Genomic DNA, 42,469 nt, shown 5'->3' with positions numbered 1-42,469 from the left:
GGTGTCGAAGATCCTCGAGTGATCTGAGGCGCTGCGCTGTCCCGGACCTGATCCGGGAGCTCTGTGAACATTGGAAAGGGCGTCCGCCACGGGCGCCCTTTTCGTTTGTGCGCGGCCTTCCCATTTTCCGCGCGGAGTGAGATCAAGGCGCATGACACATCCCTTTCCCGACCCCGACACGCGCAATCCGCTGATCCTGCCCGATGGATCCGCCCATGCCGGCACCGTCTTTCTGAAAGCGGTGATCGACCATCCGCGGTTCATCGTCGGCGATTACAGCTATGCCAGTGCCACGCATCCGCCCGAAGACTGGGCGACGCATCTTGCGCCGTATCTGTTTCCGGTGTCGGACGAAAAGCTGGCGCTGGGCAAATTCTGCCAGATCGCGGACGGGGTGGTTTTCATTACCGCCTCGGCCAATCACCGGCGCGACGGGTTCTCGACATATCCCTTTGCCGTGTTCGACCACGCGACGGCGGCGGGCCGGCCCAGCCTGCCGGAGTGGTCCGGGCCGGACACGGTGCTGGGGCACGATGTCTGGCTGGGCAAGGATGCGCGGGTCCTGCCGGGGGCGCGGCTGGGCAATGGCGTGATCGTCAGCGCGGGGGCCGTGGTGCGGGGCGCCGTGCCGGATTACGCGGTGGTGGCCGGCAACCCGGCGCGGGTTGTGAAGATGCGGTTCGACGCGAAAACCATTGCCCGGCTGAACGCTCTGGCGTGGTGGGACTGGCCCATCGAGCACATCCTGGAGCATGAGGCGGCGATCTGCGGCGCGGATATGGAAGCGCTGGAGCGGGCTGTGCCGTAACGGCGAATGCTGGATCCCATGAGGCAATCCGCCACAGAGCGGGCAGCGCCCGCTGTAAAGCTGTTTCGAGACGCCCCGGACGTGGTGCCAGATCGCAGTGGTGCGGGAAATTGTCATGAAATCAAGACACAGGCCGTGTTTCTGCGGATGCAGCACCTGCGCGGCATACCGTTGTATTCCGTTAACGCATTGAAATATTGACATTTTTCGAGCTTACTTCACATTGTTTGAGTGTGGAGGAGCACAGCTTGGATCAAGTGAACCTGTCAGCTTGGGAAGGCCGGACGGAAACGCGGGAGGGCGTGATCGCCCCCGCGCAGGCGGCACAGATTCATGCGACCATTGGAGATCCGGCGCAGGAGGTGCCGAAGACGGGCGAGGCGATGCCGCCACTGTGGCACTGGTGTGCTTTCCCGCCTGTCTGCCCGCTGGACGACCTGGCGGCGGACGGGCATCCGAAACTGGGTGGGTTCCTACCGCCGGTGTCTTTAGGGCGACGGATGTGGGCCGGGGGACAGCTGCGCTTTGGGGCACCGCTGCGTGTCGGTGTGCCGTTTGGCTGCCGGTCGACGATTGCGGGCGTGACCGAGAAGGAGGGCAAGACCGGGCGCATGGTCTTTGTCTCGGTCGATCATGAACTGAGCGCGGAAGGCGCGGTGGTGATCGAGGAGCGGCAGGACATCGTTTACCTGGACCTGCCGACCGAGTTTCGCCCGCCGGCGAAACAGCCGATGCCGGAGGAGACGGTCGGACGCTGGACCCAGCCTGTCAACGAGGCGCTGCTGTTCCGGTTCTCGGCCATCACCTTCAACGCGCATCGGATCCACTACGATCTGCCCTATGCAAGCGAGGTCGAGCACTATCCGGGCCTTGTCGTTCATGGCCCGATGCAGGCCGCTTGGCTGATGCGGGCGGCGACCGAAGTGACGGGGCGGGCGCCTGACAGTTTCACGTTCCGGGGGGTGCATCCGATGCTGCTGATCCCCGGCGAGAGCGAGGACATGACGATTGCCGCCTGCGCGTCGGAGGAGGCGCGCGGGCTGACACTGCACACCGGACAGGCCGGACATCGATGCATGCAGGCCACCGCCACATGGGAGGAAACCACATGAACAAGATCCTGAAAGGCATGAGGGTGGTCGAGGGGTCCGCGTTTGTCGCGGTGCCGCTGGCGGGGATGACGCTGGCGCAGATGGGGGCCGAGGTGATCCGGTTCGACCGTCTGGAGGGGGGCCTGGATTACGGGCGCTGGCCGCTGGCGCCGGATGGGCAAAGCCTGTTCTGGGCGGGGCTGAACAAGGGCAAGAAATCGGTCGCGGTGAACATGCGGTCGCGTGAGGGGCGCGAGTTGATCAGCCGGATCATCACGGCGCCGGGGCCGGATGCGGGGATGTTCCTGACCAATCTGAGGGTCCGGGGCTGGATGGACTATGCGACCCTGAGCAAGAAGCGCAAAGACCTGGTGATGGTCAGCCTGCTGGGCGACCGCGAGGGGCGGCCGCAGGTGGATTACACGGTGAACCCGGCCATCGGCGTGCCGCACATGACCGGGCCGGAGGGGCACGCGGATCCAGTGGCGAGTGCCCTGCCGGCCTGGGACCTGATTGCCGGGAACCTTGCGGTGTCCAGCCTGTTGGCGGCCGAACGGCACAGGCTGCGCCATGGCGCGGGGCAGGAGGTTGTCCTGACGCTGAAGGATGTCGCGGCGGCGACGATGGCGCATCTGGGGCTCGTCGGCGACGTGCACGTCAACGACAACGAGCGGGCCAAGTCGGGCAATGCGCTGTATGGCGCGTATGGGCAGGATTTCGTCTGTGCCTGCGGCGGGCGCGTGATGGTGATCGGGCTGACCCAGCGTCAATGGGAAGGGCTGGTGAAGGCCACGGGCACTGGCGACCAAATGAAGCTTCTGGCCAAACGGCATAACGTGGACATGAGCGACGAGGGCGTGCGCTGGACGCTGCGCCACGAGATCACCGCGATCCTTGCGCCGTGGTTCGCGGAACGGCGGATCGAGGACTTCGCCGGGGATTTCAACGCGATGGGTCTGACGTGGTCGGTGTTCCGCAGCACGCGGGAAGCGGTGCGCGAAGATCCGGATTTCAGCGAGGCGAACCCGATGTTCTCGATGATCGAGCAACCGGGCATCGGGCGCTTTCCTGTGCCGGGGCACCCGGCGGCTTTCGGCAGCCACGGGCGCGTGCGGCCCGCGCCGGCGCCCGCGCTGGGCGCGAATACCGAGGAAGTGCTGGGCGACGTGGCGCGGCTGAGCGATACGGAAATCTCCAGGCTCTTCGACGACGGGATCGTGGCAAGCCCGGACCATCGCAAGAAATCCGCCGCCTGAGGGCCAGGGCGCGAACCGAAAAAATCCGTGCGGGCGGCGGGAAAGGGGACTTGATTCCGCCGCCCATGTGCCGTACCTGAGGCGTCGGCCTTAGGGGTATAGCTCAGCTGGTAGAGCGACGGTCTCCAAAACCGTAGGTCGCGGGTTCGAGCCCTGCTGCCCCTGCCATTTCCCGACATGGTACCGCAGCTTTGCAACACCGCGCCGTGCGTTCTGCGCGGCGAGACGCAAGTGCTGTCGGTCGATCTCATCACAAAATTAACCCTGTCGTGTCGCAATGTTACCTCATTCACCCTGCAATTGTATTGAAAGTGGCTGAAAATTGTTAACGAAGGGACGTAACCCATGAAAATCATGGTCGTGGACGATGAAGAAATCATCATTGCGCTGCTTACGGAACACCTGAAAGAGATGGGATTCGACGATGTCACCACGGCGGCATCGGGCGAAGAGGCGTTGGAGATCATCGCTGCGCAGGAGGACCCGTTCGACTGCTTCCTGTTGGACATCAAGATGCGCGGCATGGATGGAATCGAGCTGTGTTCGCGGATCCGCGATATGTCGTTGTACCGGATCGCGCCGATCATCATGATCACTTCGGCCGCCGCGAAGCTGCACATGCACGAGGCCTTCGATGCCGGCGCGACGGATTACATGATGAAGCCGATCGAGCATATCGACCTGCGGGTGCGCATCCAGATCGCGATGCTGCTGGTCGAGACGCTGAAGAGCGAGGCGGAGAGCCGGCTTGCGCTGAAATCCGCGCTGCTGGCGTCACCCAAAGCGGGGAAGTTCGACCCCTCGATGCGCATCACCTATTCGAACGTACCCAACATGCGCGACTATTTTCAGCTGGAGAACAGGCTGCTGCGGCTGAGCGAGGGCACCTATGCGATGACGCTGCTGTCGATCGAGATCGAAGGGATCGAAAATGTGGGCGCGCGGCTGGGCCAAAGCGAGTTTCTTAACATCGTGGAGGCAGTGGCGCAGATCGTCGGGAAGACCCTGCCGGCCAGCGGTGCCTCACTGTCTTATGTGGGGTATGGCAAGTTCATCTGTCTTGTCGTGGTGCGGAACCACATCGTGCCGAACCTGTTGCAGGCACGTATTCGCGATGCATTCCAATGCTACGTATCCTCGCAGAAGGTGCTGAAGCCCGATGAACTGGTGCTGAATGTGGCCGCTTTGTCGAGCAAACGAATGTTGGCCCCCGATATCGCCATCAGCCTGGTCCGGCGGTTCGTCGGCAGCCTGGGAACGAGCGAGGACAGGCTGTTGCCGCCAATCTCGAAGGTGCAGGACCGGATCTTTCGCAGGAGCATCGGCCCCAATCCCAAGGTCACGTGACCGGTTTCCAATACGCCCGCCCCGCCATGCAGAGGCGCGGAGCGGGCGGCGCTGTCGCGGTAGTGAATCGAGCGAAAAGGGCTCAGCCCTAGCGTGTTCGCGCCAAATTGCTGACTCGGTATCGTCAATTTTTGGCCGCATTTCAGCCCTAGCATCACCATGAATCGCGATGTGGACCTTTGGGGAAGGGACACGCTGCGGTCACCGCGTGGGGGCGTGGAACCGTGAATGAGTGCTGCCATGACCATGACAGATATGCGCCGTCCGGCGCTTCGGAACGATCTTTACATCCGCAGCGAAGAGTTGCCGGGCGAGCCGGTGGTGGATGCGGAAGAGACGCAGGACATAGACCGCAATGCCGATGAGCTTGTCCGGCAGCTGCTGATCGAGGAAAAGCGCGCGACGTTGCCCCAGCGGCTGCCGGATATTGCGCCGCAGGAAGAGGTTGTGACCTATGATGCGGCCACACCGGACGAAAAACCTGAACCGGCGCGGGAATCGATTGCGCAGATCCTGAAGGCCGAACGGGCCGTCACGCCCGCAAAGACGACGCGTCGCCGGGGGTGGTTGCGCCTGCCGCGCGTGCGCCTGCCGCGGCTGACATTGCGCCGGAATTCTGTCGCGGACAAACGGCAGAACGCGACCGCGTCGGCGCCTGCAAACGGCGCTGCGATGCCGTTGCACGCGCGTGTGACCCGGCGCCTGCCGGAGTGGCTGCGCAATTACCGTCCGACGAAAAAGCATGTGGCGTGGGCCGTGGTCGCTGGTCTTGTGATCTATCGGCCGCTGATGGTGCCGCTGGTGGTGCTGCTGCTGGTATGGCTGGTGCTGATCGCCTACCTGACGCTGGGTCCCGACCGCTGGGGCGAGATTATCGGCGGGGCGTGGCAGCGGCTGCATAGCCGCAAGCCGGAACTGGCCGAGCGGGTGCGACAACGGGCCGACCGCTTTGCCGAAAGGTTCGACCGGGTGCTGGACTGGTTGCCGGATGCCTGGGCCGAGCGACTGGCGCTGCCGGATTTCTCGGGTGCGGATCCGTCGGACGACGATCGGCCCGACCCGTTCGACCGGCTAGCCGCCGAAGCGCGTCAGACCTGACAGTTCGCCGCGGGGCGGGAGTGCCACAGCAAGAGCACCGAGATCGTCGCGGGCGGTCTCGGCTCTTGAATTCATGCTGCGCGCGGCGTATGTCGCGCGTCACGAGGTTTCCAACGTAGAAAGACGCGCACCGATGGCCGTTACAAATCCGCTTCAGTTCATTCAGCAGGTCCGCGCGGAAGTGGCCAAGGTCGTCTGGCCGACCCGCCGCGAGGTTCTGCTGACCACGGTCATGGTGTTCATCATGGCGGCGCTGACCGCGGTTTTCTTTGCGCTGGTGGACCTTGCGATCCGCAGTGGCCTTGAGGGTCTGCTTGGCCTGTTCGGATAAGCCTCGCGGATTTTGACGCTTGAGCCTTGAAATGAAGGGCAAAGAGCGGTAACTGACCCGAAATTCCAGCAGCGCGCGGCGATTCGAGCCCGCGCGCTGATTTGTTTCTGGAAGGTACTTTGGGCCGCAAACGGCCTATAGAATATGAACTTTCCGGGTGGGACCCGGGCAAAGAGGGATGGTGCTCAGCATGGCGAAACGGTGGTATTCGGTCAGCGTTCTTTCCAATTTCGAAAAGAAGATCGCAGAGCAGATCCGGCAATCCGTGGCCGAACAGGGCCTTGAGGAAGATATCGACGAGGTTCTGGTGCCAACCGAAGAGGTCATCGAGGTGCGCCGGGGCAAGAAGGTGACCGCCGAGCGGCGCTTTATGCCCGGGTACGTGCTGGTGCACATGGAAATGTCCGACCAGGGCTATCACCTGATCAACTCGATCAACCGCGTCACCGGGTTTCTGGGGCCTCAGGGCCGCCCGATGCCGATGCGCGACGCGGAAGTGAACCAGATCCTGAACCGCGTGCAGGAAGGCGAGGACGCGCCGAAGCTGCTGATCAGCTTCGAAGTGGGCGAGAAGGTCAAGGTCAACGACGGCCCGTTCGAGGATTTCGACGGCATGGTCGAGGAAGTGGACGACGACAACCAGCGCCTGAAGGTGACGGTTTCGATCTTCGGTCGCGAAACCCCGGTCGAGCTGGAATTCACGCAGGTGACCAAGCAGGGCTGACACAGGCCAGTTAAACAAACAGACGATTTCGCGGCTGCGCATATTGCGCGGCCGTTTTCGTTGGGGGAGACTGGGTACGGTTCTGATCTTCCCGGAGACCTGCATGATATCTCTTCGATTATGGTCGATACCGTTTGCGGTCTTGCTGTGGAGCCCGAACGCGGCAGAGGCGCGGATGAGCGCGACGGAGCGGCAACTGGCGGTATTCGATTGCCAGTCGGGCGACGATGCAGCCTGTGCCGCGCTGGTGGCCAGCCATCCGCATTACAATGATGCCGGCATGGTTTCCGAGACATACGAGCGCCACTACGCCGCCGCGCTGGCGGAGGCATCCGCGGGGTGCGACGCAGGCGGACGGGAGGCGTGCACCGACTATGCGTCGCTGGTGCATGTGCGGGAGGGCACGGATGCGCCCGAAGTTTACGCGCTATGGGCCGCAGGATGCGATGCCGGCGACGGGTTTGCCTGCGCCTTGCTGTCGGACCTGAACTTCTCCCTGATTGGTTTTTCCGGCACGTCCTACGAGGCGTTCTACGCCGAGCAAGTGGAAGGGTGCGCGACAGGCGACGTGACGGCCTGCATATCGCAGTCGCGCCTGAACGTGCTGGTGCCGCAGGCGGTGCCGGACCGGACAATCTGGTTCGATCAGTTGCGCCGGCTTTGCGACGACGAAGGTGTGGCGCGGGCCTGTGTGCTGTTGTCTTACATCCAGAGCTACGACGGCGCCGAGGAGTACGCCGTGTTCGATCCCGGGTTTCCGGACGAGGTGGAAAACAAGCAGCGCTATGCGCTTTGGGACGCCGAGAAAGCCTGTGAGCTGGGCAATCCGGTGGGGTGCTACAACGCCGGATTGGCCTATGACGAGGGCCAGGCCGTCATGGAGAGCTGGAAGCGGGCGCAGCAATATTACGTGCGGGCGTGTCACGGCGGGTTCCGCCGTGGATGCGACGAGATCAACCACGAAACCTACTGGAGGCCGACAGATAGCTTGCAGGCCATGAAGAAGGCCTGTGCCGAAGGGGATTTCAGCGCCTGCCACTTTTCCGCGGTCAAGAGTTTTGCACCGGTGACAGTCAACCCGTCGACCGACGCAGATATCGCGCGGATGACGGCATTTCGCACGGAATTGAAGGGCATCTGTCAAATGGGCTGGGTGCGGGGCTGCGCGGATCTGGCGACCCTTGCGCGCGCAGGCAAGGACCTGGCAGAGGCTGCGCGCTATGCCTGGGCATCCTGCGCGCTGTCGGAGGGCATGGGCTGTCTTGTGCTGGGCAACATCCTGAAGTTGGACCGTGGCACGCCGGAGACGGAGCGTCAGGCGGTTTGGTACCACCAGCGCGGCTGTGAGCTGCGCGCGTGGATCGCCTGTAACAATCTTGGCGATTCGTACGAGCATGGGCGCGGCGTTGCAGCGGATACGGGGCAGGCGGCGCGGTACTACGTGATTGCGTGCAACAACGAGGTCGCGCTTGGCTGCCGCAACATGGCACAATTGCAAGAGGCACGGGCGCCGGAAGAGGCAGCCATCTACCGCGAACGGGCCTGCGCGCTGAACGCGCGCTATTGCCGCGAAGAATAGCCCGGTCGGCAAGGCGGGGGCTTGTCAAACGTCTAGAGAGGGTGTACGCGGCGCGCTCGTACCTTTGCCCGGATTGGGCCGGGGTGCATTCCATGTGGGAGGCGCGGCGGTCGCGACCGATCAGACCTGACCACATCAACATAGGCCAAGGGACGCGTCCCAAGGCTGTTTGAAAAGGAGAAGGCCAATGGCCAAGAAACTTGCCGGCACCATGAAGCTTCAGGTGCCTGCCGGACAAGCGAACCCGTCACCGCCGGTTGGTCCGGCGCTGGGTCAGCGCGGCATCAACATCATGGAATTCTGCAAGGCGTTCAACGCCAAGACGCAGGAGATGGAGCCCGGTGCGCCGTGCCCGACCGTGATCACCTACTACCAGGACAAGTCCTTTGAAATGGACATCAAGACGCCGCCGGCGTCCTATTACCTGAAGAAGGCCGCCAAACTGAAGTCTGGCTCCAAGACCCCGGGCCGCGAAAGCGTGGCCACGGTGAGCCCCAAGCAGCTGCGCGAGATCGCGGAAGCCAAGTGGAGAGACCTGAACGCGAACGACGTCGAGGCCGCGATGAAGATCATCGCCGGGTCCGCGCGGTCCATGGGCATCGAGGTGAAGTAAGATGGCGAAACTTGGAAAACGTACCCGCGCCGCCCGCGAAGCCTTTGCGGACAAGCACAACGTGACGGTCGAAGAGGCTGTTGCCCTGGTCAAGAACCACGCCAGCGCGAAGTTCGACGAGACCGTCGAGATTGCCGTGAACCTGGGTGTGAACCCGCGTCACGCCGACCAGATGGTCCGTGGCGTCGTCGGCCTGCCCAACGGCACCGGCAAGGACGTGCGCGTTGCCGTCTTCGCCCGTGGCGCGAAGGCGGACGAAGCACAGGAAGCCGGGGCCGATATCGTCGGCGCCGAGGATCTGATGGAAACCATCCAGGGCGGCGAGATCAATTTTGACCGCTGCATCGCGACCCCGGACATGATGCCCATCGTGGGCCGTCTGGGCAAGGTGCTGGGCCCGCGCAACCTTATGCCGAACCCCAAGGTCGGCACGGTGACGATGGACGTGGCCGACGCCGTGAAAGCCGCCAAAGGCGGTGAAGTGCAGTTCAAGGTCGAAAAGGCCGGTGTGGTGCACGCAGGCATCGGCAAGGCGTCCTTCGACGAGGGCAAGCTGGTCGAGAACGTGCGCGCCTTCATCGACGCTGTGCAGAAGGCCAAGCCGTCGGGCGCGAAAGGCACCTACATGAAGAAGGTGGCGCTGAGCTCGACCATGGGTCCGGGCGTCAGCATCGCGATCGAAAGCGCCGTGACCGAGTAAGCCGGTTCCGCATCGAGATTGAAAAGGCCCCCGGCATGATCGGGGGCCTTTTTTCATTGTGCGGGTTGTGTGGCGGGTGTCACGCGCGGGCTGCGGCACCGCCTTCGTCCCAATCGTCCCAGCCGGGAAAGTGCAGCGGCGTGTCTTTGTCGAGGTTGGACAGGCGCTTGCCCCAGGCATCGAGATTGTGCTTGAGCCGTGCTTCCAGGCTGCCCTTGCCTTCGTAGCTGTAGCCATGCCCCTGTACCCCGTAAGAGATGAACGGCGGCAAAACGGTAAAGCCCATGTAGTGCAGTGAGTATTGCACGGGCCACAGCATCACGTCGAAGTCGCCGCCCCGGCTGCCGGGGCCGAACGCCTGTTTGGGCGCGCCGGTGGTGACCGAGACCATCGCGCGCTTGCCGCGGAAATAGCCGGTGTCATAGCGCATCCGGCTGGTGTAGAGGCCACCGCTCATGAACACCCGGTCCATCCAGCCTTTCATAACTGCCGGGGGACCGTGCCACCACAGCGGAAATTGCAGGATGACGAGGTCGGCACGCTCCAGCCGCTTGATTTCGCGGGCCACGTCGCCGGGGATGGCGTCGGTCGTCCATGCGTTGCGCTGTTCATTCAGTGCGGCGAAGGCCTCCGCGTCCGCACGGTTGGCGTAATGCGCGGCGCGTTCGACCGGGTCGAAGCCTTCGGCGCAAAGGTCGCTGACCGAGACGGTGTCACCGTCCGCGCCCAGTGTCGCCTGCGTCATGCGTGTCAGGGCGGCGTTATAGGAGGTGGGTTCGGGATGGGCGTGGACGATATGGCTGTGCATTGGAGATCTCCTTTGCGGGTCTGTGCCCTGTTACAGCTAGACGCCGGGCCTGCGCAGGTCCAGACTTGCGGAAGATGCCGCCTCGTGGCAAACTGTGCGTCGATGAGCGTCGGATCGGTTCTTGGGTTCGCGCATTGTCGCCTGTGTTGGCAGGCGATGAATTTCCCCCTTGGCATTTGCCGCCATGCGGCATAAACACCGGCCTTGCACGTATGGCTCGATTCGTCGGGCCATTTGTGTTTCGTCCGAGACGGTGGGTGACCGGGATATGCCGGTCATAATTCCTGCCCGAGACGGGAAAGACCAGAATTCTCGAGGTTCTCCTTGGTATCAAGGCGTGCCCCGGCTGGCTCAGCCCCGTTAGCGGACCCTTTGCCGGGTCTTTAAGTGGCCCGGTGGTACTGAGCCGGGGGACACCCCCAAATTTGGAGTGAAACTGTGGATAGAGCCCAGAAAGAGAAAGTGGTCGACGAACTCGGCCAGATCTTCGAAAGCTCTGGCGTCGTTGTGGTTGCCCACTACGAAGGCCTTACAGTTGCGGAGATGCAAGACCTGCGCGCCCGTGCGCGCGAGGCCGAAGCATCTGTTCGCGTTGCCAAGAACAGGCTCGCAAAGATCGCCCTTGAGGGCAAGCCGTGCGCAAGCATCGCGGATTACCTCTCGGGCATGACCGTGCTCACCTTTTCCGAAGACCCCGTGGCAGCAGCCAAGGTCGCGGAAGGTTTCTCCAAGGACAACAAGAAGTTTGAAATCCTTGGTGGCGCCATGGGTGAAACGGCCCTGGACCGGGCCGGTGTCGAAGCCACGTCGAAACTGCCGTCGCGCGAGGAGCTTATCTCCACCATCGCCGGCATGATTGGCGCACCCGCTTCGAACATCGCCGGTGCGATCGGCGCACCTGCAAGCAACATCGCGAGCATCCTTTCGACCATCGAAGAGAAGGCGGAAGCAGCGTAAGCAACTGCAAGTCCTGCGTATCGGGTTGCAATACCGACGTTGGAACACATCTTAGAACGGAAAGAGCTGAAAAATGGCTGATCTGAAAAAACTTGCTGAAGAGATCGTTGGTCTGACGCTTCTCGAAGCACAAGAACTGAAAACCATCCTGAAAGACGAATACGGCATCGAGCCCGCAGCCGGCGGCGCGGTCATGATGGCGGGCCCTGCTGGCGGCGACGCTGGCGAGGCGGCTGAAGAGCAAACCGAATTCGACGTCATCCTGAAGTCGGCCGGTGCCTCCAAGATCAACGTGATCAAGGAAGTCCGCGCGATCACCGGCCTGGGCCTGAAAGAAGCCAAGGATCTGGTCGAAGCCGGTGGCAAGGCCGTCAAGGAGCAAGTCTCCAAGGACGAAGCCGACGAGATCAAGGGCAAGCTGGAAGCAGCTGGCGCCGAAGTCGAACTCAAGTGATCCCGGCGTCGGCGGGATCATCCCGGACGTGATCCGGGATCTCTCGCCGATGTGACGATGTCCCGGATCAAATCCGGGGCGGGATCGTATGAAAAGAGGCTGGACCGGGCAAAATCCCGGTCCAGCCGAACCTGTCTCAGAGAGGGCCTTGCGCCGCGTGGCGGTTTTTGCGGGCCGAGACCCTCTCTCAGGCGAGGTTCAACGATCGGGTGGTCCCTTGTGGGATTGGGACCAAGAATGGATCGTTCCCGCCTCTCTCGGGTGGCTCTGCCGCTGTGGCCCGACAGCGTGCAGGACCGGTGAGAAATGAAAGGTGACTTGTCACATGGCGCAAAGCTTTCTTGGCCAGAAACGTCTTCGTAAATATTACGGCAAAATCCGCGAAGTCCTGGAGATGCCGAACCTGATCGAGGTGCAGAAATCCTCGTACGATCTTTTCCTGAAATCCGGCGACCAGCCCGAGCCCATGGACGGCGAAGGCATCAAGGGTGTCTTCCAGTCGGTGTTCCCGATCAAGGATTTCAACGAGACCGCGGTCCTTGAATTCGTCGATTACGAGCTGGAAAAGCCGAAATACGACGTCGAGGAATGTATGCAGCGCGACATGACGTACAGCGCACCGCTGAAGGTGACGCTGCGTCTGATCGTGTTCGACGTGGACGAGGACACCGGCGCCAAGTCGGTGAAGGACATCAAGGAGCAGGACGTGTTCATGGGCGACATGCCCCTGATGACGCCAAACGGCACTTTCGTGGTCAACGGCACCGAGCGGGTGATCGTTTCCCAGATGCACCGTTCGCCCGGCGTGTTCTTCGACCACGACAAGGGCAAGACGCATTCGTCCGGCAAACTGCTGTTCGCCTGCCGCATCATTCCCTATCGCGGCAGCTGGCTGGACTTCGAGTTCGACGCAAAGGACATCGTGTTCGCGCGGATCGACCGCCGCCGCAAACTGCCTGTGACCACGCTCCTCTATGCGCTGGGGCTGGACCAGGAAGACATCATGACGGCCTATTACGATACGGTCGACTACAAGCTGAAGAAGAAAAAGGGCTGGGCCACCAAGTTCTTCCCCGAGCGGGTGCGCGGCACGCGTCCGACCTATGACCTTGTCGACGCCAAGTCGGGCGAAGTGATCGCCGAGGCCGGCAAGAAGATCACGCCGCGCGCGGTCAAGAAGCTGATCGACGACGGCGACGTCAAAGAGCTGCTGGTGCCCTATGAGCAGATCGCGGGCAAGTTCGTGGCGCGCGACATCATCAACGAGGAAACCGGCGCGATCTATGTCGAGGCCGGTGACGAGCTGACGATCGAGCGCGACAAGGATGGCGAGATCATCGGCGGCACCGTGCAGGAGCTGATCGAGGCGGGGATCACCGAGATCCCTGTTCTGGACATCGACAACATCAATGTCGGCCCGTACATGCGCAACACAATGGCGAACGACAAGAACATGAACCGCGAAACCGCTCTCATGGACATCTATCGCGTCATGCGTCCGGGCGAGCCGCCCACCGAGGAAGCCGCAAGTGCGCTCTTCGACACGCTGTTCTTCGATTCCGAGCGCTATGACCTGAGCGCCGTGGGCCGGGTGAAGATGAACATGCGTCTGAACCTGGACAAGCCGGACACGCAGCGTACTCTGGACCGCGAGGATATCGTAGCCTGCGTCAAGGCGCTGGTGGAACTGCGCGACGGCAAGGGCGACATCGACGATATCGACCACCTGGGCAACCGCCGGGTGCGCTCGGTTGGCGAGCTGATGGAAAACCAGTACCGCGTCGGCCTTTTGCGGATGGAGCGCGCGATCAAGGAGCGGATGTCGTCGGTCGAGATCGACACGGTCATGCCTCAGGACCTGATCAACGCGAAGCCAGCTGCCGCCGCCGTGCGCGAGTTCTTCGGCTCGTCGCAGCTGAGCCAGTTCATGGACCAGACCAACCCGCTGTCGGAAGTGACGCACAAGCGCCGCCTGTCGGCGCTTGGACCGGGCGGCCTGACGCGCGAGCGCGCCGGCTTCGAGGTGCGCGACGTGCACCCCACGCACTATGGTCGGATGTGCCCGATCGAGACGCCGGAAGGCCCGAACATTGGCCTGATCAACAGCCTGGCCACGTTTGCGAGGGTCAACAAGTACGGCTTTATCGAAACGCCTTATCGCAAGGTGGAAAACGGGCAGGTGACCGATGAGGTTTCCTACATGTCCGCGACCGAGGAACAGCGGCACACCGTGGCGCAGGCCAACGCGACGCTCGATGAGAAGGGCAAGTTCGTCAACGAGATGGTCAACACCCGGCAGTCGGGCGAATATACGCTTGCGCCGGTGGAAAACGTGGACCTGATCGACGTCAGCCCGAAACAGCTGGTGTCGGTGGCGGCCTCGCTGATCCCGTTCCTGGAAAACGACGACGCGAACCGCGCCCTGATGGGTTCGAACATGCAACGTCAGGCGGTTCCGACCCTGCGCTCCGAAGCGCCGCTGGTGGGCACCGGGATCGAGGGCATCGTGGCCCGCGACTCGGGTGCGTCGGTTCTGGCGCGCCGAGCCGGCGTGATCGACCAGGTCGACGCAAGCCGGATCGTGATCCGCGCGACCGAGGATCTGGAGATCGGTGACCCGGGCGTGGACATCTACCGGATGCGCAAGTTCCAACGCTCGAACCAGAACACCTGCATCAACCAGCAGCCGCTGGTGAAGGTGGGCGACACGGTGCAGAAAGGCGAGGTGATCGCCGACGGTCCGTCGACCGACCTGGGTGAGCTGGCCTTGGGCAAGAACGTGCTGGTCGCGTTCATGCCGTGGAACGGCTACAACTTCGAGGACTCGATCCTGATTTCCGAGCGGATCGCACGGGATGATGTGTTCACCTCGATCCACATCGAGGAATTCGAGGTGGCGGCCCGCGACACCAAGCTGGGACCGGAAGAGATCACCCGCGACATCCCCAACGTCGGCGAGGAAGCCCTGCGCAACCTCGACGAGGCGGGCATCGTCTATATCGGCGCCGATGTGCAGCCGGGCGATATCCTTGTGGGTAAGATCACGCCCAAGGGTGAAAGCCCGATGACGCCGGAGGAAAAACTGCTCCGCGCCATCTTTGGCGAGAAGGCGTCGGACGTGCGTGACACGTCGCTGCGGGTGAAACCGGGCGACTACGGCACGGTCGTGGAAGTGCGAGTCTTCAACCGTCACGGCGTTGAAAAGGACGAGCGTGCGCTGCAGATCGAGCGTGAGGAAGTCGAGCGCCTGGCGCGTGACCGCGACGACGAGCTGGCGATCCTGGATCGCAACATCTATGCGCGTCTGAAATCTCTGATCCTCGGCAAGACCGCCGTGAAAGGCCCGAAAGGCGTGAAGGCGAACTCGGAAATCACCGAGGAATTGCTGGAAACGCTGAGCCGTGGCCAATGGTGGCAGCTTGCGCTGAAGGACGAGAAGGACGCACAGATCGTCGAGGCCCTGAACGAGCAGTACGAGGCGCAGAAACGCACCCTGGATGCCCGTTTCGAGGACAAGGTCGAGAAGGTCCGCCGGGGCGATGACCTGCCGCCGGGCGTGATGAAGATGGTCAAGGTCTTCATCGCCGTGAAGCGCAAGCTTCAGCCGGGCGACAAGATGGCCGGGCGTCACGGCAACAAGGGTGTGATCTCCAAGGTCGTACCGATGGAAGACATGCCGTTCCTGTCGGACGGCACGCCGGTCGACTTCTGCCTCAACCCGCTGGGTGTTCCCAGCCGGATGAACGTCGGTCAGATCCTTGAAACCCACATGGGCTGGGCCGCGCGTGGCCTTGGCATCAAGATCGACGAGGCGTTGCAGGATTATCGCCGCACCGGCGACCTGACACCTGTGCGCGAGGCGATGCACCACGCCTATGGCGACGATGTCTATGACGAAGGCATCGCGGGCATGGACGAGGCGGCGCTGATCGAGGCGGCGGGCAACGTGACGCGCGGTGTTCCGATCGCGACGCCGGTCTTTGACGGCGCGAAGGAGCCTGACGTCAACGACGCGCTGAAACGCGCCGGTTTCGACGAAAGCGGTCAGTCGGTCCTGTTCGACGGGCGCACGGGCGAGCAGTTTGCGCGTCCGGTGACCGTGGGCGTGAAGTACCTGCTGAAGCTGCACCACCTTGTGGACGACAAGATCCACGCGCGCTCGACCGGGCCGTACAGCCTGGTGACCCAGCAACCGCTGGGCGGCAAGGCGCAGTTCGGTGGCCAGCGGTTCGGGGAAATGGAGGTCTGGGCGCTGGAAGCGTACGGCGCTGCCTACACCCTGCAGGAGATGCTGACCGTCAAGTCGGACGACGTGGCAGGCCGGACCAAGGTCTACGAGTCGATCGTCAAGGGCGAGGACAACTTCGAGGCCGGCGTGCCGGAGAGCTTCAACGTGCTCGTGAAGGAAGTCCGTGGCCTGGGCCTGAATATGGAGCTGTTGGACGCGGAGGATGACGAGGAAGACCCGTCTTCCGACATCGCGGCGGAATAACGTGGGTTTTCACCCACCCTACGGGCCATTCGTAGGGTGGGTGCAACCCACGCGCCGCCCCCTCCCACGCTCCTCTTTTTTAGGAATTCGAAATGAACCAAGAACTGACAAACAACCCGTTCAACCCCGCCGCACCGGCGAAGGTGTTCGACGAAATCAAGGTGTCGCTGGCCAGCCCGGAACGCATCCTGTCTTGGTCGTATGGCGAGATCAAGAAGCCTGAAACCATCAACTACCGCACGTTCAAGCCCGAGCGTGACGGCCTGTTCTGTGCGCGTATCTTCGGCCCGATCAAGGACTACGAGTGCCTGTGCGGCAAGTACAAGCGCATGAAGTATCGCGGCGTCGTCTGCGAGAAATGCGGCGTGGAAGTGACCCTGCAAAAAGTCCGCCGCGAGCGGATGGGCCATATCGAGCTGGCCGCCCCCTGCGCGCATATCTGGTTCCTGAAATCGCTGCCGAGCCGCATCGGCCTGATGCTGGACATGACGCTGCGTGATCTGGAACGCGTGCTTTATTTCGAGAACTACGTGGTGATCGAGCCGGGCCTGACGGACTTGACCTATGGCCAGATGCTGACGGAAGAGGAATTCATGGATGCGCAGGACGCGTATGGCATGGATGCCTTTACCGCCAATATCGGCGCCGAGGCGATCCGCGACATGCTGGCCAATATCGACCTTGAATCCGAGGCCGAGAACCTGCGCGCCGACCTGGCCGAGGCCACCGGCGAGCTGAAGCCGAAGAAGATCATCAAGCGTCTGAAAGTGGTCGAATCCTTCATCGAATCCGGCAACCGCCCGGAATGGATGGTGATGACGGTCATTCCGGTCATTCCGCCGGAACTGCGCCCGCTGGTGCCGCTGGACGGTGGCCGGTTCGCGACGTCGGATCTCAACGACCTTTACCGCCGGGTGATCAACCGGAACAACCGCCTGAAGCGGCTGATCGAGCTGCGCGCGCCCGACATCATCGTCCGCAACGAAAAGCGGATGTTGCAGGAATCGGTCGACGCTCTGTTCGACAACGGCCGTCGTGGCCGCGTGATCACAGGCGCCAACAAGCGTCCGCTGAAATCGCTTTCCGACATGCTGAAAGGCAAGCAGGGCCGTTTCCGCCAGAACCTTTTGGGCAAGCGCGTCGATTTCTCGGGCCGGTCGGTCATCGTGACCGGGCCGGAGCTGAAGCTGCACCAGTGCGGCCTGCCCAAGAAGATGGCGCTGGAGCTTTTCAAGCCCTTCATCTATTCGCGGCTGGAGGCCAAGGGCCTTTCCAGCACCGTGAAGCAGGCCAAGAAGCTGGTCGAGAAGGAACGCCCCGAGGTCTGGGACATTCTGGACGAGGTGATCCGCGAGCATCCGGTCCTGCTGAACCGTGCGCCGACGCTGCACCGTCTGGGCATCCAGGCGTTTGAACCCACGCTGATCGAAGGCAAGGCGATCCAGCTGCACCCTCTGGTCTGCTCGGCCTTCAACGCCGACTTTGACGGCGACCAGATGGCCGTGCACGTGCCGCTGAGCCTCGAGGCGCAGCTGGAAGCGCGTGTTCTGATGATGTCGACGAACAACGTTCTGTCGCCGGCCAACGGTGCGCCGATCATCGTGCCGTCGCAGGACATGGTCTTGGGGCTCTACTATACCTCGATCATGCGCGAAGGCATGAAGGGCGAAGGCATGAGCTTTGCCTCGGTCGACGAGGTGCAGCACGCGCTGGATTCCGGCGAGGTGCACCTGCACGCCAAGATCACCGCACGCCTGCCGCAGATCGATGAGACCGGGCAGGAGGTGATCCAGCGCTTCGAGACCACGCCGGGCCGGGTGCGCATCGGGGGCTTGCTGCCGATGAACGCCAAGGCGCCGTTCGAGCTGGTCAACAAGCTGTTGCGCAAGAAAGAGGTGCAGCAGGTCATCGACACCGTCTATCGCTATTGCGGTCAGAAGGAGTCGGTCATCTTCTGTGACCAGATCATGAGCATGGGCTTCAAGGAAGCGTTCCGCGCCGGCATCTCGTTCGGCAAGGACGACATGGTGATCCCCGATGACAAGTGGGGCATCGTCGAAGAGACCCGTGAACAGGTCAAAGGTTTCGAGCAGCAGTACATGGACGGCCTGATCACCCAGGGCGAGAAGTACAACAAGGTGGTCGACGCCTGGTCGAAATGTAACGACCAGGTCACCGAGGCTATGATGGGCTCCATCTCGGCCGAGGTGAAGGACGAGAACGGCGCGGTCGCGGAACCCAACAGCGTCTACATGATGGCGCACTCGGGCGCTCGTGGCTCGGTCACGCAGATGAAACAGCTGGGCGGGATGCGCGGCCTGATGGCCAAGCCGAACGGTGACATCATCGAGACGCCGATCATCTCGAACTTCAAGGAAGGTCTGACCGTTCTTGAATACTTCAACTCGACCCACGGCGCCCGGAAGGGTCTGTCGGACACCGCGTTGAAGACGGCGAACTCGGGCTACCTGACCCGTCGCCTGGTGGACGTGGCGCAGGACTGCATCGTGCGCGAGCATGATTGCGGCACCGACCGTGCGATCACCGCGGAGCCGGCCGTCAACGACGGCGAGGTTGTGGCGTCGCTGGCCGAACGTGTGCTGGGCCGTGTCGCGGCCGAGGACATCGTGAACCCGGTGTCGGGCGAAGTGATCGTGGCCGAAGGCCAGTTGATCGACGAACGCCTGTCGGACGCCGTCGACCAGGCCGCCGTGCAGACCGCACGCATCCGCAGCCCGCTGACTTGCGAGGCCGAGGATGGCGTCTGTGCGATGTGCTATGGCCGTGACCTGGCGCGCGGTACGATGGTGAACACCGGCGAGGCCGTAGGCATCATCGCGGCGCAGTCGATCGGTGAGCCGGGCACGCAGCTGACGATGCGGACCTTCCACATCGGCGGCGTGGCCCAGGGTGGCCAGCAATCCTTCCTCGAGGCCAGCCAGTCGGGCAAGATCGCGTTCGAAAACGCCCAGACGCTGGAAAACTCCAGCGGCGAGACGCTGGTCATGGGCCGGAACATGAAACTGGTGATCAAGGGCGAGAAGGACGTCGAGCTGGCCAGCCACAAGGTTGGTTACGGGACCAAGCTGTTCGTCAAGGAAGGCGATACCGTGGCGCGTGGCGACAAGCTGTTCGAGTGGGATCCGTATACCCTGCCGATCATTGCCGAGAAGAGCGGTACGGCGAAGTTCGTCGATCTGACCGTGGGCGTGTCGGTGCGTGACGTGACCGACGACGCCACGGGCATGACGCAGAAGATCGTGTCCGACTGGCGCGCAGCACCCAAGGGCAACGAGCTGAAGCCCGAGATCCTGATCGCCGACAAGGATGGCGAGCCGGTCCGCAACGATGCGGGCAACCCGGTGACCTATCCGATGTCGGTGGATGCGATCCTGTCCATCGAAGAGGGCCAGGAGGTTCACGCCGGTGACGTGGTTGCGCGTATTCCGCGGGAAGGCGCGAAGACGAAGGACATCACCGGTGGTCTGCCGCGTGTGGCCGAACTCTTCGAGGCGCGTCGCCCGAAGGATCACGCCATCATCGCCGAGATCGACGGGTATGTTCGTTACGGTCGCGACTACAAGAACAAGCGCCGCATCAGTATCGAGCCCGCCGACGAGTCGATGGAGCCGGTCGAGTACATGGTGCCCAAGGGCAAGCACATTCCGGTTCAGGAAGGTGACTACGTCCAGAAGGGCGACTACATCATGGACGGCAACCCGGCGCCGCATGACATCCTGTCGATCATGGGTGTCGAGGCACTCGCCGATTACATGATCGACGAGGTCCAGGACGTCTATCGCCTGCAGGGCGTGAAGATCAACGACAAGCACATCGAGGTTGTCGTGCGCCAAATGCTGCAGAAGTGGGAGATCCAGGATTCGGGTGAAACCACGCTGCTGAAGGGCGAGCATGTCGACAAGGCAGAGTTCGACGCGGCCAACGAGAAGGCGATTGCGCGGGGCAAGCGCCCGGCGCAAGGCGAGCCGATCCTTCTGGGGATCACCAAGGCGAGCTTGCAGACCCGCAGCTTCATCTCGGCGGCCTCGTTCCAGGAGACGACGCGGGTCCTGACCGAAGCCTCGGTTCAGGGCAAGCGCGACAAGCTCGTGGGCCTGAAGGAGAACGTCATCGTGGGTCGCCTGATCCCGGCCGGTACAGGCGGGGCCACGCTGAACATGCGCCAGATCGCGCAGCAGCGTGATAACGTGGTGATCGAGGCGCGCCGCGAGGAGGCCGAAGCGGCCGCCGCGCTGGCCGCTCCGGTGGACGACGTGGTCGGTGGCGACGAGTTCGACACGCTGGTCGAAACGCCGGAGAGCCGCGAGGACTGATCCCGCGCGATAGACTTGAGAATGGCCCCGTCACTGGCGGGGCCTTTTTCGTTTCAGGGGGCGGCAGTTGGTTCGGTTGGGCTTTTAAAGGACGTCGGTTTTCGACATTCTGGCCCCGAAGGAGCCGCCATGTCAGACCCCGATCTGTGCTATCTGTCCGCAAGCGATGTCCTGGCCGGGTTCAAGTCGGGTGACTTATCGCCAGTGGCGTATCTGGAGGCATTGATTGCCCGGACCGAGGCGGTGAATCCGAGCTTGAACGCCTATACAGAGACATTCTTTGACGACTCGCTCATCGCTGCACGCAAGGCCGAGGCGGCCTATGCAGACGGTACGGCGCGCGCACTGGAGGGCCTGCCGGTCGCGGTCAAGGACGCGCAACGGGTCGCTGGGCAACGCACGACGCAAGGGTCTTGGTCGATGGGGCACGAGGTCGAGGCGCAGTCCGACCCGATGATCGAGCGCCTGTTGGCGGCGGGGGCGATTATCCCGGCCCGCACCACCACGCCGGAATTCTGCCTGTCCGGCGTCTGCCGGTCCGAGCGGTTCGGTGTGACGCGCAACCCCTTCAATCCCGAGTACAGCCCCGGCGGGTCGTCCGGCGGGTCGGCGGCGGCGCTGGCGGCGGGGATGGTGCCGTTGGCGACGGGCACCGATATCGGTGGGTCGATCCGTATTCCGGCCAGTGCCTGCGGGCTGGTGGGCTACAAGCCGCCGCACGGGCGCAACCCGGACGGGCCGCCGGCGAATTTCGACCGCTACAATCACTGCGGTTTACTGAGCCGGAGCGTGGCGGATTGCGCCTTGGGGCAGAATATCGTCTCGGGCCCGCATCCACGGGATCACGACAGCCTGCGGGACCGCGTGGTGTTGCCGCTGGAAGGGAAGGGACAACCTATGAAGGTCGCGTATTCGATGGACCTTGGATATGTCCCGATCGACGGCGATGTGCAGGACAACACCTTGGCGGCATTGGATGTTTTTCGGCAAACAGGCTGTGAGGTGACGGCGGTGGACCTGGGGTGGGACGCGCGTGTCGACCGGGCCGCGATGAACTGGTACCTGGCGATGCATTTCGGGCGCGCACCGCTTTGGGCGCTGGAGGAATACGTTGACCGGATGACGGATTACGCCATCGCCACGGCAGAGGCGGCGGCGCGATTGGGCCCGGATGATGTGGCGCGAAGCTGGGAGGTGCAGCACGAGATGTACCAGCGAATGGGCGCAATTCTGGACGAGGCGGACGTGTTTGTCTGCCCGACCTTGTCGGTGGGTTGCGTGCGGGCGGATCACGATCCGGTAGGGCCCGGTTTCGAGGTTGCAGGGCAGGAGGTTGATCCGGAATACGGCTGGGTTTTGACGCATCAGTTCAACATGCTGCACAATTGCCCTGTGGTGTCGGTACCCACGGGGCAGGACCGGCACGGGGTGCCGACGGGGATGCAGATCGTCGGGCCGACCTTTGATGATGCAAGGGTGTTCGAGGCGGCTTATCTATACGAAAGCAAGGCGCCGGACCTATTCCTGACGGGGGACAAGCGTCCCGGAGGACTCGCATAATGACGCCCGAGGACCTGGTTCTGACACCGATGGGCGTGCGGTTCATGGGGCGGCGGTTTCCCTGCACGATCGGTCGCGGGGGCACGACTCGAGACAAGCGCGAGGGGGATGGTGCCACGCCGGTGGGAACGCACCGGATCGTCGGGATGCTGTATCGGCCCGATCGGATGGCACGGCCAACCGATTGGGCTGTGCCGATCCGGCCCGGTGATTTGTGGTCGGATGATCCGGGGCACGAGGATTACAACCTCATGGTTTCAAGACCTTACCCGCATTCGCACGAGGTGCTGCGGCGGGGTGATCCGCTGTATGACCTGATCCTGATCACCGACTGGAACTGGCCGCGGGCAGAGCGCGGCAAGGGGTCTTGCATCTTCCTGCACCGCTGGCGACGGCCGGGGTATCCGACGGCGGGATGCGTGGCGTTCCGGCCAGATCACCTGCGCTGGATCGCGGGACGGATTACCTTGGGAACGCGGCTGGTCGTGCCGGGCTGACTGGCGCGAAACGCGTGTCGGTATCGCGTCGGTATCCGGGTGGCCGCGCGTCGGTGCCATTCGCGCGGGAATTTCCTTTGAAAGGAAATTGCCAAAAGTCTTCGAAAGACTTTTGGTGCCGGCGTCATTCCGGGTACTTGCGGCGGGCCTTTGCAGTGGCGAGCGTCTGGTTTCCGGCCTTTGCGGTGGCGGTCCATTCATAGGTGTGCGCGCCGCCGGGGGGGCAGGGGCTTTTGTACTTGAAGACACCGAAGGGCAGCTTGCCGTTCTGGCCAACCCTGATCGTGCCGCCGCCATGATTGTAGCTTGGCACGTTCAGGTCCTTGAGCCGGAACTGGATCGTGGTGGTTCCGGCGGGCACGCCGCGCAGGACGAAGGCCGGGCTGCCGACGGTGTTGGGGCGGCCCGACGTGCAGCGCGGGATATCCCCCCAGTCGAAGCTGATGGTGAACTCGGCCGCGGCGGCGCCGGCGGAAAGGACAAGAGCGGCGAGTGTGGTGGTCAAAATACGCATTTGGGTTATCCTGAATTGCAATATCGGGAAGTGTACGTAACCCCAGCCACACCTCCTAGGATTTAATCGTGTTTGCGCTCGCCAAAAATGGCGCTGCCGACGCGGACATGGGTGGCGCCCAAGGCTATGGCGCTTTCGAAATCGCCGCTCATGCCCATCGACAGGCCAGAGAGGCCGTTTCGCTCGGCGATTTTGGCCAGCAGCGAGAAATGCAGGCTGGGTTCCTCGTCGATCGGAGGGATGCACATCAGCCCCTCGATCGTGAGGTCGAGTGCGCGGCAGTCGGTGATGAAAGCGTCGGCATCGGCGGGCAGGATACCGGCCTTCTGGTCCTCTTCGCCGGTGTTGACCTGGATGAAGAGGCCGGGACAATGCCCCTCTTCCTGGGCGATGCGCGCGATTGTCTTGGCCAGCTTGGGGCGGTCGACGGAATGGATCGTATCGAAAAGTTCGAAGGCCTGGCGCGTCTTGTTGGTCTGAAGCGGGCCGATGAGATGCAACTCGATGCCCTCGTAACGCTCGCGGAAATCCGGCCATTTTCCGGCCGCTTCCTGCACGCGGTTCTCACCGAAGATGCGGTGGCCTTCGTCCAGCACGGCGGCGACCCGTTCGTTGGGCTGGACCTTGGAGACAGCGATCAGTTCGACCGAGCCGGGGCTGCGGCCGGCGTCTTTCTCGGCAGCGGCGATGCGGGTTTGGATGTCGTGTAGGCTCATGGCGGGATTCCGGGCGATTTCGGCTATCGGCTTAGTGCCACAGGCGCGGCGCTTGCGCAAATCCCGGCGCCAGGGGACCACAGTTGGGATTCATTCGGTCATGGGACCGGTAAACAACCTTGCCCACGTTGGTATGGTTGGATAATGAAGGGAAAACTGGAACGGGTGGTGGAATGTTCAAATCCCCTTTGAAAAGCGCGGTGGTGCTGTTGGCGAGCGTAGGTCTGCTGGCGTCTTGCAGTACGTTCAGAAACGGCAAGCTGAACCCTGATGCGTATCGGGTCGAGGGCGGTCCGAACCAGACACCGACGGCCGCGACCGGGGGCACCAGCCTGTTCGACGCGTTCAAGAATGACGGCTCGGCGGGGATCCGGGTGAACCGGTTCCTCTGGACCGCCTCGCTGGAGGTGCTTGATTTTCTTCCGGTGCAAAGCGCGGACCCGTTCACCGGCGTGATTTCGACCGGGTATGGCAGGCCGCCGGGCGGCGGGCGCGCCTATCGCGCGACCGTCCTGATCAGCGATCCGGCGCTGGATGCGCGGGCGCTGAACGTGGCGCTGCAATCGCAAAGCGGCCCGGTTGCGGCGGGCACGCAGCGCGCCATCGAGGACGCGATCCTGACCCGCGCGCGGCAATTGCGGACGCAGGCGGGCCGGTTCTGATCCGTGTCCGACTGAGTCTCAGACGGGCGCGTTGTCCATGATGCCTGAGAGCCACTGGAGCTGACGCGGCAGGCAGATCGTATGCAGATCGTACTTGTCGCGCATCATCTGACGCGCGGCCGCGCCCAGCCTGCGACGGGCGGCTTCGTCATCGAGCAGGGCGCAGACCTCGTCCACAAGAGCTTCGCCATCGAAGAAGTCCACCAGCCGGCCGGTCTCGTCGTGGCGAATCACTTCGCGCACCGGCTCGGTGCCGCTGGCGACGATGGCCGCGCCGCAGGACATCGCCTCCATCAGTGACCAGCTGAGCACGAAAGGATAGGTGAGGTAGACATGCACGCGGCTGACCTGCAGGAGGCGCAGGAACTGGTCGTAGGGGATGCGCCCGAGGAAGTGCAGGCGGTCGAAATCTTCGTCCGGGATCTGATCGCGCACCTCGTCGAGGAAGATCTGCTTCCAGGTCTGGCCCTTGGGCGGCGCGGCGCCATAGCTGACCTCGTCGCCGCCGACGATCAGCACCTTTGCATTGGGACGTTCGCGCAGAAGGCGCGGCAGGGCGCGCATGAAGATGTGATAGCCGCGATAGGGTTCGAGGTTGCGGTTGACGAAGGTGATGACCTCGTCGTCGCGGGTGACGTCGACCTGGCCGTCGATGACAAGGCGCACATCCGCCATCGGGCCGGCGTTGAGCGTGTCGATTCCGTCATGGGACACGGTGATCTTGTCGCGGAACTCGGCCGGGAAGGTGTCGGCCTGAAACCGCGTGGGGCTGATGCCGGCATCTGCGAAGGGAAAATGCAGGTGGTTGTTGACGTTCTTGAGGCGGATGCGCAGGGCCTGAAGGCCGCGGTCGGACGTGTCGAATTCGGGATCGAAGTTGAGGTGGGCGTCGTCGGCAAGGTGGTAGAGCTCGCAATACATCGCAAGCCGGGCCTTGGGCCAGACATCGCGCAGGAACATCGATTCGCCCCAGCCCGGATGGGCGAGGATGAGATCGGGCTGAAACCCTTTTTCCCGCAGCTGACGGGCGGCGCGGTAACAGGCGTCGCCACGCGTAACCTTGGTGTCGAGATCGACCAACCAGGGGTGCAGGTTCTGGCCGTCGCGTTTGGGCAGCTTGTAGGGCAGAATGCGCACGCCTTTCCAGGTGGAGGGTTTGTCCACCTTCAGCGTGAGCGCGACACATTGGTGCCCGCGCGAGGCCAGGAGCGGGGCGAGGTGCTTGTATTGGCCGGGAAAATTCTGGTGAATGAAGAGGATTTTCATGGAAATGCCTGCGCTTTTTTCCGGCTTATAGCGGCGGGGCGAAATTTTGCAAAATTTCGCGTCGGAAAATTCGAATTTTCCGGCCCGATTTCTTCGAAGAAATCGGCGACGCTCGATTTTTGACCGCTGCGCACTGGACCCTGCGGGCGTGGGGGCCTATCACCCTTTGGAGATTGAGGAACAAGGGGCCGAGCGGGTCATGTCGCGTTATTCTGCTGCTGATATCGAAGCGAAATGGCAAGTGGCCTGGAACGAGGCCGGGATTTTCCGGGCCGAGCGGTCGCAGGACAAGCCGAAATATTACGTGCTGGAGATGTTTCCCTATCCGTCGGGGCGCATCCACATGGGGCATGTGCGCAACTACACGATGGGCGACGTGATCGCGCGGTACCGGCTGGCCACGGGGCACAGCGTGCTGCACCCGATGGGTTGGGACGCGTTCGGGATGCCCGCCGAGAACGCCGCGATGGCGAGCGGGGGACATCCCAAGGACTGGACTTATGGCAACATCGCCGACATGCGCGGCCAGATGAAGCCCCTGGGCCTGAGCATCGACTGGAGCCGGGAATTCGCGACCTGTGATCCTGAGTATTATGGCCAGCAGCAGGCGTTGTTTCTGGATTTCCTGGAAAAGGGATTGGTCTATCGCAAGAACGCGGTGGTGAACTGGGACCCGGTGGACATGACCGTGCTGGCCAACGAGCAGGTGATCGACGGCAAGGGCTGGCGCTCGGGCGTGGAGGTGGAAAAGCGTGAGCTGACGCAGTGGTTCTTCAAGATTTCGGAATTTTCGGAAGACTTGCTGGAGGCGCTGGACGGGCTGGAGAACTGGCCCGCGAAGGTGCGGCTGATGCAGGAGAACTGGATCGGGCGCAGCCGCGGCTTGCAATTCGCCTTTTCGCTGGTGGACGGACCGGACGGGCATGATCGGATCGAGGTCTATACCACGCGGCCGGATACACTGCGAGGCGCGAGTTTCGTGGGGATTTCGCCGGATCATCCGCTGGCGAAACGGCTGGAGCGGGACAATGCCGAGTTGGCGGCCTTCAATGCCGAGTGCCGCAAGGGGGCGACCACGGAAGAGGCGCTGGAGAAGGCCGAGAAGAAGGGTTTCGACACCGGGCTGACGGTCCGACACCCATTCGACAACGACTGGGAATTGCCGGTCTATGTCGCCAATTTCATCCTGATGGATTACGGCACCGGCGCGATTTTCGGCTGTCCGGCGCATGACCAGCGCGACCTTGAGTTTGCGCGCAAGTACGACTTGCCCGTCGCCACTGTCTTTGGCCCCGCGACGGGCGAGGAAGGCACGTTCATTCCGCCAGAGGAAGGCGGGCCGGCCTATGTGCCGCCGAAATCCGAGACGGTGAATTATATCCGCGGGTTTGCCGGCCAACAGGCGCAAAGCGGCGACGAGGCCGTCGAGGCGGCGGTGGATTTTTGCGAGGCGAATGGCGTGGGGCAGGGTGTGACCAAGTACCGCCTGCGCGACTGGGGATTATCGCGACAACGCTACTGGGGTTGCCCGATCCCCGTGGTGCATTGCGAGACCTGTGGCGTGGTGCCGGAGAAAAAGGAGAACCTGCCGGTCGAGCTGCCCTATGACGAGGGCGGCACGCCGATCGACTTTTCCATTCCCGGCAACCCGCTGGACCGGCACCCGACATGGCGCGATTGCGCCTGCCCGAGCTGCGGCGCGGATGCGCGGCGCGAGACGGACACGATGGACACGTTCGTGGACAGCAGCTGGTATTTCGCGCGGTTCACCGCACCTGACGCCGAAACGCCGACCCGGATGGAAGATGCCGAATACTGGATGAACGTGGACCAGTATATCGGCGGGATCGAGCACGCGATTCTGCACCTGCTCTACAGCCGGTTCTTTGCCCGGGCGATGCATATCTGCGGGCACCTGCCGGAAAAGGCGATCGAGCCGTTCGATGCGCTGTTCACCCAAGGGATGGTGACGCACGAGATCTACCAGACGAAGGACGACAAGGGCCGCCCGGTCTATCACCTGCCCGAGGACGTGACGGACGGCAAGCTGGCGGATGGCACGCCTGTGCAGATCATCCCCTCGGCCAAGATGTCGAAGTCGAAGAAGAACGTCGTCGACCCGGTGAACATCATCGAGGCCTTCGGCGCCGACACCGCACGCTGGTTCGTGCTGTCGGACAGTCCGCCGGAGCGGGACGTGGAATGGACCGCCGCCGGGGCCGAGGCGACCTACAAGCACCTGGCGCGGGTCTACCGGATCGTGTCGGAGATTGCAGAAGATACCAGCCCCGCCAATGCGTCCGAGGACGAGGCGCTGGCAAAAGACATGCACCGGGCGATCCATGACGTGACGGGCGGAGTGGAAAGCTTTGGCTTCAACGCGGCGATTGCCAAGCTTTATGGTTTTACCAACGCGCTGGCCAGATCGGGCGCCGGGGCCGAGGCAAAAAAGGCCGCGGCGAAGGTCCTGGCACAGCTGATGTCGCCGATGACGCCGCACTTGTCCGAAGAGCTTTGGTCCGTGCTGGGCGGCGAGGGACTGGTGGCGCAGGCGCCCTGGCCGGTCGCCGACGAGGCGCTGCTGACCGATGACAGCGTGACGTTGCCCATTCAGGTCAACGGCAAGCGCCGGGCCGAGATCAGCGTGCCCAAGGACATGGACAAGGCGGAGGTTGAAAAAATCGCGCTCTCGCACGAAGCTGTGGTCAGGTCGCTGGATGGGGCCCAGCCCAAGAAGATCATCGTCGTCCCCGGGCGGATCGTGAATGTCGTCGTTTAACCGTCGTTTCGTGTTGCTGGGACTGCCCGCCGGGCTGGCGGCCTGCGGGTTCGCGCCCGCGTATGGCCCGCGCGGATCGGCAGAGCGGTTGCAGAACGCCGTGCTGGTCGATGCGCCCGACAGCCGGCCGGGTTACCTGCTGACCCGGCACATCGAGGAACGGCTTGGCCGGGGTGAGCGGCAGGTTTACGGTCTGAGCTATTCGATCAGCCTGAGCGAAGACCCGATCGCGATTTCGCGCACCAACGTGACGACGCGCTACAACCTGCTGGGCAACGTGAAATACGCGCTGCGCGACCTGCGGAGCAATGCGGTTGTGCTGAGCGGGCAGGCGGACAGCTTTACGTCCTACTCGGCCTCGGGCACGACCGTGGCGACGCAGGCGGCAGAGCGGGATGCCGAGGCGCGGCTGATGGTGATCCTGGCCGACCAGATCCTGAACCGGCTGACCGCCGAGGCCGGCAAGCTGCCGGCATGAAGCTGTCGCCCCGTGACGCGCCCGCCTATTTCGCACGGCCCGATCCCGACAGGACCGGCCTGCTGATCTATGGCACCGATGCGATGCGCGTGGCGCTGAAGCGGCAGGAGGTAATCGCGGCGCTGATCGGGCCCCAGGGCGAGGAAGAAATGCGACTGACCCGCATCCAGGCGGGCGAGTTGCGCAAGGATCCCGCGATGCTGCTGGATGCGATCAAGGCGCAGGGGTTCTTTCCCGGCCCGCGCGTGGCCTTTGTCGAGGATGCCAACGAGACCGTGGCGCCGGTCGTGACGGCGGCGCTGGAGGACTGGCAACCTGGCGATGCGCAGGTCGTGGTGACCGCAGGCAGCCTGAAGGCCACGTCGAAGCTGCGCAAGCTCTTCGAGGGGCACAAGAATGCCTATGCCGCGGCGATCTATGACGAGCCGCCGGGGCGCGCCGAGATCGAGGCGATCCTGTCGAAGGCGGGGCTGCGCGATATCCCGCGCGAGGCGATGGCGGATCTGAACGCGCTGGCCCGCGCGCTGGACCCCGGCGATTTCCGCCAGACGATGGACAAGCTGGCGCTGTACAAGCGCGGCGATGACACGCCCCTGAGCGCCGAGGACATTGCCGCCTGTGCGCCGGTCTCGGTCGAGGCCGATCTGGACGACGTGCTGCATCTGGTGGCGGAGGCCAAGCCGGGCGAGATCGGGCCGGTGATGAAACGGCTGCGGGCGCAGGGCGTTCAGCCGGTGGGCCTGTGCATGGCCGCGAACCGACATTTCCGCGCTTTGTATGCCGCGGCCAGCGACCCGGGCGGGCCGGGGCAGGGCATAGCCCGCGTGCGCCCGCCAGTCTTTGGCCCACGGCGCGACCGGATGCAGCGGCAGGCGGCGAGTTGGGGCGCGGCCAAGCTGGAAGAGGCCTTGGGCGTGCTGACCGACACCGATTTGCGCCTGCGCTCGGCGGGGCAGACGGCGCCGGACATGGCGCTGGTGGAACGCGCGCTGATCCGTCTGGCGACGCTGGCGCAGCGGTAGCGCGGTTCAGCTGATGTCCGCGAACATGGCCAGCGTTTCGGCCTCGGTCATGCGTTTGTGGTTTCCGACCAAAGCGTAGCCGTCGGGCTTACGGTCGATAAAGATTTCCTCGGTCAGGCTGATGCCGGTCGGATCGTCCAGCAACCCGAGGCCCACATGCATGTCGCCCTGCATCGGGCCGGGGGCGGTGACCCGGTAGAAGAGGTTGGTGCCGCAGGTGGCGCAGAAGCAGCGCTCGGCCCAGTCGGACGAGGTGTAGGCGGTGATGGCGTCGGCCCCTGTAATGGTCGCGGCGGCGGCCTTGACGTGCAGGCCAAGGTAGATGCCGCCGGACCATTTGCGGCACATGCCGCAATGGCAGGCGCCCACCGTTTCCGGAGCGTGCGCGATGTCGATTTTCACGGCGCCGCAGAGGCAGGTTGCGGATTTGTGCATGGGAAAACTCCGATCCGTTCAGGCGCAGGTTAGACGGCCAATATGACAGGAAATGTCAGCAGGCGGCGGGATTTTCGTTGCACCGATCCTCAAGGCGGGCAAGCGTGAGGCGACACATCTGGGAGAAACGCGATGTACGAGGTGATCGGATCGAAGGCCAGCCGGGCGTTCCGGGTGCTGTGGCTGCTGGAGGAGCTGGGGGTCGATTATGACCACACGCCCGCGGGGCCGCGCAGCGCCGAGGCAGTGGCGGCGAACCCGTCGGGCAAGATCCCGGCGCTCCGGGTGGAGGGCCGGGTGGTGACCGAGTCGGTGGCCATCATGACATACCTGGCTGACCGGCATGGCGGGTTGACCCATGCGGCGGGCACGCTGGAACGCGCGCGGCAGGATGCGCTGACGCACCAGATCCTCGATGACGTGGATTGCAGCCTTTGGATGGCGGCGCGGCATACCTTCGTGCTGCCCGAGGACAAGCGCGTGCCCGAGATCAAGGAAACGCTGAAATGGGAGTACGAGGGCAGCATCGCGCGGCTCTCGGAGGCGCTGGACGGTCCGTTCCTGATGGGGGACACGATGACGCTGCCCGATATTTTGCTGGTGCATTGCCTGCGCTGGGCGGAGATCGCGAAGTTTCCCGGCCCGGGCGAGGCGCTGGAGGCCTATCGGGCGCGGCTGGAGAAGCGCGAGGCGTTCCAGAAGGTCGCGGAGATGGGGTGAGGGACCGGCCGGTTCCGGTCGTGGGTTTCACCCACCCTACGGGGCGGCGGTCAGGATGTCCGGCGGCGCGTCAAACGGCGTTTCGTGGCCGTGTTTCGGGTACGGCGACCCCCTTGTGAGTCAGGGTGAGTCAGGGGCGGGGAGCAAGCCCGGCAAAGCACGCGGCGGCGCGACCGGCCCAAAGCCCCGTCGCGAGACAGGCGGTCAGCAGATAGCCGCCCGTGGGCGCCTCCCAGTCGAGCATTTCGCCGGCGGCGAACGTGCCGGGGCGGGATTTCAGCATCAAATCTTCGGTCAGGGCGTCGAAGCGCAGGCCGCCTGCCGTCGAAATGGCCTCGTCAAGCGGTCGGGGCGCTTCGAGCGGAATGGGCAGAGCCTTGATCAACGGGGCAAGATCGGCGGGCAGGGGGCGGGCCACCTCGTGCAGCAGCGCCTGTTCGGCGGGGCTGAGGCGCAGGATCTTGCGCAGGTGGTTCGACAGACTGGTCTTGCCACGGGGGCGGTTCAGCCGGGCGCGGATTTCGTCACAGGGCAGATCGGGCCGCAAATCGAGCGTGAGCGCCGCGCCCTCGCGCAGAGGGCGGGAGAGGGCGTAGAGCCCGCCGCCTTCGAGCCCAGAGGCCGACAGTACGATCTCGCCGCGCGAGACATGCGGCCCGGCATGAAGCGCGATGTTCTTCAGCGGCTGGCCGAAATGGCGTTGCATGTGATCCGACCAGGCCACCGTGAAGCCCATGTTGGCCGGCAGGAACGGGGCCGTCTGGTCCGGCAGGTGCGCGGACCATGCGCCGTCGGAGCCCAGCCTGGCCCAACTGGCCCCGCCGCAGGCCAGCACGGTGACGGACGGGTTGCATCGGCGCGGTCTCTGGGGCGTGTCGAACAGCACGGCGTCGCCGTCCCAACCGGTCCAGCGCCAACGCCGATGAAGCGTCACGTTCAGACCTTCGAGCCGGGCCAGCCAGGCGCGCAGCAACGGCGACGCTTTCATTGCGGTTGGAAAGACGCGTCCGGTGGAGCCGGTGAAGGTGGGTTGCCCGAGATCCTTTGCCCAATGGATGACCTCGTCGGGGCCGAAAGCCTCGAGCATCGGGCGCAGGTGTTGTGCGGCCTCGGCATAGGCGGCCAGACAGGTTTCCAGATCCTCGGCCTTGGTCAGGTTGAGGCCCGATTTGCCGGCCATGAGAAACTTGCGCGCAGGCGAAGGTTTGGCTTCGGCCACGGTCACGCGGCACCCCGCCGAGGCCAGCGCGTCAGCCGCCATCAGGCCTGCGGGCCCCGCGCCGATGACGAGCGCGTTCTTCATGGGGCTTGCCGCGCCCCTTGGGCACGGGCGGCGGCGGCGGTCAGATGTTCGCAAGCCATGACTTTCCCTTGTTATTTGCCGCGATGCGCCCATGCTCTTGCCTGTCGGACGGCAAAGATCAAGGGAAACCGATGGATGATCCGGTATGTCCTCTGTGCGGCAGGCCTATTCCGCCCGAGGCACGTCAGAGCCTGCACCACCTTGTGCCCAAGCTGAAGGGCGGCAAGGGCGGGCCGGTCGTTCTGTTGCACCAGATCTGTCACAACGAGATCCATGCCACGCTGACCGAGGCGGAACTGGCGCGGGACTATGCGACGGTCGCGGCCTTGCGAGCGCATCCGCGTCTGGAGAAGTTCATCCGATGGATCGCCAAGCGTCCGCCGGGGTTTCATTCCAAGACGCCGGGACGGCGGCGCAAACGCTGATCGCGGCAGGGTGACTTGACCCCGGGACAAGATGCGCCACTCTTGCGGTCATGACAAGACGCGAGGGCAGAATGCATCCAACACGGCGGGACTTCATAGCGCTGGCCGGTGGGCTGGCCGGGGCACAGGCGGTGCCGGGCCTGGCCTGGGCCGACGCGCCTGGCCATGTCCTGAGAGCGGGCCCGGCCGAGGTGCAGTTGGCGCCGGAGGATTTCCCGGAAACGCGGGTCTGGGCCTATGACGGGCATGTACCTGGCCCGACGCTGCGCCGGAGGCAGGGCGACATGTTCGAGGCCCGGCTTGTGAACGGGCTGGAGCAGGCGACGACGATCCATTGGCACGGGCTGCGCCTGCCCAATGCGATGGACGGCGTGCCCGGCATGACGCAGGCGGCGGTCCGGCCCGGGGAAAGCTTCGACTATCGCTTTGCCCTGCGCGATGCGGGCACGTTCTGGTATCATCCGCATGCCAACTCGCTGGAGCAGATCTCTCGCGGGTTGGCCGGGGTGCTGGTGGTGGACGAGGCGGAGTCGCCCGACTTGGATGGCGACGAGGTGCTGGTGCTGGATGACTGGCGGCTGACCGAGGACGCGCAGGTGCATCCCGAATTCGGCAACCGGCACGACATGTCTCATGCCGGGCGTCTTGGCAACTACATCACGGTCAATGGGGAAGGCGAATTGCGGCGCAGATATGCGCGAGGCACGCGTTTGAGGTTGCGGCTGGTCAATGCGGCGACGGCGCGGGTGTTCCGGCTGGTGTTTCAGGGGATGACCGCGTGGGTCGTGGCGCTCGACGCGATGCCGCTGGAGGCGCCGGAACGGGTCGATGAGGTCGAGATCGGACCGGCGCAGCGCGTCGACCTGATCGTCGATGTCACCGCCGCGAGCGGCGAGGAGGCGATCATCGGATCGGTGGAGCGGGACGGGACATATGCGACCGTATCGGTGTCGGTCGAAGGCCCGGAGCAGGCGCTGCGGACCACCCCGCGAGCCTTGCCGCCCAATGACTTGCCGGTGCTCGAGCCAAGTGGCGCGCGGCGGGTGCCGCTGGTCCTGGAAGGCGGCGCGATGCGAGGTCTGCCGGATCAGGTCCGGTGGCAGGGCCGCAAGACGGAGGCCAGGGCGCTTTACGAGGCGGGGCAGTTCTGGGCGTTCAACGGACAGGCCGGGATGGACGCAGAGCCGCTGGTCGAGGCCGCATTGGGCGAGACGGTGCGCGTGCCGATGGAGAACCGGACGGCTTTCCCCCATTCGATGCACCTGCATGGACAGCATTTCCGCGAAGTGTTCACCGATTGGAAGCTGGGGCCGTGGCGAGACACCCTGGTGATCCATCCCGACGAGACGCGCGAGATCGCCTTTGTCGCCGAGAATCCGGGCGACTGGATGTTTCATTGCCACATGGCCGCGCACCAGATGTCGGGCATGATGAACTGGATACGGATCGCGTAGGCGCCGTTTTCCGCGCGGAAAACGGAATAGAAAATGCGTATTTTCTATCCCGGAATTTACGTAAATTCCGGCGCGCTCAGGGGCGGCAGAGGTGCTTGATGCCTGCCGCGTGATCGGGTGTGGCCGACAGTGCGTCGGTCGCGAGGTCGCGGGCCGTGGACAGCAGCGCGCCGGGCTCGGTCACCTGGTCGATCAGGCCCCATTTGTGCGCGGTGTCGGTGTCGATCTTCTGGCCCGCCATCAGGATCATCTTGGCGCGCGACGGGCCGATCAGCCGCGTCAGGCGCCCCGGATCTGAGGGCTGCGGCAGAAACCCAAGTTTCATCACCGGGTAGAAGACCTTGGTGCCCGGCACCGCGATGCGCAGGTCGCAGGCCAGAACCATGCCCATGGCCCCGCCCGCGACGGTGCCGTTGAGCGCGGCGATGGTCAGGCAGGGAAGGACCGAAAGCGCGCCCGAGAGGCGCTCCCACACCGGGTCGGTGGGCAGGCCGGACTTGGCGGCCTCAAGGTCCATGCCCGCAGAGAACGCCTTGCCGCGGCCGGTCAGGACCAACGCGCGGGCCTCGGTGGCGGCCTCGGCGATGTCCGCGAGCTCGGTCAGCATGGCATGGGTGAGCGAATTGGCCTTGTCGGGCCGGTTGAGCGTGACGGTCCAGAGGCCGTCGCCGGATTTGTCGAGGTCGATCATGTCAGGCCCACCGCGAGGCGGATGTCCTCGTTGCGCAGGCTGATGTCCTGACCCAGCCAGCCATCGGCCTGGGACGTGCACATCCAGGCCAGCGCCCGGGCGGGCCAGTCGGGCGGGATGTGATCGGACCAGTCGAGCTGGGCCACGGGATTCATGCCGCTGGCCTTGATCTGGTGCTGCATGTCGGTGGCCACCGTGCCGGGCGACAGACCCAGCACGCGGATGCCGTGATCGCGGTTTTCCTTGTCGGCGGCGCGGGTCAGCATCAATGCGGCGGCCTTGGAGGCGCAATAGTGGCTCCAGCCTTCGAGTGCGCTGGTGGCGGCACCTGAGCTGATGGTGATGATGGTCCCCGAGCCGGCCTCTTTCATCACCGGCAGGGCGGCGCGCATCCCGTGGAAGACGCCCTTGAGGTTGATGTCGATGACCTTGTCCCATTCGTCCGGGTCGACCTCTGAGAGATGCGCGATGGGTTCGATCACGCCGGCGTTGCCGATCAGAACGTCGAGCCCGCCGAAACGCTCGGTGACGGCGGTGACGGCGGCCTTGACGTCGTCGTAGCGGCTGACATCGCAGGACACGGCCAGCGCACGGTCACCGATTTCGGACGCGATGTCTTCGAGTGCCGAGGTGCTGCGGGCGGCAAGCACCACGTTGGCCCCGAGCGCGGCGAAGTGGCGGGCGGTGGCGGCGCCGATGCCACGGCTGGCGCCGGTGATAAGCACGGTTTTGTCTTGCATGGCATTGAACCCTTTTCGTGGCTGCGGTGACATACGCTTGGGCCAGAGCTATCGCCTGTGGTCAGCGAGGTCCAGCGCAAGGCAGGGATTACCCCCCTTGACCCCGATTGCACTACGGCGGAAGCTGGAGCAAAGCAGGGATTTCCAACACGAAAGGATTCTACATGAGAGTTTTGGGTACACCGCGCGAGGCCTGCTTCGGCACCGCAACCGCCATCGGTCTGGCCCTTGCCGCGGGAAGCGCGCAGGCGGATGTGACACCCGCGGATGTCTGGGCCGACTGGCAGGGATACCTGGCCAGTTCGGGCTACGAGGTGAGCGGGGATGAAAACCAGTCTGGCGACGCGCTGACCGTGTCGAACATCACCATGTCGATGGCCATCCCGGAAGAGGATGCGACGATCTCGGTCAACATGGGCGAGATGACGTTTACGGACAATGGCGACGGCACCGTTTCGATCACCTTGCCTGCGTCGATGCCGATGAACGTGAGCGTGGAGTCGCCGGATGCCGAAGACTTCAACGTCGGTCTGCAATACGACACCACGGGGCTTGAGATGACGGCGTCGGGCAATCCCGATGACCTGCTCTACAATTATTCGGCTGACGAAGTCGCCATGATCCTGAACGATCTTACGGTCGAGGGTGAAACGATCGACCTTGGCACGGTCGAGTTCCGGATCGCCGACGTCAATGGCACGACCACGATGAAGATCGGCAATCTGCGCACCTCCGAGCAGAAGATGACCACGGGTCCGGTGAATTATACCGTCGACATTGACGAGCCAGAGGGCGGTGGCGGGGAGATCATGCTGAAAGGCCAGTTCGCCGGCATGACCGTCGCGGCCAACGGCGCGATGCCGCTGGAAATGGACCCTGCCAACATGGGCGCGTCGATCGAGAACGGGTTCGATATGGACGTGACGATGTCCTATTCCGAAGGATCGACCGAATTCACGCTGGTCGATCCGCCGCAGACGACCGAAGGGACGACCAGTTCGGACGGTGGCGAGATCACTGTCGCGCTGGGCGGCGACGGTCTGACCTATGACCTGTCGGCCAGCAACATGAACCTGAACATGGCCGGCGGGGATATCCCGCTGCCGGTCGAGGTCGCCTTTGGCACCGCCGCGTTCAACCTGACCATGCCCGTCGCCAAGAGCGAGGAAGAGCAGGATTTCGCCATGGGCCTGACGCTGGGCGATTTCACCATGTCGGACATGATCTGGGGCATTTTCGACCCCACCGGCCAGCTGCCGCACGACCCGGCGACGATCGACCTTGATCTGACCGGGACGGCCAAGCTGTTCTTCGACCTGCTCGACCCCGAGCAGATGGAAGCGGCCGAGACCGGTGAGCTGGGGATGCCGGGCGAGCTGAACACGCTGGACCTCAATACGCTGACGGTCAGCGCCGCGGGTGCGGAACTGACCGGCGAGGGGGCGTTCACCTTCGACAATACCGATCTGGAGACGTTCAACGGGATGCCGGCGCCGGACGGGTCGGTCGATCTGCGGCTGACCGGCGCGAACGGTCTGCTGGATACGCTGATCGCCATGGGCCTTGTGCCCGAGGAACAGGCGATGGGCGTGCGCATGATGATGGGCATGTTCGCGGTTCCCGGCGACGGCGAGGACACGCTGACCTCGACCATCGAGGTCAAGAGCGACGGCCAGGTTCTGGCCAACGGGCAGCGCCTGCGCTGATCCGGGGCAAGACTTGCGAAATCTGCGGGGGCCGGGTGATCCGGCCCCTCGTGCTTTTGACGATTGAAAACTGACGAAGGGTGATCCCGATGACGTACTTCCGCGTTTTTCCAGTAATCCTGAGCGCCTCGTCCGTGGTGCCAATGGCGGCATTTGCCGATGTGACCGCAGATGACGTGCTGACCAACATGATGGCCCCGGCCCGCGCCTTTGGCTTTGACGTCACGGCCGAGCCGGTGCGCGAGGGTGACAGCCTGCGGGTCGAGAGCATGGTCATGACCTATGCGTTGCCGATGGATGCGGGTGTGGCGCGGCTGAGTTCGAACGGCTTTACCCTGACCGAGCAGGGAGATGGCAGCGTGGCGCTGGCTTATCCCGATGGCATGACGGCAGAGATCACCTTTACCATGCCGGACGAAGGCGAGGTGATGTCGGCGTCCTTGACCTACGAAGGCTTCGATACGCCGACCATCGCCACCGGAGAGCCGGGCCAGGTGACGTATGAAGGCGCGTTCGAAGATGCGCGGTTCGCCCTGACCGAGTTCACCGTGCCGGACGAAGGCGTGCTTGACGTGTCCGTCGAAGGCACGCTGACCGGGACCAGCCGGTACGTGATCACCGAAGGCGATATCGTGAAAGTGGCCATGTCCACGACCTCGGACAGCATGACCTTCGACACGAAATTCAGCGACCCGGAAGGTGCGGTGTCAAGCGGCACGCAAAAGATGACAGGCGGCACGTCGGAAGTGGAGATGGCCATCCCGGCGGGGCAGGTTGACCTTCTGAACCTGGATGACGCGCTGCGGGCCGGGCTGATGCTTGTGGCCAAGACCGGCGGGATGCAGGTGGATGGCACCACGGTGACGACGGTCGAGGACATGGAGATGCGCCAGACCACCGCCTATACGATGGAGAGCAACGACATTGCGCTGGGCGAAGACGGGCTGTCGATGAGCGGGGTCTATACCGATTTCGCGTTCGAGTTCCTGATGCCGCCGGACCTGCCTTTTCCGATTGCGGGCCAGATCGGACGCAGCGAGGGCCGGATCGTGGCGCCGGTGACCGAGACCGATGGCGCGGTGCCGGTGGAGTTGCGGATGACGCTGGAAGAGGTGTCGCTGGACGAGGCGATCTGGGCCCTGTTCGACCCGCAAGAGCAATTGCCGCGCGACCCGATGACGGTGGTGCTGGACCTGTCGGGCGAGGCGGCGCTGAGCCGCGATCCGCTGGATATCATGCGGATGATGCAGGTGTCCCCGACCGAAGAGACACTGGGCCGGATCGAAAACGTTGAATTGAACGAACTGGTGGTGCGCGCCGTGGGCGCCGAGGTCACCGGCAGCGGTGCCTTCGAAATCGACAATGAGGATTTTGAGACCTTTCCCGGAGTGCCCGCGCCGAGTGGCAGCGTCGATCTGCGCGTCAGCGGTGCCAACGGCCTGATCGACACGCTGGTCGCGATGGGGCTGGTCCCCGAGGAGCAGGCCATGGGCACCCGCATGATGCTGGGCATGTTCGGCACGCCCGGCGAGGGCGAGGACGTGATCACCTCGACCATCGAGGTGACCGAGGATGGCCAGGTGCTTGCCAACGGCCAGCGGCTGCGGTGAGCCGGTGAGGGTTTGGCAGGTCCTTGCGGCGGCGGCGCTCTGTGCGCCGCAGGCCGCGCTTGCAGACCTGACGGTCGAGGAGGCGTGGGGCGTCTGGACGGCCCAGTTCGAGGCGCTGGGCCTTGACTGGGAGGCCGACGCCGTGCCCGAGGGCGATGCGCTGGCGGTGGGGCCGATCTTTCTGTCGATGCAGGTTCCGGGACTGCCGCTGGAGATGAACCTGCAATTGCCCGGTCCGCGTTTCGTGTCGGACGCGGGCGAAATAGTGGTGCATCTGCCGACCGCCGAGACCATGCCCTTCAGCATTTCCGCGACCGAAGACGCAGCATCGGCGTTCACCTCTGCGGGCGCGTTCGCCTGGCGGATGACGGATGTCAGCGTGCGGATGCGCGAGACCGACGCGGGCATCGAGACCGGCTGGAGCGGCGATAGCTTCGAGATCGAGATGACCGAATACGGGCTTTTGGGAAAGCCCTTTCCAGCCGGGTACCGGTATCTGCAATCGGGGTTCGATATCACGCAGACCAGCCGGATCGGCGACGGTTGGCTGGACTTCACGCGCCGCGGCGTGGCCGGGCAGGTGGTGATCGACTATGGCTTCGGTGATGAGACCACCGCGCAGGGCCTTGGAGGCACTCTGAGCCGCGACGAGGTCGAAACCCTGACCGAGCTGCGCCTGCCGCGCGGCGGTCCTGCGCTGGACCGCCTGCCGGAGCTGGCAGAGGCCGGGATGATGCTGCGGCACGAGGCTGCGGCAAAGACCGGCTTTGACGAGGATTACGAGTGGAGTGCCGGCGAGCAGATCGCTTCCAGCGAGACACGGTGGAGCAATATCACGGGCATCTTCACGCTGACGGGCGACGGTTTGCATGTGGTGTCCGGGTCGGACACGGCCGCGATGCAGATAACGGACGAAGTGTTGGGCATCAGCGTGGATGTCGAGGCGGCGCGGATTCTGTTGGACCTGGCAATGCCTGTCCTGCGGGCGGTCGAGCCGCAGCAGTACGCGCTGCGTGTCGAGCTGGACGGGCTGACACTGTCCGAAGAGACCTGGACCGCTTTCTTTATGACGGAAGAGCTTCCGCGGCAAACGGCGGACCTGAAGGTCGATCTGGGCGGCACGGCGATTCTTCTGGAGACGTTGTTCGACCTCGCTGCGTTGGGCCAATCGTTCAACGGGCCCTTGCCGGTGTCGATCGAGACGTTGGACCTGAGGGCGTTGGAGGCCCGGTTCTGGGATGCGGAACTGACAGGAAAGGGCGCGGTGCGGTTCGATCATGTTGCTCCGCGGACCGTTGACGGGGTCCCGGCGACCGAAGGGGACGCCACGTTCGAACTGACCGGCGCCCAGGCCCTGCTGGACCGGCTGACCGAGGCCGGTGTTCTGACGACCGATGACGCGATGTCGGCCCGGATGATGATGGGCATGTTCACCACGCCGGTGGAAGGCGACGGCGACGCGGTGCGCGCGGAGGTCGAGATCATGCCCGACGGACAGGTGACGGTGAACGGTCAGCGTATGCGCTGATCGCGCCCCGCATGGCTTGCGCCCGTTCCGGCGGCGCAGTAGATCGGACCTCGACCCTATTTCCCCATGACGCCGCTATGCCTGACCGGTGCGGCGCAGCCAGGAGACCTTGATGGCCCTTTCCCCGGAAACCCTGACCGAAGCGCTGTTGTCTGCGGCCCGCAAGGCCGGGGCGGATGCCGCGGATGCGGTGGCCGTCGAAAGAAGAACCCAGAGCATCAACGTGCGGGCGGGCACCCTGGAACAGGCGGAACGGTCGGAACGCGTCGAGGTTGGCTTGCGGGTTTTCGTAGGGCAACGTCAGGCCTGTGTCGGGGCGTCGGATACGCGCGAGGAAACGCTTGCGATGCTGGCCGAACGCGCGGTGGCGATGGCGCGTGAGGCGCCCCAAGACCAGTTCGCGGGGCTGGCGGCGCCGGAGCAGCTGGCGCAGGATTGGGACGTCGCGGCACTGGAACTGCACGACCCCGGCTCGGAACCGGCGGCGCCCGACATGCAGGAGGCCGCGCTGGCGCTGGAAGCCGCCGCAATGGCCGTGGACGGCGTGACCCAGGTGCAGGCATCGGCGGATCACGAGGTCGAGCACATGCACATGGCGGCCACGAACGGGTTCTCGGGCGGGTTCACCAGCAGCGCCCGCAGCCTGAGCGCCGTGGCAATCGCCGGGCAGGGTACAGGGATGCAGCGTGATTACGATGCGGATACGCGCGTGTTCGCCGCCGATCTGCGCACGCCCGAGGAGATCGGCACGCGCGCGGGGGAACGTGCCGCTGCGATGCTGGACGCGAAGAAGCCTTATACCGGGTCGTATCCGGTGCTCTACGACGAGCGTGTGGCGGCGAGCCTGATCGGGCATCTTCTGGCCGCGATCAACGGTGGCGCGGTGTCGCGCGGGGCGTCGTGGCTGATGAACCGGATGGGCGAGCCCGTGCTGCCAGACGCGCTGTCGCTGATCGACGATCCGCTGCGCCCCCGCGCGCTTGGCTCTCAGCCGTTCGATGCCGAAGGGTTGCCGGTGGCAAGGCGCGCCTTGGTTGAGGACGGGGTTCTGAAGTCGTGGATTTTGGACCTGGCCACGGGCCGCAAGCTGGGTCTGCCGTCGACGGGTCATGCGCGGCGGGCGCCGTCCTCGGTGCCGTCGCCGCTGTCGACCAACGTGGCGCTGACGCAGGGTGACAAGAGCCGCGAAGAGCTGATGGCTGAGATGGGCACGGGCCTGCTGGTGACGTCCATGATCGGCTCGACGATCAATCCCAACACGGGCGATTATTCGCGGGGCGCGTCGGGGTTCTGGATCGAGAAGGGCGAGATCGCCTTTCCGGTGAACGAATGCACAATCGCGGGCAGCCTGCCGGAAATGCTGCGCGGGATCATTCCGGCCAATGACGCGCGGCCCTGGAAATCACGCGTGGTGCCGTCGCTGCTGGTCGAAGGACTGACCCTTGCCGGCAACTGAGCTGGATCTGCTGATCGCGGCGGCGCGGGCGGCGGGCGAAGTGGCCTGTCGCTATACCGGGCCCGAGGCGCGGGTCTGGGACAAGCCGGGCGGTGCGGGGCCGGTGACCGAGGCCGACCTGGCGGTGAACGAGGTGCTGTTCGAGCAGTTGCGTGGCGCCCGCCCGGACTACGGCTGGCTGTCTGAAGAAAGCGCAGACACGCCCGAGCGGCTGTCGCGCGACAGGGTGTTCATCGTCGACCCCATCGACGGCACGCGTAGCTTTATCGAAGGCACGCGGACCTGGGCGCATGCTCTGGCGGTGGTCGAGCGCGG

The 42,469-nt window shown here is 64.2% G+C and carries 36 protein-coding genes and 1 tRNA gene; 29 read left to right on the top strand and 8 right to left on the bottom strand.

What is annotated here, in order from left to right; genetic code table 11:
- The first annotated feature begins 151 nt into the window (after positions 1 to 151).
- From XM53_RS21460 to rplA, 11 genes are all read left to right on the top strand, one after another.
- Positions 152 to 808, top strand: a complete 657-nt coding sequence (locus XM53_RS21460) for a CatB-related O-acetyltransferase (protein ID WP_057796851.1) — start codon at positions 152 to 154, stop codon at positions 806 to 808.
- Between the two features lie 257 nt (positions 809 to 1,065).
- Positions 1,066 to 1,920 carry an FAS1-like dehydratase domain-containing protein gene (locus tag XM53_RS21455; RefSeq protein WP_236544601.1) on the top strand — a complete coding sequence of 285 codons (855 nt, stop codon included), beginning with the start codon at positions 1,066 to 1,068 and terminating at the stop codon, positions 1,918 to 1,920.
- Positions 1,917 to 3,155 carry a CoA transferase gene (locus tag XM53_RS21450; RefSeq protein WP_057796849.1) on the top strand — a complete coding sequence of 413 codons (1,239 nt, stop codon included), beginning with the start codon at positions 1,917 to 1,919 and terminating at the stop codon, positions 3,153 to 3,155. Before XM53_RS21455 ends, XM53_RS21450 begins: the two co-directional genes overlap by 4 nt.
- Before the next feature lie 92 nt (positions 3,156 to 3,247).
- Positions 3,248 to 3,323, top strand: a tRNA-Trp gene (locus XM53_RS21445).
- A 177-nt stretch (positions 3,324 to 3,500) separates the two neighbouring features.
- Positions 3,501 to 4,502 carry a response regulator gene (locus XM53_RS21440; protein WP_057796848.1) on the top strand — a complete coding sequence of 334 codons (1,002 nt, stop codon included), beginning with the start codon at positions 3,501 to 3,503 and terminating at the stop codon, positions 4,500 to 4,502.
- A gap of 240 nt (positions 4,503 to 4,742) precedes the next feature.
- On the top strand, positions 4,743 to 5,600 hold the full coding sequence (locus XM53_RS21435) for a hypothetical protein (protein ID WP_057796847.1): 858 nt from the start codon (positions 4,743 to 4,745) through the stop codon (positions 5,598 to 5,600).
- Positions 5,601 to 5,733: 133 nt separating this feature from the next.
- Positions 5,734 to 5,931, top strand: coding sequence for a preprotein translocase subunit SecE (secE, locus tag XM53_RS21430; protein WP_057796846.1), 198 nt, complete (start codon positions 5,734 to 5,736; stop codon positions 5,929 to 5,931).
- A gap of 190 nt (positions 5,932 to 6,121) precedes the next feature.
- Positions 6,122 to 6,655 carry a transcription termination/antitermination protein NusG gene (nusG, locus tag XM53_RS21425; RefSeq protein ID WP_057796852.1) on the top strand — a complete coding sequence of 178 codons (534 nt, stop codon included), beginning with the start codon at positions 6,122 to 6,124 and terminating at the stop codon, positions 6,653 to 6,655.
- A gap of 175 nt (positions 6,656 to 6,830) precedes the next feature.
- On the top strand, positions 6,831 to 8,234 hold the full coding sequence (locus tag XM53_RS21420; RefSeq protein ID WP_057796845.1) for a tetratricopeptide repeat protein: 1,404 nt from the start codon (positions 6,831 to 6,833) through the stop codon (positions 8,232 to 8,234).
- 187 nt (positions 8,235 to 8,421) lie between these two features.
- The gene (gene rplK, locus XM53_RS21415; RefSeq protein WP_057796844.1) at positions 8,422 to 8,847 is read left to right on the top strand and encodes a 50S ribosomal protein L11; all 426 of its coding nucleotides are present in this window, start codon (positions 8,422 to 8,424) and stop codon (positions 8,845 to 8,847) included.
- Between the two features lies 1 nt (position 8,848).
- Complete coding sequence (gene rplA / locus XM53_RS21410; RefSeq protein ID WP_057796843.1) at positions 8,849 to 9,547, top strand: 50S ribosomal protein L1; 699 nt, start codon at positions 8,849 to 8,851, stop codon at positions 9,545 to 9,547.
- Positions 9,548 to 9,626: 79 nt separating this feature from the next.
- Here the strand turns inward: rplA and XM53_RS21405 are convergent, their stop codons facing one another.
- Positions 9,627 to 10,355, bottom strand: coding sequence for an NAD(P)H-dependent oxidoreductase (locus XM53_RS21405; RefSeq protein ID WP_057796842.1), 729 nt, complete (start codon positions 10,353 to 10,355; stop codon positions 9,627 to 9,629).
- A 438-nt stretch (positions 10,356 to 10,793) separates the two neighbouring features.
- Here XM53_RS21405 and rplJ point away from each other — a divergent pair, with 438 nt between their 5' ends.
- From rplJ to XM53_RS21375, 6 genes are all read left to right on the top strand, one after another.
- On the top strand, positions 10,794 to 11,312 hold the full coding sequence (gene rplJ, locus XM53_RS21400) for a 50S ribosomal protein L10 (protein WP_057796841.1): 519 nt from the start codon (positions 10,794 to 10,796) through the stop codon (positions 11,310 to 11,312).
- 73 nt (positions 11,313 to 11,385) lie between these two features.
- Complete coding sequence (rplL, locus tag XM53_RS21395; protein ID WP_057796840.1) at positions 11,386 to 11,766, top strand: 50S ribosomal protein L7/L12; 381 nt, start codon at positions 11,386 to 11,388, stop codon at positions 11,764 to 11,766.
- Between the two features lie 325 nt (positions 11,767 to 12,091).
- The gene (rpoB, locus tag XM53_RS21390) at positions 12,092 to 16,258 is read left to right on the top strand and encodes a DNA-directed RNA polymerase subunit beta (RefSeq protein WP_057796839.1); all 4,167 of its coding nucleotides are present in this window, start codon (positions 12,092 to 12,094) and stop codon (positions 16,256 to 16,258) included.
- 92 nt (positions 16,259 to 16,350) lie between these two features.
- On the top strand, positions 16,351 to 20,592 hold the full coding sequence (gene rpoC, locus XM53_RS21385; protein WP_057796838.1) for a DNA-directed RNA polymerase subunit beta': 4,242 nt from the start codon (positions 16,351 to 16,353) through the stop codon (positions 20,590 to 20,592).
- Positions 20,593 to 20,721: 129 nt separating this feature from the next.
- Positions 20,722 to 22,152, top strand: coding sequence for an amidase (locus tag XM53_RS21380; RefSeq protein ID WP_057796837.1), 1,431 nt, complete (start codon positions 20,722 to 20,724; stop codon positions 22,150 to 22,152).
- Positions 22,152 to 22,649: a L,D-transpeptidase family protein gene (locus XM53_RS21375; RefSeq protein ID WP_057796836.1), complete on the top strand. Its 498-nt coding sequence runs from the start codon at positions 22,152 to 22,154 to the stop codon at positions 22,647 to 22,649. Before XM53_RS21380 ends, XM53_RS21375 begins: the two co-directional genes overlap by 1 nt.
- Before the next feature lie 124 nt (positions 22,650 to 22,773).
- Here XM53_RS21375 and XM53_RS21370 read toward each other — a convergent pair whose 3' ends face one another.
- On the bottom strand, positions 22,774 to 23,163 hold the full coding sequence (locus XM53_RS21370) for a hypothetical protein (protein WP_057796835.1): 390 nt from the start codon (positions 23,161 to 23,163) through the stop codon (positions 22,774 to 22,776).
- A gap of 62 nt (positions 23,164 to 23,225) precedes the next feature.
- Entirely contained in the window at positions 23,226 to 23,879 is a 654-nt protein-coding gene (locus XM53_RS21365) for a YggS family pyridoxal phosphate-dependent enzyme (RefSeq protein ID WP_057796834.1), read from the bottom strand.
- A gap of 173 nt (positions 23,880 to 24,052) precedes the next feature.
- Between XM53_RS21365 and XM53_RS21360 the strand changes: the two genes are divergently transcribed.
- Positions 24,053 to 24,541 carry a DUF3576 domain-containing protein gene (locus XM53_RS21360; RefSeq protein ID WP_057796833.1) on the top strand — a complete coding sequence of 163 codons (489 nt, stop codon included), beginning with the start codon at positions 24,053 to 24,055 and terminating at the stop codon, positions 24,539 to 24,541.
- 18 nt (positions 24,542 to 24,559) lie between these two features.
- On the opposite strand, the gene XM53_RS21355 is transcribed toward XM53_RS21360, so the two are convergent.
- A complete protein-coding gene (locus tag XM53_RS21355; protein WP_057796832.1) occupies positions 24,560 to 25,807 on the bottom strand; it encodes a glycosyltransferase in 1,248 nt (415 codons plus the stop codon).
- A 199-nt stretch (positions 25,808 to 26,006) separates the two neighbouring features.
- On the opposite strand from XM53_RS21355, the gene leuS reads away from it, so the two are divergent.
- The 3 genes from leuS to holA are packed head-to-tail and all read left to right on the top strand — an operon-like array spanning position 26,007 to position 30,086.
- Positions 26,007 to 28,586: a leucine--tRNA ligase gene (gene leuS, locus XM53_RS21350; RefSeq protein ID WP_057796831.1), complete on the top strand. Its 2,580-nt coding sequence runs from the start codon at positions 26,007 to 26,009 to the stop codon at positions 28,584 to 28,586.
- Entirely contained in the window at positions 28,573 to 29,064 is a 492-nt protein-coding gene (gene lptE, locus XM53_RS21345; RefSeq protein ID WP_057796830.1) for an LPS assembly lipoprotein LptE, read from the top strand. Before leuS ends, lptE begins: the two co-directional genes overlap by 14 nt.
- A complete protein-coding gene (gene holA / locus XM53_RS21340) occupies positions 29,061 to 30,086 on the top strand; it encodes a DNA polymerase III subunit delta (RefSeq protein WP_057796829.1) in 1,026 nt (341 codons plus the stop codon). Before lptE ends, holA begins: the two co-directional genes overlap by 4 nt.
- Positions 30,087 to 30,092: 6 nt before the next feature.
- Here holA and XM53_RS21335 read toward each other — a convergent pair whose 3' ends face one another.
- A complete protein-coding gene (locus XM53_RS21335; RefSeq protein WP_057796828.1) occupies positions 30,093 to 30,521 on the bottom strand; it encodes a GFA family protein in 429 nt (142 codons plus the stop codon).
- A gap of 132 nt (positions 30,522 to 30,653) precedes the next feature.
- Between XM53_RS21335 and XM53_RS21330 the strand changes: the two genes are divergently transcribed.
- Complete coding sequence (locus XM53_RS21330; protein ID WP_057796827.1) at positions 30,654 to 31,241, top strand: glutathione S-transferase family protein; 588 nt, start codon at positions 30,654 to 30,656, stop codon at positions 31,239 to 31,241.
- 130 nt (positions 31,242 to 31,371) lie between these two features.
- Here XM53_RS21330 and XM53_RS21325 read toward each other — a convergent pair whose 3' ends face one another.
- The gene (locus XM53_RS21325; protein WP_057796826.1) at positions 31,372 to 32,544 is read right to left on the bottom strand and encodes a TIGR03862 family flavoprotein; all 1,173 of its coding nucleotides are present in this window, start codon (positions 32,542 to 32,544) and stop codon (positions 31,372 to 31,374) included.
- A 131-nt stretch (positions 32,545 to 32,675) separates the two neighbouring features.
- Between XM53_RS21325 and XM53_RS21320 the strand changes: the two genes are divergently transcribed.
- Both XM53_RS21320 and XM53_RS21315 read left to right on the top strand, forming a co-directional pair.
- Positions 32,676 to 32,969: an HNH endonuclease gene (locus tag XM53_RS21320; protein ID WP_057796825.1), complete on the top strand. Its 294-nt coding sequence runs from the start codon at positions 32,676 to 32,678 to the stop codon at positions 32,967 to 32,969.
- Between the two features lie 71 nt (positions 32,970 to 33,040).
- Positions 33,041 to 34,423: a multicopper oxidase family protein gene (locus XM53_RS21315; RefSeq protein ID WP_057796824.1), complete on the top strand. Its 1,383-nt coding sequence runs from the start codon at positions 33,041 to 33,043 to the stop codon at positions 34,421 to 34,423.
- A 76-nt stretch (positions 34,424 to 34,499) separates the two neighbouring features.
- On the opposite strand, the gene XM53_RS21310 is transcribed toward XM53_RS21315, so the two are convergent.
- Positions 34,500 to 35,114: an enoyl-CoA hydratase/isomerase family protein gene (locus XM53_RS21310; protein WP_057796823.1), complete on the bottom strand. Its 615-nt coding sequence runs from the start codon at positions 35,112 to 35,114 to the stop codon at positions 34,500 to 34,502.
- Positions 35,111 to 35,854 (bottom strand): SDR family oxidoreductase, encoded by a 744-nt coding sequence (locus tag XM53_RS21305; protein ID WP_057796822.1) that lies wholly within the window; start codon positions 35,852 to 35,854, stop codon positions 35,111 to 35,113. The genes XM53_RS21310 and XM53_RS21305 overlap by 4 nt, the downstream gene beginning before the upstream one ends.
- Before the next feature lie 164 nt (positions 35,855 to 36,018).
- Here XM53_RS21305 and XM53_RS21300 point away from each other — a divergent pair, with 164 nt between their 5' ends.
- The 5 genes from XM53_RS21300 to XM53_RS21280 all read left to right on the top strand — a co-directional run.
- Positions 36,019 to 37,560: a DUF2125 domain-containing protein gene (locus XM53_RS21300; RefSeq protein ID WP_057796821.1), complete on the top strand. Its 1,542-nt coding sequence runs from the start codon at positions 36,019 to 36,021 to the stop codon at positions 37,558 to 37,560.
- Positions 37,561 to 37,649: 89 nt separating this feature from the next.
- Positions 37,650 to 39,170 (top strand): DUF2125 domain-containing protein, encoded by a 1,521-nt coding sequence (locus tag XM53_RS21295; protein WP_057796820.1) that lies wholly within the window; start codon positions 37,650 to 37,652, stop codon positions 39,168 to 39,170.
- On the top strand, positions 39,145 to 40,698 hold the full coding sequence (locus XM53_RS21290; RefSeq protein ID WP_057796819.1) for a DUF2125 domain-containing protein: 1,554 nt from the start codon (positions 39,145 to 39,147) through the stop codon (positions 40,696 to 40,698). Before XM53_RS21295 ends, XM53_RS21290 begins: the two co-directional genes overlap by 26 nt.
- A gap of 112 nt (positions 40,699 to 40,810) precedes the next feature.
- Complete coding sequence (locus XM53_RS21285) at positions 40,811 to 42,154, top strand: TldD/PmbA family protein (RefSeq protein ID WP_057796818.1); 1,344 nt, start codon at positions 40,811 to 40,813, stop codon at positions 42,152 to 42,154.
- The coding region (locus XM53_RS21280; RefSeq protein ID WP_328586702.1) for an inositol monophosphatase family protein at positions 42,141 to 42,469 on the top strand (329 nt) is incomplete at its 3' end. The genes XM53_RS21285 and XM53_RS21280, both read left to right, overlap by 14 nt.

Source organism: Roseovarius atlanticus, from assembly GCF_001441615.1.
GTDB classification, from domain to species: domain Bacteria; phylum Pseudomonadota; class Alphaproteobacteria; order Rhodobacterales; family Rhodobacteraceae; genus Roseovarius; species Roseovarius atlanticus.
The sequence above is the reverse complement of the archived record's forward strand: the minus strand, read 5'-3'. Positions and strand labels throughout refer to the sequence as shown.

Excerpts from the sequence above, each read along its gene's own strand:
- XM53_RS21405 (WP_057796842.1), bottom strand. The coding sequence starts at position 10,355 with ATGCACAGCCATATCGTCCACGCCCATCCCGAACCCACCTCCTATAAC.
- leuS (WP_057796831.1), top strand. The coding sequence starts at position 26,007 with ATGTCGCGTTATTCTGCTGCTGATATCGAAGCGAAATGGCAAGTGGCC.
- XM53_RS21315 (WP_057796824.1), top strand. The coding sequence starts at position 33,041 with ATGCATCCAACACGGCGGGACTTCATAGCGCTGGCCGGTGGGCTGGCC.
- XM53_RS21285 (WP_057796818.1), top strand. The coding sequence starts at position 40,811 with ATGGCCCTTTCCCCGGAAACCCTGACCGAAGCGCTGTTGTCTGCGGCC.
- XM53_RS21310 (WP_057796823.1), bottom strand. The coding sequence starts at position 35,114 with ATGATCGACCTCGACAAATCCGGCGACGGCCTCTGGACCGTCACGCTC.
- XM53_RS21355 (WP_057796832.1), bottom strand. The coding sequence starts at position 25,807 with ATGAAAATCCTCTTCATTCACCAGAATTTTCCCGGCCAATACAAGCAC.
- nusG (WP_057796852.1), top strand. The coding sequence starts at position 6,122 with ATGGCGAAACGGTGGTATTCGGTCAGCGTTCTTTCCAATTTCGAAAAG.
- XM53_RS21440 (WP_057796848.1), top strand. The coding sequence starts at position 3,501 with ATGAAAATCATGGTCGTGGACGATGAAGAAATCATCATTGCGCTGCTT.
- XM53_RS21325 (WP_057796826.1), bottom strand. The coding sequence starts at position 32,544 with ATGAAGAACGCGCTCGTCATCGGCGCGGGGCCCGCAGGCCTGATGGCG.
- XM53_RS21380 (WP_057796837.1), top strand. The coding sequence starts at position 20,722 with ATGTCAGACCCCGATCTGTGCTATCTGTCCGCAAGCGATGTCCTGGCC.
- rplK (WP_057796844.1), top strand. The coding sequence starts at position 8,422 with ATGGCCAAGAAACTTGCCGGCACCATGAAGCTTCAGGTGCCTGCCGGA.
- lptE (WP_057796830.1), top strand. The coding sequence starts at position 28,573 with ATGTCGTCGTTTAACCGTCGTTTCGTGTTGCTGGGACTGCCCGCCGGG.
- holA (WP_057796829.1), top strand. The coding sequence starts at position 29,061 with ATGAAGCTGTCGCCCCGTGACGCGCCCGCCTATTTCGCACGGCCCGAT.
- XM53_RS21360 (WP_057796833.1), top strand. The coding sequence starts at position 24,053 with ATGTTCAAATCCCCTTTGAAAAGCGCGGTGGTGCTGTTGGCGAGCGTA.
- rpoC (WP_057796838.1), top strand. The coding sequence starts at position 16,351 with ATGAACCAAGAACTGACAAACAACCCGTTCAACCCCGCCGCACCGGCG.
- rpoB (WP_057796839.1), top strand. The coding sequence starts at position 12,092 with ATGGCGCAAAGCTTTCTTGGCCAGAAACGTCTTCGTAAATATTACGGC.
- XM53_RS21295 (WP_057796820.1), top strand. The coding sequence starts at position 37,650 with ATGACGTACTTCCGCGTTTTTCCAGTAATCCTGAGCGCCTCGTCCGTG.
- XM53_RS21365 (WP_057796834.1), bottom strand. The coding sequence starts at position 23,879 with ATGAGCCTACACGACATCCAAACCCGCATCGCCGCTGCCGAGAAAGAC.
- XM53_RS21300 (WP_057796821.1), top strand. The coding sequence starts at position 36,019 with ATGAGAGTTTTGGGTACACCGCGCGAGGCCTGCTTCGGCACCGCAACC.
- XM53_RS21420 (WP_057796845.1), top strand. The coding sequence starts at position 6,831 with ATGAGCGCGACGGAGCGGCAACTGGCGGTATTCGATTGCCAGTCGGGC.
- XM53_RS21460 (WP_057796851.1), top strand. The coding sequence starts at position 152 with ATGACACATCCCTTTCCCGACCCCGACACGCGCAATCCGCTGATCCTG.
- XM53_RS21375 (WP_057796836.1), top strand. The coding sequence starts at position 22,152 with ATGACGCCCGAGGACCTGGTTCTGACACCGATGGGCGTGCGGTTCATG.
- XM53_RS21330 (WP_057796827.1), top strand. The coding sequence starts at position 30,654 with ATGTACGAGGTGATCGGATCGAAGGCCAGCCGGGCGTTCCGGGTGCTG.
- XM53_RS21335 (WP_057796828.1), bottom strand. The coding sequence starts at position 30,521 with ATGCACAAATCCGCAACCTGCCTCTGCGGCGCCGTGAAAATCGACATC.
- XM53_RS21370 (WP_057796835.1), bottom strand. The coding sequence starts at position 23,163 with ATGCGTATTTTGACCACCACACTCGCCGCTCTTGTCCTTTCCGCCGGC.
- XM53_RS21320 (WP_057796825.1), top strand. The coding sequence starts at position 32,676 with ATGGATGATCCGGTATGTCCTCTGTGCGGCAGGCCTATTCCGCCCGAG.
- rplL (WP_057796840.1), top strand. The coding sequence starts at position 11,386 with ATGGCTGATCTGAAAAAACTTGCTGAAGAGATCGTTGGTCTGACGCTT.
- secE (WP_057796846.1), top strand. The coding sequence starts at position 5,734 with ATGGCCGTTACAAATCCGCTTCAGTTCATTCAGCAGGTCCGCGCGGAA.
- XM53_RS21435 (WP_057796847.1), top strand. The coding sequence starts at position 4,743 with ATGACCATGACAGATATGCGCCGTCCGGCGCTTCGGAACGATCTTTAC.
- rplA (WP_057796843.1), top strand. The coding sequence starts at position 8,849 with ATGGCGAAACTTGGAAAACGTACCCGCGCCGCCCGCGAAGCCTTTGCG.
- XM53_RS21305 (WP_057796822.1), bottom strand. The coding sequence starts at position 35,854 with ATGCAAGACAAAACCGTGCTTATCACCGGCGCCAGCCGTGGCATCGGC.
- XM53_RS21450 (WP_057796849.1), top strand. The coding sequence starts at position 1,917 with ATGAACAAGATCCTGAAAGGCATGAGGGTGGTCGAGGGGTCCGCGTTT.